The sequence below is a fragment of the Collinsella aerofaciens genome, assembly GCF_015670795.1.
In the GTDB taxonomy this organism is placed as follows: Bacteria; Actinomycetota; Coriobacteriia; order Coriobacteriales; family Coriobacteriaceae; genus Collinsella; species Collinsella aerofaciens_Q.
This window is the reverse complement of record NZ_JADPCJ010000021.1, coordinates 1-43,484: the sequence shown is the minus strand read 5'-3', so window position 1 is coordinate 43,484 and position 43,484 is coordinate 1. Positions and strand designations below refer to the sequence as shown.

The window sequence follows — 43,484 nt, the reverse complement described above, 5'->3', positions numbered from 1 at the left end:
CAAAGGGAGCTCAAGCCCATAAGGAGGGCCTACGAGGCATGGGTCGAGGCCGGACTTCCGCTCGATTGGGACAGGCAGGCCTTCGAGGCCGAGCGCAAAATGGATTCTAAAAAACACCTTGCCAAATAGGAGCGTCAGGACGCAAGAAGCCCTCGCCGCACGAAGTGCGCAGCGAGGGCTTCTTGCATGTCCGAGGACGCGCCGGGAGGGAACTTACTCTCCGCCCGGGCAGGTAAGACGAATTACGCGACGGTGTAAACCCAGTTGTGCTTATCCTCAACAGCACCAGACTGGATGCCCGTCAGGGTCTCGCGGAGCTTCTTCATCACAGGACCGATCTCGGTGTAGCCGGCCGGGAAGGTCACAGTCTCGTCGGCACCGTAGACCTTGTTGTCGATCTCGCCCACCGGGGAGATAACGGCAGCGGTGCCGCACAGACCGCACTCGACAAAGGTACCGGCCTTGACCTCGGCCCACTCGACGGGACGCTGGTCAACGGTCATGCCCAGGTCCTGAGCAACCTGAACGAGCGAACGGCGGGTGATGGAAGGCAGAATGGAGTCGGTGTGGGACTGCGGAACGACGAGGGTGCCGTCCTCCTTCACGAACAGGACGTTAGCGCCACCGGTCTCCTCGACATAGGTGCGGGACTCGGAATCGAGATACAGGTTCTCGGCATAGCCCTCGCGGTGAGCCTCCATCGTGGGCTTGAGGGACATGGCGTAGTTCAGGCCGGCCTTGATGTTGCCGGTGCCATGCGGTGCTGCACGGTCATACTCGGAAACGCGCAGCTTGACGGGCTTGAGGCCACCCTTAAAGTACGGACCGACCGGGGTCACGAGAATGCGGAACGTGTACTCAGGAGCGGGAGCCACGCCGATCACGTCACCGGAGCCGATCATAAACGGACGCACGTACAGGGTCGCGCCGGAACCGAAGGGCGGAACCCAGGCGGCGTTGGCAGAAACGACCTGCTTGACGGCCTCAACGAACTTGTCCTTGGGAAACGGGGGCATCTCGAGGCGCTGGGCAGAGTTATACATACGCTCAGCGTTCATGTCGGGACGGAAGCAGACGATGCTGCCGTCCTCGGCGGTGTAGGCCTTCAGGCCCTCAAAGACCTCCTGGCAGTAATGGAAGATACCGCCGCACTCGGAGACATGCAGGGTGTGGTCGGTGGTCAGGCCGCCCTCGTCCCACTCGCCATCCTTCCAATGAGCCTCGTAGCTGTAATCGGTCTTCATGTAGCCAAAGCCGAGGCTACCCCAATCGATATCCTTCTTCTCGACAGTCATATGTCGCTCCTTACATACACAGTTGCATACTCGCGAACCCGCACGCAAGGACCGAGGCCGACCGCGTCGCAACGTCGCACGCCCGGAGCGTAGAGCCGGACGGGACACGCGAGCAGCATCAAAGCCGATGGCACGTCGATTCGCATGCACGAGATTGTACTCCCCGCACGCGTCTGATAAAACGCTTTTCTTTAACTAAGTAAAGTATTTTCATTTGACCGAAGCAAAAAGGCCCGCCACCGTAAGCGGTGACGGGCCTCAACTGTACGGTCTGCGCGCTGGCTCGAGCTAGGCGTTCTATTTACCCAGCTTGGCCTTAACTAGACCGACCACGGTCGGGATGATCGACACGGCAACGATGCCGATAATCAGCAGCTCAAAGTGCTCCTGCACAAAGGGAATGCCGCCAAAGAAGTAGCCCAGCAGCGTAAAGACCGTCGACCAGGTAATGCCGCCCAGCACGTTAAAGACGACAAAGTTGCGCCAGTGCATGCCGCCCATGCCGGCGATAAAAGGCACAAAGGTGCGGATGAACGGGAAGAAGCGACCGAGGAAGATGGCCAGATGGCCCCACTTATCCAGGAAATCCTCGGACTTTTTGATGCGCTCGGGCGTCATGGCCTTTACCTTGCCCGAGGCGATGATCTTGCGGCCAAAGAAGTGGCCGATCATAAAGTTGCACTGATCGCCCAGGATGGCTGCGGCCCATGCGGTGGCCAGAAGCGCCACGATGTTAAAGCCGCCGTTGTGGGCAAAGAAGCCCGAGGCAAACAGCAGCGAGTCGCCGGGAAGGAACGGGAAGAACACCACGCCCGTCTCGATAAAGATGATTAGGAACACGCAGCCGTAGGCCATAAGCGGGCCGGCGGCGATCCAGCTGGCGATCGCGGTGCGCGGGTCCTTAAGCAGCTCGGCGATAAAATTGATGAAACCCATGAAGTAAAACCTCTCAGTTGTGGGCGCGGACACGTCCAAGTTGACCAGTATACGGTTGCGGCGCGAGCACGGGCCAAACCCCTCAAAAGTCTTACTTCATTACCAGCAAGTTTGCATAACTGACACTTGTCGCCCAAAGCGAAGCAAGATCGCCCTTCCTAATCCCTAGCGAATCGCTATACTTTATTGAATCGCATTGTCACGGCGCTAAGGGAGGGCGGCCGGTGAGCTTTATCAATACCATTCGCGAGGACATCAAGACCGTCCAGGCGCAGGACCCTGCCGCGCAAAACGGCCTGGTCATCTTCCTTTCCTATCCTGGCCTGCACGCCAAGTGGAACCACGTGCCCGAGCACTGGCTGTGGGAGCACGGTCATCGCTCACTCGCCCGTGTGCTCTCGCAGTTAACCCGCCATATCACTGGTGTTGAGATTCATCCCGCCGCGCAGATCGGCAAGCACTTCTTTATCGACCACGCCATGGGCGTCGTTATTGGCGAGACTGCCATCGTGGGCGACAACTGTGTGCTCTACCAGGGCGTCACGCTCGGCGGCACCGGCAACGAGACCGGCAAGCGTCACCCCACCCTGGGCAACAATGTCACGGTGGGCACGGGCGCCAAGGTGCTTGGCAACATCCACATTGGCAACAACGTCAAAATCGGCGGCAACTCGGTCGTCGTCAAGGACGTGCCCGACAACTGCACCGTCGTGGGCGTGCCCGGGCGCATCATCAAGCGCAACGGCTGCCGCGTGTTCGAGGAGAGCTTCGACGCCAAGCAGCATCGCGAGTACATGCCCGACGATGCCGCCGAGCAGAGCGCCCTCAACCGTCAGGGCATCACCGAAAACGCCCGCCGCGTCAAGGAACTCGAGCAAGAGTTGGCCGAGCTCAAAGCCCTCGTCGCCAAGCTCGTGGACGAACGCTAGGAACGCAAGCGGCACAAAACGACATCGGCACCGATGCAAAAGGCGCGCCAGGGGATCAATCCCCGGCGCGCCTTTTTTCGATGTGACATGTGGGACTGTCCCTTTGTCACATTAGGCGAACTGGCTCAAGTAGAGGTCGGCATAGGCACCCTCGGCAGCGAGCAGCTCCTTATGCGTGCCTTGCTCGATAATGTTGCCGTGATCCATGACCAAGATCAGGTCGGCATCCACGATCGTCGACAGGCGATGCGCGATCACAAAGCTCGTGCGCCCGCGCATGAGCGCGTCCATGGCACGGCCGATGGCGAGCTCGGTGCGCGTGTCCACGCTCGACGTCGCCTCGTCCAGGATGAGGATCACCGGGTTGTTGAGCAGCACGCGCGCGATGGTCAGCAGCTGACGTTGGCCCTGGCTGATGCTCTCGGCATCGTTAGCCACACGCGTGTCGTAGCCCTGCGGCATAGTGCGCACAAAGAAGTCGACCTGAGCGGCACGTGCGGCCGCGACAATCTCCTCGCGCGTTGCCTCGGGACAGCCATAGGCGATGTTCTCGGCAATGGTGCCATCGAACAGCCAGGCGTCCTGCAACACCATGCCAAACTGCTGGCGCAGCTCGCCGCGATCCATGCGGCTCGTGTCCACGCCGTCGAGGGTAATGCGACCACCGTCGATCTCGTAGAAGCGCATGAGCAGATTGATGAGCGTGGTCTTACCCGCACCCGTGGTTCCCACCACCGCGATCTTCTGACCCGGCTCGGCGGCAAACGACACGTCGCGCATAAGCGGCTTGTCGGGCGAATAGCCAAAGCGCACATGCTCAAAAGCGACACGGCCCTCCACCTTGCCTGGCAGCTTGGCGGCGGCCGCTGGCAACGGATCGGCTTCCATCTCGGGCTCGTCGAGCAGGTCGAACACGCGCTCGGCGCTCGCCAGCGCGCTCTGTAGCGAGTTAAAGGTAAACGACAGCTGCGTCATGGGCTCGGACGCCTCATAGATAAACTGGAAGAACGCCTGGAACACGCCGACGGTCATATGCCCGGCAACCAACATGCTGCAGCCCACAAGCGCAATCACGATCTGCGCCAAGCGGCCGATAAAGCGCACCGCGGGACCGACGGCGTTAATCATAAAGTCGGCCTTGGCGCTCACGCGCGCCAGCTCCTTCGAAGCCTCGTGCACCTCGGCAGAGCTCTGGCGCTCGCGGTTAAACGCACGGATTACCAGACGGCCCGAGTAGCCTTCCTCGACCGCGCTCGTAATCTTGGACACCCACTCCTGGCGCTCGCCCGTCACATCGTGCGTGCGGCGCGAAACGACCTTCGTCACCAGCAGCGAAAGCGCCGTAAAGAACAAAAAGACAAGCGTGAGCGGCACGCTAAACACGAACATCACGCTCACGGCGCCCACCACGGTACCGATCGACACCAGAAGCTGCAGCAAGCCGCGCTGCATGCTCTCGGACATCTTGTCCAAGTCGTTGGTCGCACGGCTGACGACCTCGCCGGGACGATGCGCATCAAAGTAGGCAAGCGGCAGACGGTTGAGCTTTTGCGCGATGCGGTTGCGTAGGCGCAGGTTGAGGCGCTCGGCAACGCTCGACATCAAAAAGCTCTGGAGTGCGTAGAACGAGGCGGCGGCAGTCCAGATCATAAAGTAGATGAAGATGGTCCTGCCGCAGTTCTCCCAGGTAATGCTGAAGGTAGTGTTGTTGGCAAACGCCAGCTTCATGTGCCCCCACAGCTCATCGATCACGCGGGCGCTGTAAGCCGGCGCCGCGGTGTTAAAGATGACATAGAACACGATGCTCGCGAACACGATATAGAAGCGCCAATGGTCGCCGGCGGCTTCGCTCCACAGGCGGCGCACCGTCGCCCAGGTGTCGCGGGGCGTCTCGTCCTCGTCCTCGTCGTCAACGTCGCGCATGCGTTCCGCCTCGGCGCGGGCGCGCTCGTCCTCGGCGCGCTCGTTTTCCTCGTAGAGTGCCTGGCGGCGAGCCTCGCGCTCCGCCGCCTTGGCGGCTTCGTCCAGGCCGGGTGTGGCGCCCGTCTCCTCAACTGTCTCTGCAACCGCGGCATCCTCGGCGATGGCCTGCTTCTTGAGCTCCTCGGTCATGCTACTCACCTCCCTTCATCTGCGATTCCGCGATAGCGCGGTACACCTCGCAGGTTTCCATGAGCTCGTCGTGCGTGCCTAGGCCCACGATCTCGCCGTCTTTGAGCACCACGATCTGATCGGCATGCAAAATAGTCGAGATACGTTGCGCGATGATGAGCACCGCGGCATCGCGCGTCTCGTCCTGCAGCGCATGGCGCAGGGCGGCATCGGTCTTAAAGTCCAGGGCCGAAAAACTGTCATCGAAGATATATAGATCGGCATGCTTCATGAGTGCGCGGGCGATCGCCAGGCGCTGGCGCTGACCGCCCGAGAAGTTCGTGCCGCCCTGGGATACCGGAGTATCGAGCCCCTGGGGCTGATCGAGCACAAAGGTGCTCTGGGCAACCTCCAGCGCATGGAGCATGTCGGCATCAGTCGCGCCCTCGTTGCCAAAGCGCAGGTTGCTCGCCACCGTGCCCGAGAACAGCCACGCCTTCTGCGGCACGTAAGCGATATGCCCGCGAGTCTCACCTTGCGAAAGGTCGCGCAGGTCAACGCCGTTCAGGCGAATGGCGCCCTTGGTGGCATCGTGGAAGCGAAGCAAAAGCTTGGCCACCGTTGACTTGCCCGAGCCCGTTGAGCCCACGATCGCGGTCGTCTGTCCGCGGCGGCAGGCAAAACTCAGGTCGCACAGGGTGTCCTCGTCGGCATCGTCAAAACGGAACGACATATGGTCGAACACGGCAACCGCGTCGGCACCATCTGCGGACTCAGGCGCCCCGTCGCCCAGCGTTGCCTTGCCGTCCACGATGCTCGGCTCGATTTCGAGCACCTGTTGCGCGCGGTTGAGGCACGCCGCAGCGCGCGGAAGCGTCAGAATCACCATCTGCGCCATCATCACAAAGAACAGGATCAAGATCGCGTATTCCAACACGGCCGAGATGCTGCCGATTTGCATGGCGTGGACGCCCGCGCGGTTGCCGCCCACCCACAGCACCGCCACCTCGGCGATATTCATCAAAAAGAAGCTGGAACTGTCGAGACCCACAAACAGGTGGTTGACCTTGATGGCGTTGGCCGCGTAATCGCTAAACACCTCGTCCAGGCGCTGCTCCTCGTGGCGCTCCTTGTTAAATGCGCGGATGACGCGCACGCCCACGATGTTCTCGCGCAGCACCACGTTCATGCGGTCGATAAAGCTCTGCAGGCGCATAAAGATCGGCGCGGCGTTAGCCACCGTAAAGACCGCCGCCACCAGCACGATCGCAACGACCACACCCAGCAGCGTGCCCATGGCGGGATCGATGAACCAAGCAAAAATGATGCCTGCCACGGCCAAGAACGGCACCGGCAGCACCAACTGAATCGTCTGAAGGACAGCTTGCTGAATCACGTTGATGTCGTTGAGCGAGCGTGTGATCATCGAACCCGTGCCAAAGCGCTCAAAGTCGCTAGCCGCGAGTTCGAGCGACTTGTCGTACACGGCATTGCGGATATCGCAGGCCACGTTGGCGGCCAGGCGCGCCGAAAGATAGCAGCCCAGCACCGTGCCGCCGCTGGCCATGCCGGTCGCGATAAGCATGTACAGGCCGTTGCGTAAAATATAGTCGATATCGCCCGTGGTAATACCGGTGTTGACCATGTTCGCCAGCATCGTGGGAACCAACAGCGTACCGACGTTATCTATCAGCACCGCAAACAGCGTCACCGCAATCAGCCCGCGATACGGCCTCATAAACCTCATTAAGAGTCGCATGTCTCCCCTTCGCTCTTATCGTCAGCCTCGTTCTCAGCGGCCACTTGCCGTTTAAATGCCTCGCACTCTTCGTTAAGAACATGGGAGAACTTACCGACCAAGCGCATGATCTCGCGCTGTTCCCACGGCTCGAGCGCCTCGAATGCCTGTTGCTCGGCTTTTTGCGCTGGCAACGCGTAGCGCTTGGCAAACCGCACGCCTTCTTCGGTCAGTCGCACAACCTTGTTCTTACGACTACCTTCGGCAAACTCCAACGTCGCAAGCCCTCGCGCCCTAAGCGTCTTGATCGCCGAATTGATGGTCTGTTTGCTGTAGAACCATTCACTCGTCAGCCGACTCACGGCAACGCTTCCGCCCGCCGCACTCGTGTCGACGAGCATCCAGTAGGCGCAGTCCGAAAGACCGCAGGCGCGCGCGAACTCCGAATAGATACGGTCAAGCCCGTTGAGCATCCGGTCGAAATCGACCGGGCTAACTGCACTATTCATCTCTCCCACCATTCGATAGTCCGAGTTTTGACCAATTAATATCTCTACATTAGTCCGAGTTTTGACTATCGTCAACAAGCTCGTTGTTTATGGTCGGCTCTACATAAGCATATCGACAAAAAAGACCGCCGGCGCGGGGGCGGCGCCGGCGGTTGCGAGAGAATATCGAGTGTTGGCTGTTAAGCAGCGACGGCCTCATAGACCGTAGCACCCGAGAAGCTGTCATGCAGGCTCTTGCCGGCAATCCACGGCAGCTCGACGACCTCGCAGACCGTGTTGACCAGCTCGGAGCAGTCAGTAAAGTGGCCCTTGTCGTTGAGGGCCTCGCAATCCTGAACACGCCAATAGCCATCGGTGTGCGTGATGTAGTACTCGTGATCGTTGATCGACACGAAAGCGCGCGTCTTGGAACGCAGCAGCTTCAGAAATCCTTCGAAATCGGTCTCGACGACATCTCCAGCCTGGAACATGATGTTACCTCCTGGCCCGGCGCCACCACGGCGCATTGATAAACGTTGGTACTCCTTTAGTAAAACCTTTATCAAAGGTTATGCGTTCGTCATTTAGGCAAGTGGTAAAAAACCGCAGGGTAGACGGGATAAAACGTTTAACCATCCCATTTGTTTGTCACATTCTGAAGGTACTTTTATGCAAACCTACTTTCCCAATTGGAATCTATCCTTTTGGCCGGGCAATTGACCGTCTATCGTTTAAGCCCGACGGGTATGAACGGGGCATCTGCAACGCCACCGCAAGGAGACACCATGGAGACTATCGAAGCACTCATTCACCGCCGCAGCTGCCGCAACTACAGCGATCGTCCCGTCGAGGCTGAAAAGCTTGCACGTATTATCGAAGCCGGCCAATATGCACCGAGCGGCATGGGCCGCCAGCCGGTGACGTTTGTCGCCGTCACCGACCCCGCGACCGTCGAGCATCTCTCACAGCTCAACGCCCAGGTCATGGACAGCAACAGCGACCCCTTCTATGGCGCCAAGACCGTTGTGGTGGTGCTGGTTGACCGCAGCGTGCCCACACATCTGGAAGACGGCTCGCTCGCCATGGGCAACTTGCTCAACGCCGCCTATGCACTGGGTGTCGATTCGTGCTGGATTCACCGCGCGCATGAGGTCTTTGACTCGCCCGAGGGCCTGGAGCTGCTGGCCAGCTGGGGCCTGCCCGCCGACGGCAGCCTGCGCGGCGTCGGTAACTGCATTCTTGGCTACGCCGAGGACACGCTACCCGAGGCAAAGCCGCGCCGCAACAACGTGGTGTACGTGAAATAGTACAGGAACGTCAGCAGGGGTAGCTAATTTGGGACGGGGCTATTTTAGCTACCCCACTCGCAACTTATATTGACGTCGCCGTTTTCGTCGTTTCGTTCGTCTGGGCCGTTTCGACGTCGTCGCCTTGCTTGTCTTCGTCCTTTTGCGCATCGGCGATGGTGGAGGCCGCCGCGACGATACCGCGCTGGGGCGCAACGCCCGTCTGGGTCTGTGCGCCCTCGACAACTTCTGTGCCTGCATGCGCGAGCTCGGGCGATTTAAACATTGCGTCCAAGTTGGCGCCACCGCCGGCATATCCGAGCGCAGCGAGCGCGATGACGATCACTGCAACGGCGGCCACAATCGGCACGTAGCGATGCCAGCCGGCGGGATTGAGCCCGCTGCGGCGAGCCGCCCCGCGGCTGATGTAGCCGAGCGTTCCGTCGTGCTTGAGCTTTGATCCCACCACGCGTTTGCGGCCCAACAGCGAGGACTCTGCCTGCATTGCCAAGCGGGCGCTTGCCGAAGGATAGCCGTATTTAGTGCGCTTGAACGAGCCATCAAACCCCGAGGCGTGTTTGCCCCACGTCACCGATGTTGTGCGTCGGTTGACCGGCGCGGCACTCCGCCTTCTGCGGCTCGGTTTTGAAGTCTCAGCCATATGCCCTCGCACGCCGTAACCAAATCGAAACAATAACGCTTTGGACTGTAGCACACGCGTCGCGCGCGGTCACGGGCGCCTCGCTCAACGGTCATCGTCCTTCAGCAAGCGCCACAGCGTTGTACGGCTTATGCCCAGCACCTCCGCCGCACGGGTTCGGTTGCCGTGGAGATGATCTACAACCAGATGCGCGATATCTCGCTCGGTATCGGCCAGCGGTCGCAGGATATACAGGTCACTTTCGAGCGTCGGGGCGCCAAAGGTTGCGGTCTTAATCACGTCCTCTTGGGCGAGCACTTCCTCCGCCACAGCGCGGTCCACCGTGCCCGCCCCCACCAATATATACAGTCGTTCCGAGACCTCGCGGAGCTGCAGATAATTGCGCGGCCAGCGGTAAGCATCGAGCGTCTTCGTCGCCGCGGCAGACAGCGTGGGCGCTGCCGTCCCAAATGCATCAGCGAGATATTCCAAATAGCGCGCAGCCTTCGTCGACGCGGCTCCCTGCTCGGCGATTGCCGGCGCCACGCTCACCGCACAGGCGAGGCGCTCGGTCACAAAGGCGGCTTGATCACTTTCGCCGCCGCCCGGCATGTCATTCGCTGTCAGCACCACATGGCAGCGCGTCGCCAACGCGGTGTCGGTCATCGTGGAGACCAGCTCGCGGAGGCGCTGGGGGCCAACCGCATTCCAGCCCTCAATGCAAAGGGTCAGCCCCGTTTGGAACAGCGGCGATTCGGCGCTTTTGAGCACATGGCGCCAACCGCGCTCGGTGAGCTCATCGAGCGCAACGGAAACAAAGGGCTGACCGGCAAAAGGACCGTCCAGATAGAGGCGCTTGGCGATCTCGACCTGGCCCGCTCCCAGCTCACCCTCGAGCATAAGGGGCACACCGCGTGCGTAGCTCTCGGCGACCGGCGCAGCCACCGAGGTCGCCCCCTCAACGATGCCATACGCACTCGATTCGTAGCGGGCCTCAACCTCGTCGGCGTTGAGCCACTCGATACCCGCATGCGCCGCGGCGCCGCGCACCTTGCGGACCACGACGACCCAAAGGCCCCCGCCCTCTTTGTCGGTGGGGCGAACGGTCAGGCTCAGGCGCGCACCCGCACGCCCCATAACCAGACGCGCACCGTCTCCTATACGGTCGAGGCGCTCAGCGACAAAAACCGCCACATCCCGCTCAAGCGCCGCGTCATTCATGGTCGAGATCGCGACGTCCCCACGCGCATCGATTGCCAATGCCGAGGCCCCGGCAGCAGCCAGGGCCTCGGTCAAGATGTTCAGCTTGGCATCGCTATCCATGATTTGCCCCTGTCCGCAGCGACGTGCAACCGCCGACGGTCACACGACCGAGTGTTTCAAAATTGAACGATATTGCTCACCAAACACTATAGGGCAGAAAGCGCCGTCCTGCGAGTATAGGTGTTGCCCCGCATCGCCATCCTGGCGGGGCGATAAGAGCTCTTCGGGACTTATAAACCTGCGGACAAGCCATACCCGCAAGAGCTCCTATCGCTCCACCGTGAGAATGCGCTCACCAGCACGCAGCACGCAAATAAGCTACTTCTCTACCAGATTCCCAGCACGTGCTGCATTCCCAAACTCATGCACGCAATGCCAATCCAGCAGCAAAAGCCCAGCGCGATGGGCTTGCCGCCCTTTTTGACCAGCTCGACGATATCGGTATTAAAACCAATAGCCGCCATGGCCATCACAATAAAGAACTTCGACAACTCCTTGATGGGCGCCGTAATGGATGCAGGAAGCTGAAGCACCGTAGTGATCACGCTCGCCAGCACAAAGAACAGCACAAACATGGGAAACGCGCGTTTAAGGGAGAACGTGTTTTTGGCGTCACCGCCGGCCTTGCGCGCCAGATGCATCTGCCAGCATGCGAGGACCAACGTGATGGGAATAATGGCCAGCGTCCTGGTGAGCTTGACCACCGTGGCGCTCTCGAGCACATTGGCGCCGGGATGCATGCTGTCCCAGGCGCTCGCCGCAGCCGTTACGGACGAGGTGTCGTTGATGGCGGTGCCGGCAAACAGGCCAAAACCCTCGTTGGTCAGCCCGAGCATGCCGCCGAGCGTCGGAAACACGAGCGCCGCGATAACGTTAAACAGGAAGATGACCGAAATGGCCTGGGCAATCTCGCGATCGTCGGCGTCGATGACGGGTGCGGTCGCGGCGATAGCAGAACCGCCGCAAATCGACGAACCCACACCCACAAGCGTCGCGATCTTACCCGGCACGTTCATAACGCGGCAGAGCACAAAGGCGATGACAAGCGAGGTCGAGATTGTCGCCACGATAATCGGTAGCGACTGGGCGCCCTTGGACAGAATCTGGGAGAGGTTCATGCCAAAGCCAAGCAGGATAACCGCGTACTGCAAGACTTTTTTGGACGTATAGGTGACGCCGGCGGCGAGCTGTTCGTGACGATTCTTGGGAAAGACGAGCGCCAAGACCATGCCAAAGAGGATGGCAAATACCGGACCGCCGACCACCTCAATTTGTTTGCCGAGCAACGTCGCGGGAATGGCGATGATCAGGCAGAACAAAACGCCTTTCCAGCGCTCGCGTACGATATTTGCCAGTTGCATATGGGATTCCTTCTTTCTATTTCACGTTTTCGACGGCTTATGATACGGCAACATTGAGCGCAGCCTTGCGCAAACACAGACTAAGATGCCGCAATAGTTCTCAGGCAACAGCCGAATTACCCACCGTGGAGAGCTGATTCGCGGCATAATTAACAACTGACATATGAGTTTGATAGAACAGTTGCGAGGCGCTATGGAAGAATCGATGCACGTCGGCGAGCAGGAAACGAGCCTACAGGACCAGTCCTACCACACCATTCGACGCAAAATCGTCTACCTGGACTACAAGCCGGGCGAAAAGCTGGGCGTCAAGCAACTTTGCGACGACCTGGATATGGGGCGCACCCCTGTGCGCGAGGCACTGGTGCGTCTGGCGCAAGAGGGCCTGGTGCGCACCGTGCCCCAGAGCGGTACCTACGTCTCACCCATCAACCTCACCCTTGCCGAGAGTGCCTGTTACATCCGCGAGCATCTGGAAAAGCAGGTGATTGTGGAGTGCTGTGCGCGCGCCACGTCGGCCGGCATCGAGCAGCTCGACCGCGCCATCGCGCTGCAGGAAAAGGCCATGGCCGAAGAGGATCGCATCGGCTTCTTTTTGAGCGACAACCTCATGCATCACATGATTTTTAGCATCGCATGTCGCAGCACCGTGTGGTCGTGGCTCGAAGAGACCAATGCCGACCTGGAGCGCTTCCGCTGGCTGCGCGCCGCCACGCAGGTTCTCGACAATCAGGACATCGTGAACGAGCACAAGCAGATTCGCCGCGCCATCGCCGGTCGCGACCCCATCGAAGCGAGCTTTTTGGTCAGCAAGCACCTGCACATGATGTTCCGCAACCAGACCGAGGTTCTGGACCAGTTCCCCGAGTACTTCGAGACCAGCAAGCTCCGCTAACCTGCCAAAAAGGGACAGGTTCATTTTGGCAGGTTTTATCTGGTCAAATGCAAAAAAGGCTCGGCTCCGTCTTGATGCGGAGCCGAGCCTTAGTCGCTAGAACGGCGGAACCAACTACTCTACCGTGACGCTCTTGGCCAGGTTACGGGGCTGGTCGACGTCGCAGCCGCGCAGGATGGCGACCTCGCGGGCGAGCAGCTGCAGCGGGACGCTCGCCGTGATGGGGCTGAACACGTCGCGGACTGCCGGCACGCGGATGATGCAGTCGGCGATCTTGTTGATCTCCTCGTCGCCCTCGGTGGCAACGACGATGACCTTGGCGCCGCGCGCCTTGCACTCCATGAGGTTCGACACGGTCTTGTCGTAGGTGGCGCTCTTGGTGGCCACAGCGATGACGGGGAAGCCCGGGTCGATCAGGGCAATGGGGCCGTGCTTCATCTCGCCGGCGGCGTAGGCCTCGGCGTGCAGGTAGCTGACCTCCTTGAGCTTGAGCGCGCCCTCGTAGGAAATAGCGGCACCCATGCCACGGCCCACGAACAGCGCCGACTGCGCGTCCTTGCACAGCAGGGCGGCCTCATGCACAGCCTCGGTCTGGGTATCCAAAATCCACTGGATCTGCTCGGCCGTATCGGAAAGCTCGCGGAACAGCATGCGCGCCTGCTTAGTGGTCAAGCGGTACTTGACCTGCGCCAGCAGCAGGGCCAAAAGCGTAAGGCTCACGACCTGGCCGATGAAGCTCTTGGTCGAGGCGACCGCAATCTCCTTGTTGGCCTTGGTGTAGATGACGCCGTCGCTCTCACGCGCCACGGGGCTGCCCACCACATTGGTGATGCCAAAGACCTTGGCGCCCTTGATGCGCGCGTCGCGAATGGCGGCAAGGGTATCGGCCGTCTCGCCCGACTGGGACACGGCAACGACAAGCGTCGTCGGCGTAATGATGGGGTTGCGATAACGGAACTCGCTGGCCGCCTCCACCTCGGTGGGGATGCGAGCCCAGCCCTCAATGAGATTCTTGGCAATGAGGCCAGCGTGATAGCTGGTTCCGCAAGCGATCACGTAGACGCGGTCGATGTCGTTGAGTTCCTCGAGCGAAAGGCCCAGCTCGTCGATGTCGAGCTCGCCGGCCGGCGTCATACGACCGACCAGCGTGTCACGCACGACGCGCGGCTGCTCGTGGATTTCCTTGAGCATAAAGTCGGGATAACCGCCCTTTTCGGCCATGTCCAGGTCCCAGTCGATGTGGGTGACCTTGGGCTCGATAACGTTGCCGGCCTCGTCGGTGTACTCGACGCCTGCGGGCGTGAGCTTGGCAAACTGACCGTCCTCGAGCACCACGACATCGCGGGTGGCGTCGATGAGCGCGATGACATCGGAGGCGACATAGGCGCCGGTTTCGCCCACGCCGACTACGATCGGGGAATCCTTGCGGGCCACGGCGATCACGCCGGGCTCGTCAGCGCACACGGCGGCCAGACCATAGGCACCGACCACGTGGGTGCACGCCTCGCGCACGGAGGCCATCAGGTCGTGCGTCTCGGCATAAGCCTCTTCGATCAGATGCGCGAAGACCTCGGTATCGGTCTCGCTCTTAAAGTGGTGGCCGCGACCCTCCAGCTCTTCGCGCAGCTCGGCGAAGTTCTCGATGATGCCGTTGTGGACGATGGCGATACGACCGTCGCAGCTGGTGTGGGGGTGAGCGTTAACGACAGAGGGCTTGCCGTGGGTGGCCCAACGGGTGTGGCCGATACCGCAGGTAGCGTCGCTGTCGATGTTGGAAAGCTCGCTCTCCAGGCCCGCGACCTTGCCCACGCGGCGGATGACGTCGAGGTGCGCCGCGGCGCCCTCGCCCACCTCGAGCGCGACGCCCGAGGAGTCATAGCCGCGATACTCCATACGCTTGAGGCCCGTGACCAGGATGTTCTTTGCAATATCAGAGCCGGTGTAGCCGACAATTCCGCACATAGGATAAATCCCTTCGTCCGCTTGACTGCAAAACGTCCACGCACAGGGGGCGCTGAGACGCATAACGTTCGAGTATTGTACTCACGCAAACGCAAGCTGATATACCAGAAGTGGTATCTCAACTTAGATACCACCCGATGCACACACGTCCAGCCGGTCCAAACCACCACAAAGGTACCTGCCCCCTTCGTGGTGGTCGCGCTGGCAACGGCGTTTCCCCAGATAAACCTGCCAAAATAAACCTGTCCCTTTTTGGTAGGTTTAGGATGCTACAATCTGGCTTGTACTTGAAACGCATCAAAGGGGCCGCTATGGCAAAGGTAAAAATCAGCGACGTCGCGCGCGAGGCCGGGGTTTCGCTGGGCACGGTTTCCAACGCGCTCAACCACCCCGAAAAGCTGCGCCCCGAGACCCTCAAGCTCATCAACGAGACCATCAATCGCCTTGGCTACCTGCCCAACCAAAGCGCCCGTCAGCTCGCGGGCGGCGCCACCAAGTCCTTTGGCCTGGTGCTCCCCCGTCTCGATCACGGCTTTTCGCTCCAAATCGCCAGCGGCGCCCACAACGAGGCCCGCAAGCACGGCTACGACTTGCTCATCGCCAACGCCGATAACGACGACATTCTCGAGGACCATTACCTGCGCTATTTTATGGGCACGCAGATGTCCGGCGTCATGGTTCAGCCCATGGCGTCCCCCGACTGGCATCCGGCCATGACTAAAATGCCCGTGCCGATCGTCCATCTGGACATCCATTGCTCCGAGCCCGGCTACTACGTAGCGGCCGACAACGAGGCCCAGGGTCGCATCATTGCCGAACTTGCCATCGCCCGCGGCGCACGCCATATCACCGTTGTGGGTAGAGCAGCATTTATGCAACTCACCCTGCGCGTCCTTGGCATTCATAAGGCGCTCGCCCTGCACCCCGATATCAAGATCGAAGTCATCGACGCCGGCGAATGGAATACCGCCGCCGACGGCTACGGCATCGGCGCCCAAATCGCCGCGCGCCCCGCCGACGAACGCCCCGATTTTGTCGTCGGTCTGACCGACGTGCTGGCCTCGGGCGTCATCTCGGCGCTGGTCGACAAAGGCATCGCCGTCCCCGGGCAAGTACGCGTAGCAGGTTGCGATGGCAACCCACTCGCTTGGAGCGGATCGGTCCCGCTCACTACGGTAGCGCCCCCGGGCTACGAGATTGGCCGCAAGGGCGTTCAATTGCTCATGGAGCAAATCGAGAACAAGGTCCCGACAAAGACCAAGCATATCCACGTCAGCTCTGCCGCGCGCACCGTCACCGCGGTCACGGCCATCGAGGACATCAACCGCCAAGAACTCGTGCGGCCGTTCCTGCTGGAACGCGCCAGCACCCAGGCAAGCAGCCAGACCGACGCCACGGCCATCAACCTCGGTGCGTATCTATAGCACACCCGCAAGTATGCTAAGTCGCCGCTCAAGCAAAAGGGGCCCGACCATTGCCGGACCCCTTTTGCTTGAGCGCAAACGTGGGCAATTGCTCGTTTCAACACCGCAATTGTCTAGCGCACGGCCTTGACCGCCGCCGCCAGATCGAACAGCGTATCGAGCACGGCCTCGCAGCCATCCACCACGTCCTGCGGCAGCGGCACGATATCGGGGACGGCGAAGACATGGCATCCGGCCGTGATGCCCGAGACGCAGCCGTTGCGCGAATCCTCGACCACGGCACATTCCTCGGGAGCAAAGCCCGCGCGCTCGCAGGCGAGCAGATACATCTCGGGGTCGGGCTTGCCGTGCACGACGTCCTCGCCACACGTTACCGTTTCAAACTTGTCAAAAAGACCGACCATCTTAAGGTTGCGCTCGGCCGTAACGAGGCGCGACGACGTCGCTAGACCCACGTGATAGCCCGCAGCCAGCAGCTCGTCTAGGCACTCGGCGGCACAGGCCTTAAGTTCCAGTTCGGTCTTGACCATCTCGTCGCGAATCTCCTTGTGGCGACGATAGATCGCCTCGGTGGTTTCGTGGCTGCCATAATGCTTATCAAGGATGTCCATAACATCGGGCAGCGTGCGGCCGATAAACTGATGGATCAGCGCTTCATCAATCGCGAGCCCCAGCTCAGCGGCGCCTGCCTTCCAGGCCTTAATCCCCAAACGCTCGGTATCGACCAGCGTTCCATCCATGTCAAAAATAACAGCCTTGATCATATCGGTCCCCCATCGACTCTCGCTGTCGCGTTGCTGCAACTCTACCGCATTTGGCAACTTGTATATAACGTATATGCCATATTGCACTTTCGTTACACAGATAGAAGTCTTATGGCAAGTAACGCATTAGGATTATAGTTTTCGATCGAGTACTCAACGATAAGGATCGTTTCATGATTTTAGACACCACGGCACCCGCAGAGGAGCTTCAAGACAAGCTATCGGCGCTCGAACAGCTGCTTTTGGCATACAGGCGCGTGGCTATCGGGTTTTCCGGCGGCGTTGACAGCAGCTTTTTGGCCGCCGTATGCGCCCGCGTCATGCCTACCAATACCCTCCTCGTCCATCTCACCACGCCGCTCATCGGCACGCCCGAGCAGGCTTCGTTTGAGCAGTCCGTTGATGGGCAGGCCAATGAGGGGCCGCATTTTAAGCTCCCCGTGCTCAATCTTTCGGTTGATCAGCTGCAGCTCCCCCAAGTAGCCTGCAACGATGCCAATCGCTGCTACCACTGCAAGCACGCCGGCTTTACCGCCATCGTCAACCACGCCAAGTCGCTCGGCTTTCCCACCGTCATCGATGGCAGCAATGCAAGCGATCGCGGTGACTACCGCCCCGGCATGCGTGCGGCAGAAGAGCTCGGCGTACGCTCACCCCTTATGGAGGTCGGCTTTACCAAGGACGAAGAGCGCGAGCTGCTGCGCGCATGGGGTTATCCCGTTTGGAACCTGCCGGCGGGAGCATGTCTTGCCACGCGCGTCCCCACGGGCGAGGAGCTTACGCGCGAGAAGGTCGATTTAATCCGCGCCTGCGAGGATTACCTGCACGATCTTGATCTGGCACAGGTACGCGCGCGCTTGATCGGCGGCTGCATGCATATCGAGGCCGCACCCGCAGATGTCGCCAAGATTGCTGCCCTCGGCGGCAACGCCGTCGATGCCGAGGGCAAAACCCCGCTGCCCGCCGTTATCGAGTCCGCGCTGCGCGAACTGGGCTGCGACCATATCTCCCCCGAGGTCACCCCCTACATCCACGGCAACATGAATCTTTAGGTTACGCCGTTTTACAAACGGCGTAACTGCTCGGCGCTGCGCGGGCCCCGGGCACGGCAATCTGACGTTCAACTTCACGGGCGCGACCAAAAGGTCAGCGCCCGCTTGTTTCACGTCACCTTACCGCACCCGGAGCCCGCTCGCTCGCATATGCTCAACCTGCACTGCGTTAACTGACCTGCCAATAAGGGACAGGTTTATTTTGGCAGGTTTTATCTGGGGAAATATCGCGAGGCAGTCGCCCCCCCCTAGCACCCATCTCACTTCGAGAGACACAAGAGGGGCGACTCGCCTGCATCTACTTCTTCCGATAGCGGCGGTTGCGGCTCGTCGACGAACCCATTACTTCGATGAGCCCTTTATCCTCCATTTTTGGCAGATGGTAGCGGACGGACGAATTTTGGCATTCCGTCTCTCTAAAACAATAGATTTATCTCTCTAACGTTTCGTATATCTCTCTAACTTTAGAGAGATAAGCGCCTTGTTTTAGAGAGACATTTAGAGAGATGTATCGAATTCACTGTTAGATTGCCCAATGTTATCTCTTTAACTAGCTTTCTCTTTAGAGAGACATTTAGAGAGACGAGCGCAATCTCTCTAATCAAGGGCTCCACTCTTTAAGGTGCACACTTCCTAACCGTGCCCTAAGTTGCGGTGAAATAACTCACGATTAGCCTGCCAAAAAGCGACAGGTTTATTTTGGCAGGTTTTATCTGGGGAAACGCAAATAGGGCCGTGACACCCATACGGCGTCGCGGCCCTTTTCCTTGGAGAAGGATCAATTGATTGAACGGGATGACCGTTCTAGTCTTCGAGTCCGCTATTGATGAGCTCCGCAATCTCAACGGGATCGGTGCTCGCGCGCACCTTGTCACGGAAGCCGGCGTCCATCAGCATCACGGCAGCCTTGGAGAGCAGACGCAGGTGCGTAGTTCCGGCCTCGCCGGCGGGCACGTACAGCGCGAGCGCAACATCGACGGGCACCCCATCGAAGCTCGGCCATTCAACGGGCTCGGTCAGTTTAAGCACGGCAACGCCCGGCGTGTGGATCGCGTCGCTTTTGGCATGCGGAACGGCAAAACCGGCGACAAGGCCGGTCTCGGCCTCGTTCTCGCGAGCAATGAAGGCGGCCTCTACGGCAGATGCGTCATCGGCAAAGCCGAGCTCGATGGCCTGCTCGGACAAATAATGTAGGGCGTCCTCGCGCGAGGCGGCGGTATACCCGATTGTCACTTGGTTGGCAGATACAAATCCCATGGAAACCTTCCTTACAACACGGACCTGACCGCAGCTTCGATGCCGTCGGCGTCCAAACCGTACTTGTGCAGCAAATCGACCGCAGGGCCGGACTCGCCATACACATCGCGCACGCCGACGCGACGCATCGGCACCGGATGCTGCTCTGCGAGCACCGAGGCCACGGCCTCGCCAAGACCACCGATAATCGAATGCTCCTCGGCGGTGACCACGCGACCGGTCTTCTTGGCGCTGGCAACCACCAGGCGCTCATCAAGCGGCTTGATCGTGTGCATATTGATGACCTCGGCATCGATACCATCGGCAGCGAGCGCCTCGGCAGCCTCAAGCGCCTCGGCGACCATAAGGCCACAAGCGATGATGGTCACATCGGACCCCTCGCGCACGACCACGCCGCGACCAATCTTGAACTCATAGTCCTCGTGATCGTTAATGACCGGCGTTGCCAGGCGTCCGAAGCGCATGTAGACCGGTCCCTCAAACTCATAGGCGGCGCGCACGCAAGCGCGAGCCTCGATGTCATCGGCGGGAACGATTACCGTCATACCCGGGATCGTGCGCATGAGTGCGATATCCTCGCAGCACTGGTGCGTGGCGCCGTCTTCACCGACCGAGATACCCGCATGCGTGGCACCGATTTTGACGTTGAGGTGCGGATAGCCAATGGAATTACGCACTTGTTCGTACGCGCGACCGGCGGCAAACATCGCAAAGGTGCTCGCAAAGGCGACGTGGCCCGTGGTCGCGATGCCGGCGGCGAGCCCCATCAGGTTGCTCTCGGCAATGCCGGCGTCGTAGAAGCGCTCAGGGTGCGCAGCCTTAAACTTACCGGTCTGCGTGGCGGCGGCCAGGTCGGCATCGAGAACCACAAAGTCATCGCGCTCATTGCCCAGCTCGACAAGTGCCTCGCCATAGCTAACGCGCGTGGCGACTTTCTTGACGTCTGCCATTAGAGCTCCTCCCCTGCCGCTGCGAGCTCGGCCATGGCCTGCTCAAACTGTTCATCGTTGGGTGCCTTGCCGTGCCAGCCCACCTGGTTTTCCATAAAGGAGACGCCCTTGCCCTTCACCGTCTCGGCGATAATGGCCACGGGCGAGTCGCTCACTTTGCGGGCCTCGGCAAAGGCGGCGGCAATCTGCGCCATGTCGTTACCGTCGGCGAGCTCGATCACATGCCACTTAAAGGCGCGGAACTTGTCAGCGAGCGGCATGGCCGAGTTAACTTCATCGATTGTGCCGTCAATCTGCAAGCCGTTGTGGTCGACGACGGCAACAAGATTGTCGAGCGCATGGTTGCCGGCAAACATGGCCGCCTCCCACACCTGGCCCTCCTCGCACTCGCCGTCGCCCAGCAACGTGTAGACGCGGTAGCTGTCACCCCAGTGCTTTGCGGCGAGTGCCATTCCAACCGCGGCGGAGATGCCCTGACCGAGCGATCCGGTGGACATATCGATGCCAGGGGCGTCGTTCATGTTGGGATGGCCCTGCAGTCGGCTGCCAATATGACGCAGCGTCTCGAGCTCTTCGACGGGAAAATAGCCGCGATTTGCCAACACCGAATACAGGCCCGGCGCCGCGTGACCCTTGGAGAGCACAAAGCGATCGCGATCGGCCTTGTGAGGGTCGGCAGGATCGATATTCATTTCCTCAAAGTACAGATACGCCATGATGTCGGCAGCACCGAGCGATCCACCCGGGTGTCCCGACTTGGCCGCGTGAACCGCAGTCACGACACCCTTCCTGACCTCATTGGCGACCTTCGCCAGCTCCTGGTTGGTCATACGAATTCCTCTCTTGAGAACAACCCCGGCACCGGATGACGCGATGCCGGGGCAATCCACTCGTTAAGCCTGAGCGACGACCTTCTGCCAGTCAGCCTCAAAAGAGGCGAGGCCCTGGTCGGTCAGCGGATGATGCAGGCACTTCTTGAGAGCGGCCATGGGCACGGTCGCAATATCGGCACCGAGTAGCGCGGCCTGGGTCACGTGGTTGGGCGTACGAACCGAGGCGGTGATGATCTCGACGGTGTCGTCGACGTTCTTGCCCGTCCAGTCGTAGTTCTTAATGCAGGTCACGACGTTGTCGAGCCGCGAGATACCGTCCTCGGCGATGTCATCGAAACGACCGACAAACGGGCTGATGTAGCGAGCACCGGCATTGGCGGCCATAAGGGCCTGCGTCGGCGAGAAGACGAGCGTCATGTTGACGCGCACGCCAGCATCGGCCAGCGCACGGCAGGCGGCAAGGCCGGCCTCGCACACGGGAAGCTTGACCACGATGTTGGGGGCGAGGGCGGCAAGGCGCTTGCCCTCCTCGATCATACCCTCGGCAGTGGTAGCGGTAGACTCGGCGGAAACGGGCAGGCCCTCGCAGAGCTCGGCAATCTTGAGCATATGCGGCTCAAAGTCGGCAAGCTTGCCGCCGGTCTTGGCGTACAGGGACGGGTTGGTGGTAACACCGGCCAGGCAGCCCCAGCTCTTGGCCTCGGCGATCTCGTCCAGATTGGCGGTATCGATAAAGAACTTCATGGTGCAAACTCCTTCGAAGGAATCCAAAACTCAAAAAATAGGACAAAGGGGATGTCCCTTTGTCCTATGTGCCGGGCCTGCGGCTGGGACATGCCCCAGGCCCGGCGTCGCGTAGGAAAAGCTACTTACTCGGCAAGAGCGGCCTCGATGCGGGTCGTGACGCCCTTGAGGTTAAGACCGACGACGTACTGCTTGATCGGGCGCTTGATGTGCTCGATGACAAAGCGCTTGCCGTCGATGTCCTGAGCGGCGAGGTTGCGGTAGAGCTTCTCGACCTGCTCCTTGACCTCGGGATCGTTGAACGCATAGTGACCGGAGACATCCAGGATCTTCAGGCTGAGCTCATCGTCGGCAAGAATGTCGTCGACCTGCAGGTTGACGTCGTCGCCAGTCATCCACTTGCGCCAGCGCTCGGTCTTGATAGCCTTGACCAGCAGGGTGTGATACAGGTCGGAGGGGTCATCGCACAGACCGTTGTCGACCAGGATCTGCTCGGTGGCGCAGAGCTTGAGGTAGGCGCGGGTCTCCTCGGTGCCATACTGCGGAGCAACGTTGGAGGCGGTCACGTGTGCCGGGATGTGCTCGAGCAGCGTCGCGTCGTCCAGATAGTCGGCGTTGTGCTCCTTCAGGCCCACGCCGTAGCGCTTAGCCATGTCGGCGAGCTCGCGGGCATTCTTGAAGTTGTAATGGCCGACCTGCTCGGTCCAACGGGTGAGCGTACCGGTCTGGCCGACGATAAAGGTGGGCATGGGGCAGCCGCGCTTCTCGAGCTCGGGCTGCAGCTGAGAAATGAACTCCTCGTACTTATCGGTAGAGGTCAAGCCGCCATTGGTCTCCTCGGTACCGACCTCATAGGCAACCTCGGGCAGGTTATGCTCGCGACGGTACTGCTCAAGGTAGTCGATAAGATCAATCGTGCGGCGAAGCACCACGTCGAGCGGAATAACCTTGCCGATCTGATAGGGGTCCTTGGTGGGGTCGACCATCAGCAGGTCAAAGCCCGCCTCCATGTCGGCGACGAAGGACTTGCGGGCGAGCTCCATGGCCTCGTCCTCGGGCAGGTGGGCGTTACGCTCCTCGTCGCGCTGCCACGGACCGCCGTGATCGCGGCACAGGTAGTACGGACCGGTGTAACCCACCTCGTCGGCAACCTTCTTGATGTCGGCGGCAAAGCGCGTCTGGTCCCAACCGTTGACGTAGCCGGCGCCCATCTCGTCCATATCGACCTGGTTGCGGCTGGCGATAAACATGGGCGGGAAATCCTCGTCCTTGGCAAGCTCGAACACGGCCTGAATCAGGTTGGGGCTCATGGGGCCAATGCCGACCATGGTTGCGTGATCGCCGCTATCCTGCAGCTTGAGCATGCCCTGAACGGCCTGACGGATGGTGAGGTTGGACATTTTGTTCTCCTTCTCCAGAGGATTTTTGACAAAAGTTCCCTGGGACCCAGATGTGGGCCCTATCAGTACGGATGGATTTTGTTGTGTAGGGGCGGTTGTGCGGAGTCAAATCCATCCCTCCGTACAACCGGAGTCCTTAAAGGTTTACTTGGCCTGCTTGTCGAGCGTGGGCTTCATGGCAATCAGGATTGCAGCGGCGACCACGGCGCCAATCACGATGTCCAGGCAGAACAGCGCGACGTTGTTGGTGGCAAGGGCGACGATAAAGCCACCGTGCGGGACGTAGCAGTCGATGCCCTGGAAGGCGGCAAGTGCCGCACCCACGGCAGAGCCGATGCAAATGCCGGGCAGGGTGTGACCGAGGTCCTTGACCGCGAAGGGGATAGCGCCCTCGGTAATACCGATGCAGCCCATGAACAGCGCGGAGATGCCCATCTGGCGGTCAGCGTCATCGAACTTGTTCTTGGCGATGAGCGCAGCGAGGCCACAGGCGATCGGGGGAACGGCGACGGCGACGCGGAACATACCGTTAGGACCGTAGATACCGGAGGCCATGATGGCCATGGTGAAGGTCGAGGCGGTCTTGTTGATGGGGCCACCCATATCGAAGGCGGTCATAACGCCAATGACCAGACCCAGGACAACTGCGGAACCGCCCTGCAGGCTGCCGAGCACGCCGGTGAGCCAGTCCATCACAAAGCCAAGCGGCGTGGCCAGGATGTAGATATAGGCCATGCCCAGGACAAGCGAGGTCAGAATCGGGATGATCAGGATGGGCATGATGGTCTGGATGGTGTTGTTGACCTTCCAGGTCTTCATCCAGCGGACAAAGTAGCCGCAGATGACCGCCATGATCATGGCGCCCAAGAAGCCGGTCGAAACGCTGTTGCCGTTAGGGGTAACGACTGCGTTGTTGACCAGGTAGCCCAGGACAAAACCGGGGGCGAGCGCGGGCTTGCCAGCCATCGAGTAGGCGATGTATGCCGCAAGCACCGGGATCATCATGGAGATGCCGGCCATGCCGATGGTGTTAAGACTCACCATCAGCGGGTTCGTAACCTCCATGCCGTTGGCGCCGGCGGTACCGGATGCCAGCGAGAAGGCGAGGAACACGCCGCCGATAACGACGATGGGGATAAAATAGGAAACGCCGGTATTGAATGCATTGAGCAGCGTCTTGCCAGGATCGGCAAAGATAGACTGCTTGGACGCCGGTGTCGGGGCCTGCGGGGCAGCGGAGACGGCCTTCTTCTCTGCCTTGGCCTCGGCCTTGGGCGCGTCAACGGCGCCACCCGTCGCCTTGATGATCTCAATGGCCTGGTCGATGATCTTTACCGGATCGGCGATTACATCAGAGGTGCCGACCTTCAGGAACTTGCCCTCGGCCATCTTCTGCTCAAAACGGTCCTCGTTCTCGACACCCACGTCGACGGACTCCAGGACCAGGTCGGCGGAGTCCACGTCTTCCTGCGTGAGCTCATTCTCGATACCCAGGCCACCCTGAGCCTCGACCTTGCACTCGATGCCACGGGCGGCGCATTCATCCTGAATCGCCTTCTGGGCCATATACGTGTGGGCGATACCCACAGTACAGGCGGCAACGCCTACGATCTTCATTGCTTCCCTCTTTTCATAGAGTTGCGTGCGCAAGACACCGTTTGCGGAGGCCTCCGGAGCATCCCCTGCCGTTTGGACTTGCTGTCTTTTCGACAAGAACAATATAGGTGCTCGTTTTTCTTAATGCCAGCTTATTTCGGTAAACGCGCGGGTCAGAGCGTTGGTTATGCGATTTAGTTATGCGTTTAACCAAAAATGAATCCTGCGATTTTGCCCTCGATTTCAAAAGTCAAGAAGTATTTGATTTTCTCGGTAGACGGCAGATGCGCATGCCGGTCACAAATTTCGACCCCACCCGTATGCCGCATTTGTTGCATACTCATATGAAAGGAAAAAGCCGCTCACCGAAGCGTATCCTTCACCAAGACTCAAAGTCATCATGTTGGAAAATGCTCATCTGTCGGAAGGAGTCGCTGTGGCAAAACAGCGCGTTACGATCGCAGACGTCGCTCGAGAGGCGGGAACCTCGACGGCAAGCGTCTCGTATTACCTCAACGACAAACGAGAAAAGCTTAGCGAGAAGACGCAGAACAAAATCGCGCGCGTCATTAAGGAACTCGGATACGTTCCCAACGACCAAGCGCAGACGCTCACCGGCAAGCAAACCCACGTCATTGCCATCATCATTTTGGATAACACCAACAAATGGGCGGGGCTCGTTCTCAATGGCATGGAGCAGGTCATGCTCCCCGCGGGCTACCAGACGGTCGTTTGCACGAGCAACTTTAACCCCGAGACCGAGCTCATGTACGTCGACAAGATGCTCTCGCTGGGCGTCGATGGCTTTATCATCCAGCCCACGGCAAACTTCAAAGCCGTGCATGACCGCATTAGACGCGCCGGCAAGCCGGTCGTCTTTTTCGATGCGGCCATCTATAGCCCAGGTACCAGCTGGATCAAAACCAACCTTTACGACGGCGTGTACAACGCCACACAGGCACTCCTCGACGCCGGCTACGAAGATTTCTTTTCCATTGCCGCCAACATGACCGAAATGCGCACCCGCATGGAGCGTTTTCAGGGGTATGCCGAGGCGCTGGCAGCGAACGGGCAGCTCTACAAAGCGATTCCCATCGATCACAACAAGCCGTCAATCAACGAGCTCACTGAATACTTTAAATTCAAGTTCAATCCCGCCAAGCGAACCCTTATCTTCGTGCAAAATCAGTGGGCACTTCCCCGTGTCTACAAGGCCCTCCAGCCAATGGCCCATCTGCTTCCGCAGCAAATCGGCCTTTTGGGACTCAACTGCGAAGACTGGACTAATCTCACCACACCGACCGTCTCCACCATCATCGAGCCCGTCGACCAAGAAGGTCGCGAAGCAGCCGAGATGCTGCTCGCCCTACTTGACGGAAGCAGCGAACCCGGCGAGCAGCGCATTCTCGAGTGCAAGCTCAACTGGCTCGACTCCACCTCGATCTAGACCGCGGGACAAATGAATCAGTAGCGTTTGTCTCAAATCTTAAGTATTTGTTCGACAGAACGGCCCTTGCCGGCTCCTGCTAGACTGGTAGATTCCCAACCGTCCATCCAGGAGCCTCAATGTCGCGCAAGCCCGCCTACAAGCAAGCACTTTCCATCGGCACCGCCGTGGTGCTGGGGTTTGCGCTGTTTACGGGATCGCTCGACGGAGCGCCCAAGTTGCTGTCGCCGCAAGGCGATGAGCAGGCGGCGGCTCTGGCCGAAAAACAAAACGAGAGTCCCAGCCGCACCGACGACGAGGCAGACCTGGTCGCTCGGCTCGAATCGGGAACGGCGAGCGCGGCGGACCCTCAAAACAGCCAGGACTCTGGCGATGGCTCCGATTCCGCCGCGACCGACACCGATGACGACGTTTCCGCGGGCAGTGCCGCCACCCCCATCGACGAGGTCGAAAACCCCGACCTCAACCGCGCCCGCGGTGTTTATCTCAGCAGCATTCCCGACTACGCCGGCAACCCCTACGTTGCCCTTCGCGCCGACAGCACGCACCCGCTCGGCACACCATCATTCACGCTCGATGAATACGAGCGCGCTACAGAAGAGGGCTGCTTTAAGAAGTTCTCCAAGCTCGACAGCCTGGGCCGCACCCGCAAAGCGCTCGCCTGCGTGGGCCCCGAATCACTCGGTCAAGGCGAGCGCGGCGATATCTCGCGCATCCATCCTGCCGGTTGGCACCAGCAGCGCTACGACTTTATTCCGGGCCAGAGCCTCTACAACCGCTGCCACCTTATCGCCTGGTCGCTCTGCGGCGAAAACGCCAACCGCAAGAATCTCCTCACCGGCACGCGCTATCTCAACGAGACGGGCATGCTGCCGTTTGAAGAGCAGATTCTCAACTATATTCGCGATACGGGCAACCATGTGCTCTACCGCGTCACGCCTATGTATAACGAAGAGGAACTTGTCTGCCGTGGCATGCGCCTTGAGGCGCAATCGGTCGAGGACCACGGCAAGACCCTCTGCTTCCACGTATATTGCTACAACCTGCAGCCGCACGTGCAGATCGACTACACCACCGGCCGCAATCAGGCCTCGGGAGACTAGGACCGACCAAGCTGCCCCAAAGCCTAAATGATCCGTTTTCCTCCGTCCCCAAGGAATCAAAAAGGGCCGCCCCGGTTACCCAGGGCGGCCCTTTCGTCAGCACCTACATTGCAGACAAAATCACGCGCTACTTGGCACGGCCCTCCTCATAGCGCTCGACCAGCTTGGCCTGAACGTCATAAGGCACCTGCTCATAGCCTGCGGGCTTCATGGTAAAGTCACCCGTGCCGCGCGTGATAGAGCGCAGGCGCGTCGAATAATCCGTCAGCTCTGCCAGCGGCGCCTGGGCAATAACCACGGTATCGCCGCGCTCATCGGTCTCCATGCCCGTCACGCGACCGCGCGATGCCGAGATGTCGCCCATCACAGCGCCGGCGTAGCTCTCGGGGATGGTCACCGTAATTTCCTCAATGGGCTCCAGCACCACCGGGTCGGCATCGGCGCATGCCTTGCGCAGGCCGATGCGAGCCGCCGCGCGGAACGCCATCTCGTTGGAGTCGACGCTGTGATACGAGCCGTCGTACACAGCCACGCGAATGCCCGTGAGCGGGTAGCCGGCAATGATGCCGTCCTTCATGGTCTCCTGGACACCCTTGTCCACGGCGGGGATCAGCGAGCGCGGGATGCGGCCACCCACGACCTCGTCAACAAACTCATAGCCGTCGCTCGTACCGTCGGGCCCAATGAGCGGCTCAACGCGCAGCCAGCAGTCGCCATACTGACCGGCACCGCCAGTCTGCTTCTTGTGGCGGCCCTGGGCACTCGCCGTGCGGCGAATGGTCTCGCGATACGGGATGCGAATCGGCACGCTTTTGGCCACGACCTTGGTGCGATCCTCAAGGCGATTGAGCAACACCGAAACCTGCGCCTCACCCACGGCGGAGATGATGGTCTGGCCGGTCTCCTCGTCGCGGTCGATGCTCATAGTCGGATCGGCCTTACAGGCCTTCTCGATAAACGTGTAGAGCTTCTCTTCGTCCCCGCGATTCTCGGACTCGATGGCGATGCGGTACTGAGAGTTGGGGAACTTAAACGCCGCAGCCTCGACCTTACCGGTAATGGAGAGCGTATCGCCCGTCTCGGCCGCCAGCTTGGGCGCCACGATGATGTCGCCGGCATAGGCGTGACCGACCTCGGTCATGTCGCGGCCGCACATCACATACAGGTGAGCCAGACGATCGCTCTTGCGGGTACGCGCGTTGATCAGCTCAAGACCCGGCTCAAGCGTACCCGTCAGCACCTTGATAAAGCTGATGCGACCCTGCTGCGGATCGGCCAGCGTCTTAAACACAAACGCCACCGGACGGTCATCGTCGCTCGAAATCTTGAGCGAATCACCGTCGATGAGCGGCATCTCGCCGTAGTCCGTCGGCGCCGGGAAGTACGTCGCGATGTCGTCCATCAGCGAGTTGACGCCCTGCTCCTTAATGCAATCGCCCGCAAAGACCGGCACAAAGATGCGCTCGGCAATCGCCTTCGACAGCAAGCCCTCAAGCTCCTCCTGCGTCAGCGTCTCCTCGCCTTCCAGGTACTTCATCATCAGCTCATCGTCGGCCTCGGCCACCAGCTCGCACAGATGGTCGTGGGCCTCCTCGGCCTGGGCACGATACTCCTCGGGAATCTCCGACTCAACGGCTTCGGTGCCGTTGCAATGGCGCGCCTTCATGCGCACCAGGTCGATGATGCCGTCAAAGTCCTCGCCCTCGCCCCAGGGAAGGGTCACGGCGCCCAGGCGCGTGCCAAAGCGCTCTTGCAGCAGGTCCATCGTGGTCGCAAAGCTGGCCTCGGAGCGCGACAGGCGGTTTACGAACACCGCACGCGCCAGACGCAGGTCCTCGGCGGCATACCAGAGCTTAACCGTCGTAGGCTGTGGGCCGGCCTCGGCGTCGACCACAAACAGAGCCGTCTCGCAGACGCTCATCGCGGCAAAGGCGTCGCCGATAAAATCGGGGTAGCACGGGGCATCGAGCACATTGATGCGCGCGCCCTTCCAGTCGATCGGCGCAATGGTCGTCGAGATGGAAAACGCACGCTTGACCTCTTCGGGGTCATAGTCGAGCGTGGGCTTGGTGCCGTCGTGGCCGCCCAGGCGGGCGGTCTTGCCGGAAAGGTGGAGCATGGCTTCGGCGAGTGAAGTCTTGCCCACCCCGCCTTGGCCTACGAGCACCACGTTCCTTACGTTACCGGTCTTGGGAGCACCCATGATGACCTCCTTGCAGGGCCGCGCGCAATGCGCGACGCCAACGGGGAGAGTTCGCGGTCGGTGCCATCCCGGGAGCAGCATGGTCGGCAGCCGAGCCGACTCACCCTCCAAATGTCCTATGCCACCACCCTACCCTCACGGGCGACCGTCCATGCATACCTTTCGGCGCACGTATGAATACAGGCGGCGAGAGGAAGAGACAAGCTTGTGAGGCGATTATTGAACCCCGTCGATGCAAACAAAAAGCCGCCACAGACCGTAAGACCTGCGGCGGCTTCACCTCAATTAATAGTTGAGTAAATACCTGAGCCTACCCCTCGATGCGACTCAAGAACTCACGCGTGCGCTGCTCGCGCGGATGGTCGATAACCTGATCGGCAGGCCCCTCCTCGACAATGCGGCCGCCATCCATAAAGACCACGCGATCGGCAACATCGCGCGCAAACTGCATTGCGTGGGTCACGATCACCATCGTCATATTCTGCGCCGCAAGGTCTTTAATGACACGCAGCACCTCGGCCGTCAGCTCGGGATCGAGTGCCGAGGTCGGCTCGTCAAAGAACAGGATCTCCGGGTCGAGCGCTAGGGCGCGGGCAATACTCACGCGCTGCTGCTGACCGCCCGAAAGCTCACAAGGAACCTTGTTCTCGTTGCCCGTAAGCCCCATCTGCGCGATCAACTCGCATGCACGTGCCTCTGCCTGCTCGCGCGGACGCTTGAGCACGCGAATCGGAGCATCGGTGATGTTTTTCATCACGGTATAGTGCGGGAACAGATTGTAGTTCTGAAACACCAGACCAAACCGCGAGCGCGCCTGTTTAGGAACATCGCCCTTTGCGTACACCGCGCCCGAACCCGCATCCGTCGCGACGGCAAGGTCGCCAAACGAGAGCGAGCCTCCGTCGAGTGTCTCGAGCAGCGTGGCACAGCGCAGCAGCGTGGACTTGCCGCCACCCGAAGGCCCGATAATCGCCACGACCTCGCCACGCTTCACCTCGAGCGAGATATCCTTGAGCACCTCATTGCCGCCAAACGCCTTGCGCGCGCTTTCGATTTTCATCACTGAGTTAGTCATGATAGTAGTCCAGCTTCTTTTCGGCGGCGCCCAGCAGCATCTCGACCACAAAGTTAAAGACCCAGTAGATCAACGCCGCAATCGCAAACGGCACCATGCTCACCTGCGAGGCGACCAGCGCCTTGGCCGTCGAGAACATCTCACCCACGCCAATGGCAAACGCCAGCGACGTGTCCTTGACCAGCGTGATGATCTCGTTGCCCATCGCCGGCAGAATACGCTTGGCGACCTGCGGCATCACGATATACAGAAACGTCTGCACGCGCGAATAGCCCAGCACCTCGGCAGCCTCGTATTGACCGCGCGGAATGGACTGCAAGCCCGAGCGATAGATCTCGGCAAAGTAGCCGGCATAGTTGATGATGAACGCCACGACGCACGCCGTCCACTTGGAATCGGGAGTGAGCGAAATGCCAAACACGTAGTACGGGGCAAAGTAGATGGCAAACATCTGCAGCATGAGCGGCGTACCGCGCATGACCGAAATGTAGATGCGCGCAATCCAGCGAAGCGGCACGATTTTGCTCATGCGCATAAACGCCACGGGGATTCCCAGCGGAATCGACCCGAGCAGCGTCAGTACAAACAGCTGCAAACTGACCAAGAATCCCTGGCCAAGCATCTGCATCATGACCTGAATAGACATTACTTGAGCACCCAATTATCGAAAGATAGACCATAGCTTGAATACTTGTCGCAGAGATCCTTAACCGTACCGTCATCGTAGAGTGCCTTGAGCGACTCGGTCACGGCGTCGGCCGACTTGGTGTCGCCCTTCTTAAAGCCGACGGCGTAGTGCTCGCTGGACAGCGGCTCATCAAGCTGCGTATAAGCATCGGGCTTGGCGGCAAGCTGATACTGGGCAATCGAAAGGTCGCAAGCCACGGCATCGACCGCGCCGCTCTCGAGCTGCATAAAGGCCGTGTTGTACTCGCCGATCGTGTCGAGCGTGGCAAACGTCGCCGCCAGATCCTTCTGTTCGCCCTCGAGCACATCCTGCGCAGCGGAATCGGTCTGGGTAATCACGGTCTTGCCGGCAAGATCGTCCCAGCTCTTGATGCCCGCGTCCTTCTTGACCACCAGCACCTGCTCGTTGAGCATGTACGGCTCGGAAAACGTGTAATCGTCCTCACGGCCCTCCATGGTAAAGCCGTTCCAGATGCAGTTGATGGCGCCCGAGTTAAGCAGCGTATCCTTGGCATCCCAGTCGATGGCCTCGTATTTGACCTCCCAGCCCTGCTTATCGGCAACAGCCTTGGCAAGATCGAGATCAAAGCCGGTGTACTCACCATCGTCGCCCACAAAGCCGTACGGAGGATAGGACTTATCAAAGCCCACCACGAGCTTCTTGGACTCCGCAGCGCCCTTCACATCCTTGGCCGCGGCAGAGCCAGCAGCGGAGCCCTTGCCGGCACCACCGCCGCAACCGACAAGACCAAGGCCAAGCACCATGGCGAGCGAGCCGGCTAGACCAACAAACTGACGACGAGACATATCGGTGTTCATGGTATTCCCCTTTGGTAGCACTTTAGTTAGGTAAAGTGAGTCGTGTAACGTCCAGAATCATACACTCTACCTTGATAAAGTACAAGGGAGAGGTTGCCCGGCGTGGGCGGGGAGCGGCGCGTAATTAAGTTTCCTGCTCTACAGTCCTGCGCAAGACGGAAAGCACATTAAGTGCTTTCCTTTGCGTGCGGAACTCGCGATAAACTTAATTACGCGCCGCTCCCCGCCCACGCCGGGCAAACATCGTTGGACTTATCGCTGACATGAAATGGGCGCTTGCATATCGTCTGCTAACTTGGCACGGTACAATGCTTTCAGATTTCAATTTGTAAATTAGTGGAGTTATTGATGGCAGAATCTCGTGCGGAGCGTAAGGCTCGTCGTGCTTTGATCGAGGCGGCTGAGGGGTCAGAGGAGAAAAAAACTTCTCAGAAATCCAAGTCGTCTCAGGACGCGAAGGGTAAGTCGGCCAAGGGCAAGGCTAAGGCCAAGCGTCCCGGCTCTCGTCGGAGCGAGGATACGGCATCTCAGACTCGCTCCAAGCGCCCGTATAAGAATCCGGTTCCGTCTGCGCGCAAGGCCGTTGATCCCAAGTCTCCTTGTTCCATCATGAAAGCTTGCGGTGGGTGTACGGCGCTCAATCGTCCTTATAAGAAGCAGCTCGCCGCCAAGCAGGCTGCTATGGAGGAGCTTTTTGCTTCGCTTTGTGCGCGTGAGGGCATTGCTGTAGATCCTATTCGTGGTATGGGTGTCACCCTGGGCGACCCGGGCAAATATCCTGCGCCGCGCGGTTTTCGCCATAAGGCCGCCACTCCCTTTGCTCCCGGTAAGGAGGGCGCTGTCCGTTGCGGTTTCTTTGAGCGCGGCACGCACAAGATCGTTGCCGTACCCGAGTGTCCTGTCGAGGCACCGGGCGCCCGTCAGATTCTCAACGGCATCGCACGCGAAGCTGAGCGGCTGCACATTCCCGCCTTTAACGAAGACAAACATCTCGGGCTGCTTCGCTATGCCGTCGTTCGCTGCGGCTGGCGCACCGACCAGATCATGGTCACCCTCGTGACCGCCCAGCGCGACCTGCCGCATGCACAGGATTTCTTTGAGGCCGTCGCTGCACTCGATCCGCGTATCGTCACCGTCGCCCAAAACATCAACGGACGTCCCGGCAACGCCATCCTCGGCGAGGAAACCCGCATTGTATATGGCGCCGAGTGCATGCGCGACCAGCTGCTCGGCTGCGAGTTCGATATCTCCCCCACCGCGTTCTACCAGACCAACCCGCAACAGACCGAGCTGCTCTACCAGCTCGCTATCGACGGTATGGATCTGCACCAGGGCGATGTGCTTATGGATGCCTACTGTGGCAGCGGCACCATCGGTCTTTGCGCAGCTAAAGATGCCCAGAACAAGGGCATCGGCATCATGCTGCTCGGCGTGGAGCGCAACCCGGCAGGCATTGCCGACGCACGCCGCAATGCCGAGCTCAACGGCCTCACCCGCAGCGCTTGGTTTATGGCCGACGACGCCACCGATTACATCCTGGATGCCGCCGATAACAACGAGCGGGTCGATGTCCTTTCCATCGATCCGCCGCGCGCCGGCTCCACGCCCGAGTTCCTCGAAGCTGCCTGCGCGCTTAAGCCGCGCCGCATCACCTATATCAGCTGCAACCCCGTAACTCAAGAGCGCGACCTGCATCAGCTCCTCGACGGAGGCTATTGCCTGCTCAAGATCACGCCCGTCGACATGTTCCCTCACACCGACCACACCGAAACCGTAGCGGTCCTCGAACGCCGCTAACCGACCTCAGTAGATTTTTGGGACAAGAAAGGGGGCGACCCGCCTGGGCCGCCCCCTTCGCTTGGTTTATAAACTCCGCTACATCCCATTGCGCAGATCGCACACGCCGGCTGCCGCCATCTCGCGCAGCAGCGTCTCGCGGTCGCGCGTCACGATCAAATCTAGCGGGAAGTGAATCTCGTCGAGCATCTTGCGCGCGTGATCGAGCTTGCCAATGGCCATGCCAATGTGGGCATCGGTTGACACGCCAATGCCCACGCCCAGCTCGGCGCAGCGCTCGGCGATCTTGCGGCATACGGCCCAATGCTCAGTGTCGACACCGTGTTCAAGACTATGGTTGTTGATCTCGATAACCTTGTGCTTGGCCTTAGCTGCCAACAGCACCTCGTCGATATCGAACGGCACGCCCGAACGCCCCGTGTGACCCAGCATGAACACCTTGGGGTGCTCCAGGGCATTGATATACATCTCGGTCGTCTGGGCCAGCGTCGCGCCTTCAGCAATCTGCGGATTATGCACGCTCGCAACCAAATAATCCAAATTTCGCGTAACCAAATCGAACAGCGAATGCTGACGGCTGTACGAATCACCGGCAATATCGAGCGTGACAGGAGTGTCCTCGCCAAACAGGCTTCCGTCCAGCGAAACGATATCGGCCTCGGCACCACGCAGCACCAGCACGCCGCTCCAAATGCGCGGCCAGATATCCTGGTTGATAAAGAATTGGTAACTGCGCAGGTCATTGGGGCAAGCCGTAACCATAGAGCTCAGATGGTCGGCAGATCCGAGCACCTGCAGGCCACGCTCTGCCGCCCAGTACACATTCTCCTCAATGGTCGAATATGCATGCGCAGAGAATATCGTATGGGTATGAATGTCACAAGAAAGCAGGTAGGGCATCAGGTCTCCTTATCTGGCACGGCCGTCGCTTATATTCATTGTACGCATAGCCTTCGATAGTCGTAAAACCACTCCATCCCAAAGACACAACGTCCATGACAACGGGGTCTGGCTTAACACCAAACCCCGTTTCACGTAAAACATTGTAGGCAGAGCGCTTTACTTTTAACGATACTCGTCCGCCAACTGTTTCCAAGCGGGTAGCGAATTGATAATCGTTTCGTAACTCACGCAATAGCCCAGGCGGAACCAACCCGGCATACCAAAGCTGTCCGAGGGAACCGCAAGCAACTCATACTTCTTTGCACGCTCGCAAAACGCATTCGCATCGGGTTCCAGCGCCTTCACCCACAGGTAGAATGCACCATCCGGCTCAACATAGGTGTAGCCGTACTCCGCTAGTGCGTCGGTAAGCGCGGTGCGGTTGCGCGCATAGGCCTCGACATCGCTCGGCTCATCGATGCAATCGATGATTACGCGCTGGAAGAGTGCCGGTGCGCATACAAAACCTAGCGTACGGGCAGCACCCGCAACAGCCGGCATCAGACGGGCAGCCTGCGGATTGGTGTTGGGAACCAAGATCCACCCCACGCGCTCGCCCGGCAGCGACAGCGACTTGGAATACGAGTAGCACACGATGGTGTGCTCGTAGATCGAGGGCACCCAAGGCACCTCGGCACCGTACACAATCTCGCGGTACGGCTCATCCGAGATGAGCATAATCGGATTCTCGGGATCGCGCTGAGCGTTGGCCTCGCGCAGAACATTGGCCAGTCGCGTCAGCGTGTCGCATGTATATACGGCACCGGTCGGATTGTTGGGAGAGTCAATGATGACGGCCGCCGTCTTATCGCTGATCGCCTTGAGCACGTTGTCCACGCTCAGCTGGAACGTATCTTCATCGGCGAGCGCCTCAACACACGTACAGCCGGCCTTCTCAATCCAAACGCGATACTCCGGAAAGTACGGGGCGATAACAATAACCTCGTCGCCCGGGTTCGTAACGGCGTTGAGCGTGCAGGTGAGCGAAGCTGCGGCACCCACCGTCATAAAGACGTCCTTACCCTCATAGTTCGTTCCAAAGCGGCGGTTGAGCGATTCGGCGACGGCCGCTCGACATTGCGGCAGGCCCGGAGCGGGGGTGTAGCCGTGCAACTGGTCACTCGGCAGCTCCAGGGCCTTCTTAATGGACTCCGCCACAGCAGCGGGTGCCGGAACGCTCGGATTGCCCAGCGAAAAATCAAATACGTTTTCCGCACCGATCTGCGCCTTGCGCTCAAGGCCATAGCTAAAAATCTCACGGATGATGGAGCTTTCCGCACCGCGAGCATACATAGTTTCGTTGATCATCTGTTCCCCTTTCGCATAGGCGCTATTGTACGCTTTAGCCGAGCAAAGTGCCGCAGCAATGTTGATTGGGGACAGACTTAAATGCGTGAAAACGCTCATTTAAGTCTGTCCCCAATCAACAGACGGCCCCATATCGCTCAAAAGAAAAAGCCTCCGCAGGTTTCCCCGCGGAGGCTTTCGCCACAAAGACTATTTGTCGGTGTCGGCATCGGCATCGGCATCGACGACGGCATGGTCATCGTCAGCATCATCGGATGCGACTTCGGCATCCTCCTGCATAGCCGCCTGCGCAAATGCCGCGGCATCGGCCGCCAGCTCCTCCTCGCTCATACGAGGCGCGCGCTTCTTGGTCGGCATGCCGGCTGCCTTGGCATTGCGCTCCTCCTTGGCTGCCAGGATATCGCCCTCGCGCTCAAGGTAGGCATCCCACTCGTTGTCGAGCAGGGCGTTCACGGCGTCGCCTTCGACGGTCTCGCGCTCAAGCAGCACCTTGGCCATCAGGTCGAGCTGATCGCGACGGGCATCCAAAATCTCGACCGCACGGCGATGGGCCTCACGCATAATGCGCTGGACCTCGATATCGATGCGGCGCGCCGTCTCCTCGGAGTAATCCTGGTGATCGGCGTAATCGCGGCCCAGGAATACCTGATGCTGCGCCTCGCCAAACACTTGCGTGCCCAGTTCCTCGCTCATGCCCAGGCGCGTGACCATCTCGCGCGCCATCTTGGTCGCGCGCTCCAAATCGTTGCTCGCGCCCGACGTGATGTCGTCGCACATGAGCTCCTCGGCAACGCGACCGCCCAAGAACACGGCAAGCTCGTCGAGCATCTCGTTCTTGGTCTTGAGGAAGTGGTCCTCCTGCGGAAGCTGCAGCGTATAGCCCAGCGCCTGGCCGCGGCTGACGATCGAGATCTTGTGGACCGGATCGGAATGCTCCAGGATGTGGCCCACCAGGGCGTGGCCGCTCTCGTGGTAGGCAATCGTGGTGCGCTCGGCCTCGGTCATCACGCGACCCTTGCGCTGCGGGCCGGCAATCACGCGCTCCATCGACTCCTCGACCTCATCCATCGAGATCACGGAACGATGGCGGCGGGCAGCCAGCAGCGCAGACACGTTGAGCAGATTTGCCAAATCGGCACCGGTGAAGCCAACGGTCATCTGGGCGAGCTTCTCAAACTTCACGTCCTCGTCCATCGGCTTGTTCTCGGCATGCACGCGCAAGATCTGCTCGCGGCCCTTCACATCCGGACGGTCGACCGTGACCTGACGGTCAAAACGACCGGGACGCAGCAATGCCGGATCCAGGATGTCAGGACGGTTGGTCGCAGCAATCAGGATGACCGACTCGCTCTCCTCAAAACCGTCCATCTCGACCAGCAGCTGGTTGAGCGTCTGCTCGCGCTCGTCGTGGCCGCCGCCCAGGCCGGCTCCGCGCTGACGTCCCACGGCATCGATCTCATCGATGAAGATGATCGACGGGGCCTGGGACTTGGCCTCCTTAAAGAGGTCACGCACACGGCTGGCGCCGACACCCACGAACATCTCGACAAAGTCGGAACCAGAGATGCTAAAGAACGGCACACCCGCCTCGCCGGCAACAGCCTTGGCCAGCAGCGTTTTACCGGTGCCCGGAGGGCCCACCAGCAACACGCCACGCGGGATCTTGGCGCCCAGTTTGCGATAGCGATCCGGATCGCTCAAAAAGTCACGGATCTCCTCGAGCTCCTCGACTGCCTCGTCCACGCCGGCAACGTCTTCAAACTTGACCTTGGGGCGCGTGGCCTCGTTGGTCTTGGCGTTGGTCTTGCCAAACTGCATGTTCCTGTTGTTGGCGCCCATCATCTGACGCATAAAGTAGAACATGATAGCGATCAGGGCGATCGTCGGAAGCACGCTCATCGCCAAGTCGCCCCAAAAATCGGGATCGTTGGTGTTGACGATGTACTTGGTATCGGGGTGCTCCGCCATAAGCTCGGCAAGCGAATCGGAGCCGACATAGGTCGAGGAGAAGCTCTTGAGCTCGCTCGTATCGCCCTTGTCCTTCTTCGTCTTCCAGTAATGACCCGTCACGCTTCCGTCTTGAACCGTATAGGTCAGATCTTCGACGCGATCCTGCTTGATGGCGCTCACCATCTCGCTCGTCGCGAGCTTTACGGTATTGCTGGAATTGGCAAAGCCGGAGCCCATGTTAAAGAAGGCGTAGCCCAGGAGCGCGCAAGCCAAAATAAAATACAGCCAGCCCGTACGCGTGGGCTTCTTGCCTCCGGGCATCCCCGGGATCTTAGGCTCCCGGGGAGTCTGGGAATTGTTATCGTTACGGTCGTCGGGCATCTTACGAATAAACCTCCGGTTTCAAAATGCCCAGATACGGAAGGTTACGATAGCGCTCGGCATAATCGAGGCCGTAGCCCACCACAAAGGCATCGGGGCAATGGGTTCCAACATACTTGGGCGTGATGGCCGAGGTACGGTCCTCAACGTCCTTCCACAGGAAGGCGGCGACCTCCAGAGAAGCGGGCTTGCGGCTCTCGAGGTTCTTCATCAGATACTTGAGCGTCAGGCCCGAGTCCAGAATGTCCTCGACGATCAGCACGTCGCGACCGCGGATGTCGATATCCAGGTCCTTAATGATACGCACGATACCCGAGGACTTCACGCCGTCACCATAGCTCGAAACAGCCATGAAATCGATGTTGGTCGGCAGCTCGATCTTGCGCATCAGGTCGCCCATAAAGACCACGGCGCCACGCAGGACCGCAATCAGCACCAGATCCTTACCCGCGTAGTCGCGAGTAATCTGCTCGCCTAGGCGAGAGACGATACCCTCGATATCCTCCTGCGTAAACAGAACCTTCTCGATATCCGGATGTTGAGAAGCCATGACAACCCTTTCTTGTGCTTATCGCCCACACACCGCCGTATGGACGCGAACTTCACATTCTAGCAGCGCACGGGGTATATTTTCCAGCCCGTACGCCATCAGCGCGGGAATACCGTCAACGTCGCACAGAATAGCTGACGTGAAACGCTATTCCGCATCGACCACGCGAAGCAGATACGCCACGCGCGTTGCGGCCGTGCATTTAAAACGCTCGTCCGTGCGAACGCCTGCGACCCATACCACGGCACCTCCCGGAGCCGTTCTCACCACAGGAACGCCTGCGCGCTCAGAAACGGGGATACGAGCCTCGTTGAGCAGGTCGGATACTTTCTTGCTTCGCCCACTCATACCCAACGGACACATCACATCCCCCGGCGCGGGACCGTCTACCCACAGACGCGCCAAACGCGCCTCGGCGGGAATCTCCCCGCGCGAGCCGGCGAGCATCCGTTCGCTATCGCGATCGGCAAAGCCCAGCGTCGCGGCATCCACCATAGCGGCCACCCCTCCGGCACCCGCGAGTTCACGGGCACGGCGCACAATATCGCACCCCGGCTCGACGGCCATCGTCTCTGCCACCAGGATGCGGCCCGCCCCCAGCGGCAATCGACCGGGAATGGTGACCCAATCGGCAACTAACCCCTCGCGCGCCGCCGGGGCCTTGAATGACAGCATGCCAAACTCCACGCGCGCATCGATTCCCGCCGGCAGCGTGACCGAACCCGAGCCTTCGGCGATACAGGCAAGCACGCGCTCCACATGCCGCATCTCCGGGCGAGCGTCGGGGTCGATACGCTTAATTGCCAGTCGCACCATACGCCGAGCAATCACCACCTCGGCCGCGGCCAGTCGGCGAGCGTCAAGGACCAGTGCACCCGCCGCCTCCTTACGCAGGCAGCTTCGAAACGCCTGCGCGGAAAGCTGGGAAAGAAATGCGTCCTCATCGCCTAAGATCTCGCAGGCGGCGCCAATCGTCTTACAGACGCTCGCGTTGCGCTGCGCCACCACCGGCATCACCCGATGGCGCACGTAGTTACGCAAGTACGACACGTCCTCGTTGCTCTCGTCCTCTCGCCACGGCTGACCATGCACCTGCAGATAGCCCACGAGCTCATCATGAGTCAGGTCGAGCAAGGGACGCACCACGATATTCCTTCGGCGGGGAATGCTCGATAGACCAGCGGGCCCCGAACCCTTAATCGCGTTCATCAAAAACGTTTCCGCGCGATCCGAAGACGTGTGCGCGGTGCAGATACGAGCCGCCGTTCGCGGTGCCCCCGTCTGGGCGCAGAGCTCGCGGACATACCTCCGCGCCGCGGCATAGCGCACCTCGCGGGCAGCCGCCTCGATATTGCCCGATTCATCATCAAAATAGGCATGCTCAACACACAGCGGCAAGCCATATTGTGCGCATAGGCCGCGCACAAAGGCCTCGTCGCCATCGGATGCCTCACCGCGCAGATGATGGTTCACATGCAGCACGTGCAGTCGCTCGCGCGCGATGGGAGCTACACCACGCCCATCCTGAATATCCAACTTTGATGTGCACGCCATAAGGAGCAAAGCCGTCGAGTCCGCACCACCTGATACCATGAGCACCACGGGGGCAGCCGTCTGCCGCGTTGCCAGGGCCTTATCATCAGCCCACGATGCAGCATGGTGTCCATAATGCTGAGATACCGTTGGCATTTGCTTCCTCCTCTATTCGTTCGCACCCATTGTATCCTTTGGAATCTTATGTCTCGTCTGCACCTTCATATCCTTGGCAGCGGCTCAAAAGGCAACTGCGCGCTCATCGAAGGCCCCCGGGGGCTCATCATGATTGACAACGGTCTTTCTCGCCGCGAGACATTAAAGCGCATGACAGAACTGGGGCTCTCGGCAGACAACGTCTCGGCTCTTCTCATTACTCATGAGCATACCGATCACATCAAGGGCCTCGATGTCTGGTGCAAGCACTGGCACGGCCCCCTCTTTGCCAGCAGGGGCACACTTTCGAGCAAAGAAAATCTTTCGCATCTGCCTGTCGAGGAATTCGATCCCGGTGACACCCTATCCATTGCCGGCATCCAGGTGCAAACCTACTCAACATCACACGATGTCATCAATCCAGTCGGCTATCGATTCGACGCCCTCGATGATTCCATCGGCTTTGCCACCGACACCGGAGAGCTATCGAGCCAGGCCATGAATACCCTCAAAGATTGTCGAGTCCTCGCGCTCGAAAGCAACCACGATGTGACCATGCTGCGCGAGGGAGAATATCCCCGCTTTCTTCAGGAGCGCATCCTATCTACAAAAGGGCATCTGTCCAACGATCAGGCCGCCGAAGCCGCACGCGAGCTTGTTACCGATCGCACCGAACAGCTTTTTGCCATGCATATCAGCCAAGATAACAATCGCCCGAGTCTTACCGTCAAAAGCTATGCCAAAGCTCTAGCCGCAACCCTGGATGACGAGGTCGGCAGCTCCGCTACCCTTCTCCAAGGATCGCGAAATCTCTCGATACGCCCCGCAAGCCAGTATCGGCCAGCAACCATTCAATAGACTGTCCTAGACAGCAAAAGGGGCCGGGAATCGCTTCCCAGCCCCTTTTGTTATCTTTTAATAGCGCAGAACACCAACGAAGTTAGTCGATGGAGATCTTCGTAACGTTCTTCTTCTCGACAATCTTGGGAACCGTAACGGTCAGGATGCCGTCGGCGTACTTAGCCGAGAGACCTTCGCTCGAAGCATCCTTGAGATACACACCACGCGTCGCGCTGTACGAGCTGAACTCCTTCTGCAGGAAGTTCTTGCCCTCGTTCTCCTCGTCTTCCTCGACATTCACGCTAATGGACAGACGGCCCTCGTTAAGCTCGACATCGATATCGTCCTTGGCGACGCCGGTCAGATAAGCCTTGACCTCATAGCCATCGCCCTTATCCTCAACGTCAACGGGGAACGCCTTAGAGGCAATCGAGCTGTTCGCTAGGTCGCTCATATCATCAAACAGATCGAACAGCGAGCTTGCAGAGGGACGAACGCCAAAAACCGAACGATAAGGAACCATACTTGCCATGTTTACCACTCCTTTATAGGACTGCCGAGTCATCTTCTAGGTGACTGGGACTTCTTTTGACGCTCTTATATATGCCCACCCGATGCTCATATATACATCGACTATAAAGTTTTTTGAGTCCAGTACTATAAGCATATCTAAGTGTGTAGCACTAAGGTTTTAGGAAGGTTAAGGTTCTTTGAACCAGAGCTTAAATAACGAGTATGTCCACAGCTACAAATAACAAGGGGCTTACAATGAGCGCGTACACGTTGTTGGTAACGAGCTAAAGGGCATCATGGACGACCAAAACCAGAACAATATGTTTATGCCGACGCAGGGGGAAGATATTTCCACGCAGCCGCCACGGTTCCATCGCCCCCACATCTCGCAAGAGCCCATTAATGATGCAGAGCCCGAATATGTGACGAGAAATCGATATCAAACGCTCGAGGATGCCCAAACGGGACGTAAGCATATGGGCGTCGCATCGGGCGATCCCGTATATCTAAAAGATGCACCGTTATCAAAAAACAGCGCAATCAATGACGACCCGACGAAAACGCCCATAACTCGGCAGCAAAGAGGTCCCCGACCTAAGCAAACCTTAACGCATTCGGCTCGTTATCTCGAAACGCCAAAACAGGGAAAATCAATCTTCGTTTCGTCAAATAAACGACGCAAGCAGCATCGACTGACAATCCTGCTTTTGATCATTGTGGTCATAGCAGTTGCACTTGTGATTCGATTTATTGTCTTTAAATAAAAGCTCATTACCCATAAGCCCAACCGGGTTACAGGTGAAATGCAACGACATTGTGAAGTGTAAACGCAAAAAAGGGGGAGGCCGCGAGGCCTCCCCCTTCTTCAAGTCGATGCGACGGCTCGGTGCCGTCCACCGGTCAGCGGCGCCCTGGCCTCCCACGGGCTGACCCCGCAGTACTCTCGGCGCGATGGGGCTTAGCTTCCGGGTTCGGAACGGGACCGGGCGTGCCCCCCATGCTCTGGCCGCTGACCGGTGGGCGGCGCCCACCGTTACGGTGATCCGGTGTCTCTCACGTGCCCTGGGGGCCGCATGGCGCATAGGAAAGGTGACTCGGGGGCATCCTCGTGCCCGGACCGCGCTTCAGAGCGCATGTCCCGCGGGCCGCGAGGTGCGGTTCCGGAAGAGCTCGGGCGATTAGTGCGGCTCGGCTGAGGACGTCGCCGCCCTTGCACCTGCCGTCTATCGACCAGGTAGTCTACCTGGGCCCTTACCGGAAGGAGAACTAATCCCTG

At 59.6% G+C, this 43,484-nt stretch carries 37 protein-coding genes and 2 rRNA genes; 10 read left to right on the top strand and 29 right to left on the bottom strand.

The features are described 5' to 3' along the window. Nucleotides 1–242 precede the first annotated feature (242 nt). The gene (locus tag I4W09_RS07400; protein WP_035138743.1) at nucleotides 243–1,295 is read right to left on the bottom strand and encodes a branched-chain amino acid aminotransferase; all 1,053 of its coding nucleotides are present in this window, start codon (nucleotides 1,293–1,295) and stop codon (nucleotides 243–245) included. A gap of 297 nt (nucleotides 1,296–1,592) precedes the next feature. Beyond that, the gene (locus tag I4W09_RS07395; RefSeq protein WP_138113555.1) at nucleotides 1,593–2,231 is read right to left on the bottom strand and encodes a DedA family protein; all 639 of its coding nucleotides are present in this window, start codon (nucleotides 2,229–2,231) and stop codon (nucleotides 1,593–1,595) included. A gap of 224 nt (nucleotides 2,232–2,455) precedes the next feature. On the opposite strand from I4W09_RS07395, the gene cysE reads away from it, so the two are divergent. Further along, nucleotides 2,456–3,160 carry a serine O-acetyltransferase gene (gene cysE, locus I4W09_RS07390; protein ID WP_196033298.1) on the top strand — a complete coding sequence of 235 codons (705 nt, stop codon included), beginning with the start codon at nucleotides 2,456–2,458 and terminating at the stop codon, nucleotides 3,158–3,160. A gap of 111 nt (nucleotides 3,161–3,271) precedes the next feature. On the opposite strand, the gene I4W09_RS07385 is transcribed toward cysE, so the two are convergent. The 4 genes from I4W09_RS07385 to I4W09_RS07370 all read right to left on the bottom strand — a co-directional run bounded on the left by I4W09_RS07385 (nucleotide 3,272) and on the right by I4W09_RS07370 (nucleotide 7,968). Next, nucleotides 3,272–5,272 (bottom strand): ABC transporter ATP-binding protein, encoded by a 2,001-nt coding sequence (locus tag I4W09_RS07385; protein WP_230318727.1) that lies wholly within the window; start codon nucleotides 5,270–5,272, stop codon nucleotides 3,272–3,274. A 1-nt stretch (nucleotide 5,273) separates the two neighbouring features. Continuing rightward, nucleotides 5,274–6,998 (bottom strand): ABC transporter ATP-binding protein, encoded by a 1,725-nt coding sequence (locus I4W09_RS07380; RefSeq protein WP_230318726.1) that lies wholly within the window; start codon nucleotides 6,996–6,998, stop codon nucleotides 5,274–5,276. Beyond that, complete coding sequence (locus I4W09_RS07375; protein WP_196033292.1) at nucleotides 6,998–7,498, bottom strand: MarR family winged helix-turn-helix transcriptional regulator; 501 nt, start codon at nucleotides 7,496–7,498, stop codon at nucleotides 6,998–7,000. Before I4W09_RS07375 ends, I4W09_RS07380 begins: the two co-directional genes overlap by 1 nt. Nucleotides 7,499–7,677: 179 nt before the next feature. After that, entirely contained in the window at nucleotides 7,678–7,968 is a 291-nt protein-coding gene (locus tag I4W09_RS07370) for a hypothetical protein (protein ID WP_006235631.1), read from the bottom strand. A 294-nt stretch (nucleotides 7,969–8,262) separates the two neighbouring features. Between I4W09_RS07370 and I4W09_RS07365 the strand changes: the two genes are divergently transcribed. Next, nucleotides 8,263–8,784 (top strand): nitroreductase family protein, encoded by a 522-nt coding sequence (locus I4W09_RS07365; protein ID WP_196033289.1) that lies wholly within the window; start codon nucleotides 8,263–8,265, stop codon nucleotides 8,782–8,784. Nucleotides 8,785–8,848: 64 nt separating this feature from the next. Here I4W09_RS07365 and I4W09_RS07360 read toward each other — a convergent pair whose 3' ends face one another. The 3 genes from I4W09_RS07360 to I4W09_RS07350 form a co-directional block, all read right to left on the bottom strand. Beyond that, nucleotides 8,849–9,424: a hypothetical protein gene (locus I4W09_RS07360; RefSeq protein WP_196033286.1), complete on the bottom strand. Its 576-nt coding sequence runs from the start codon at nucleotides 9,422–9,424 to the stop codon at nucleotides 8,849–8,851. Between the two features lie 84 nt (nucleotides 9,425–9,508). Next, nucleotides 9,509–10,726 carry a helix-turn-helix domain-containing protein gene (locus tag I4W09_RS07355; protein WP_196033283.1) on the bottom strand — a complete coding sequence of 406 codons (1,218 nt, stop codon included), beginning with the start codon at nucleotides 10,724–10,726 and terminating at the stop codon, nucleotides 9,509–9,511. A gap of 266 nt (nucleotides 10,727–10,992) precedes the next feature. Further along, nucleotides 10,993–12,027, bottom strand: coding sequence for a YeiH family protein (locus tag I4W09_RS07350; RefSeq protein WP_196033280.1), 1,035 nt, complete (start codon nucleotides 12,025–12,027; stop codon nucleotides 10,993–10,995). Nucleotides 12,028–12,220: 193 nt separating this feature from the next. Between I4W09_RS07350 and I4W09_RS07345 the strand changes: the two genes are divergently transcribed. Continuing rightward, nucleotides 12,221–12,922, top strand: coding sequence for a GntR family transcriptional regulator (locus tag I4W09_RS07345; RefSeq protein WP_226790702.1), 702 nt, complete (start codon nucleotides 12,221–12,223; stop codon nucleotides 12,920–12,922). A 114-nt stretch (nucleotides 12,923–13,036) separates the two neighbouring features. Here I4W09_RS07345 and glmS read toward each other — a convergent pair whose 3' ends face one another. Further along, entirely contained in the window at nucleotides 13,037–14,884 is a 1,848-nt protein-coding gene (gene glmS, locus I4W09_RS07340) for a glutamine--fructose-6-phosphate transaminase (isomerizing) (RefSeq protein WP_196033277.1), read from the bottom strand. A gap of 311 nt (nucleotides 14,885–15,195) precedes the next feature. On the opposite strand from glmS, the gene I4W09_RS07335 reads away from it, so the two are divergent. Next, complete coding sequence (locus I4W09_RS07335; RefSeq protein WP_230318725.1) at nucleotides 15,196–16,308, top strand: LacI family DNA-binding transcriptional regulator; 1,113 nt, start codon at nucleotides 15,196–15,198, stop codon at nucleotides 16,306–16,308. 113 nt (nucleotides 16,309–16,421) lie between these two features. Here the strand turns inward: I4W09_RS07335 and I4W09_RS07330 are convergent, their stop codons facing one another. Beyond that, a complete protein-coding gene (locus I4W09_RS07330) occupies nucleotides 16,422–17,072 on the bottom strand; it encodes an HAD family hydrolase (RefSeq protein WP_196033271.1) in 651 nt (216 codons plus the stop codon). Between the two features lie 173 nt (nucleotides 17,073–17,245). Between I4W09_RS07330 and larE the strand changes: the two genes are divergently transcribed. Beyond that, nucleotides 17,246–18,124 carry an ATP-dependent sacrificial sulfur transferase LarE gene (gene larE, locus I4W09_RS07325; RefSeq protein ID WP_196033268.1) on the top strand — a complete coding sequence of 293 codons (879 nt, stop codon included), beginning with the start codon at nucleotides 17,246–17,248 and terminating at the stop codon, nucleotides 18,122–18,124. Nucleotides 18,125–18,928: 804 nt separating this feature from the next. Here the strand turns inward: larE and I4W09_RS07315 are convergent. The 6 genes from I4W09_RS07315 to I4W09_RS07290 form a co-directional block, all read right to left on the bottom strand. Continuing rightward, nucleotides 18,929–19,381, bottom strand: coding sequence for a PTS sugar transporter subunit IIA (locus I4W09_RS07315; protein ID WP_055310174.1), 453 nt, complete (start codon nucleotides 19,379–19,381; stop codon nucleotides 18,929–18,931). Nucleotides 19,382–19,392: 11 nt separating this feature from the next. Continuing rightward, complete coding sequence (locus I4W09_RS07310) at nucleotides 19,393–20,331, bottom strand: transketolase family protein (protein ID WP_196033265.1); 939 nt, start codon at nucleotides 20,329–20,331, stop codon at nucleotides 19,393–19,395. Beyond that, entirely contained in the window at nucleotides 20,331–21,161 is an 831-nt protein-coding gene (locus I4W09_RS07305) for a transketolase (RefSeq protein ID WP_156063460.1), read from the bottom strand. The genes I4W09_RS07310 and I4W09_RS07305 overlap by 1 nt, the downstream gene beginning before the upstream one ends. Nucleotides 21,162–21,224: 63 nt before the next feature. Further along, complete coding sequence (gene fsa, locus I4W09_RS07300) at nucleotides 21,225–21,908, bottom strand: fructose-6-phosphate aldolase (protein WP_196033260.1); 684 nt, start codon at nucleotides 21,906–21,908, stop codon at nucleotides 21,225–21,227. A gap of 125 nt (nucleotides 21,909–22,033) precedes the next feature. Beyond that, entirely contained in the window at nucleotides 22,034–23,308 is a 1,275-nt protein-coding gene (locus I4W09_RS07295) for a class II D-tagatose-bisphosphate aldolase non-catalytic subunit (protein ID WP_195192740.1), read from the bottom strand. 144 nt (nucleotides 23,309–23,452) lie between these two features. Next, complete coding sequence (locus I4W09_RS07290; RefSeq protein WP_196033257.1) at nucleotides 23,453–24,925, bottom strand: PTS fructose transporter subunit IIC; 1,473 nt, start codon at nucleotides 24,923–24,925, stop codon at nucleotides 23,453–23,455. A 415-nt stretch (nucleotides 24,926–25,340) separates the two neighbouring features. Between I4W09_RS07290 and I4W09_RS07285 the strand changes: the two genes are divergently transcribed. Further along, nucleotides 25,341–26,351: a LacI family DNA-binding transcriptional regulator gene (locus I4W09_RS07285; protein ID WP_271756786.1), complete on the top strand. Its 1,011-nt coding sequence runs from the start codon at nucleotides 25,341–25,343 to the stop codon at nucleotides 26,349–26,351. A gap of 119 nt (nucleotides 26,352–26,470) precedes the next feature. Next, nucleotides 26,471–27,454 (top strand): DNA/RNA non-specific endonuclease, encoded by a 984-nt coding sequence (locus I4W09_RS07280; RefSeq protein WP_152067555.1) that lies wholly within the window; start codon nucleotides 26,471–26,473, stop codon nucleotides 27,452–27,454. A 127-nt stretch (nucleotides 27,455–27,581) separates the two neighbouring features. On the opposite strand, the gene I4W09_RS07275 is transcribed toward I4W09_RS07280, so the two are convergent. From I4W09_RS07275 to I4W09_RS07260, 4 genes are all read right to left on the bottom strand, one after another. Next, nucleotides 27,582–29,657: an elongation factor G gene (locus tag I4W09_RS07275; protein ID WP_196033250.1), complete on the bottom strand. Its 2,076-nt coding sequence runs from the start codon at nucleotides 29,655–29,657 to the stop codon at nucleotides 27,582–27,584. A gap of 310 nt (nucleotides 29,658–29,967) precedes the next feature. Continuing rightward, nucleotides 29,968–30,732 (bottom strand): amino acid ABC transporter ATP-binding protein, encoded by a 765-nt coding sequence (locus I4W09_RS07270; protein WP_230318724.1) that lies wholly within the window; start codon nucleotides 30,730–30,732, stop codon nucleotides 29,968–29,970. Continuing rightward, the gene (locus I4W09_RS07265; RefSeq protein ID WP_196033247.1) at nucleotides 30,725–31,378 is read right to left on the bottom strand and encodes an amino acid ABC transporter permease; all 654 of its coding nucleotides are present in this window, start codon (nucleotides 31,376–31,378) and stop codon (nucleotides 30,725–30,727) included. The genes I4W09_RS07270 and I4W09_RS07265 overlap by 8 nt, the downstream gene beginning before the upstream one ends. Further along, nucleotides 31,378–32,238 (bottom strand): transporter substrate-binding domain-containing protein, encoded by an 861-nt coding sequence (locus I4W09_RS07260; protein WP_196033244.1) that lies wholly within the window; start codon nucleotides 32,236–32,238, stop codon nucleotides 31,378–31,380. Before I4W09_RS07260 ends, I4W09_RS07265 begins: the two co-directional genes overlap by 1 nt. A 348-nt stretch (nucleotides 32,239–32,586) precedes the next feature. Here I4W09_RS07260 and rlmD point away from each other — a divergent pair, with 348 nt between their 5' ends. Beyond that, entirely contained in the window at nucleotides 32,587–34,035 is a 1,449-nt protein-coding gene (gene rlmD, locus I4W09_RS07255) for a 23S rRNA (uracil(1939)-C(5))-methyltransferase RlmD (protein ID WP_196033241.1), read from the top strand. 78 nt (nucleotides 34,036–34,113) lie between these two features. Here the strand turns inward: rlmD and I4W09_RS07250 are convergent, their stop codons facing one another. The 5 genes from I4W09_RS07250 to tilS form a co-directional block, all read right to left on the bottom strand. Then, the gene (locus tag I4W09_RS07250; protein WP_196033238.1) at nucleotides 34,114–34,935 is read right to left on the bottom strand and encodes a phosphatase; all 822 of its coding nucleotides are present in this window, start codon (nucleotides 34,933–34,935) and stop codon (nucleotides 34,114–34,116) included. 165 nt (nucleotides 34,936–35,100) lie between these two features. Beyond that, nucleotides 35,101–36,285: a pyridoxal phosphate-dependent aminotransferase gene (locus I4W09_RS07245; protein WP_196033235.1), complete on the bottom strand. Its 1,185-nt coding sequence runs from the start codon at nucleotides 36,283–36,285 to the stop codon at nucleotides 35,101–35,103. Nucleotides 36,286–36,474: 189 nt separating this feature from the next. Then, entirely contained in the window at nucleotides 36,475–38,616 is a 2,142-nt protein-coding gene (gene ftsH, locus I4W09_RS07240; protein ID WP_196033232.1) for an ATP-dependent zinc metalloprotease FtsH, read from the bottom strand. A 1-nt stretch (nucleotide 38,617) separates the two neighbouring features. Next, nucleotides 38,618–39,166, bottom strand: coding sequence for a hypoxanthine phosphoribosyltransferase (gene hpt / locus I4W09_RS07235; protein WP_196033229.1), 549 nt, complete (start codon nucleotides 39,164–39,166; stop codon nucleotides 38,618–38,620). Nucleotides 39,167–39,313: 147 nt separating this feature from the next. Beyond that, nucleotides 39,314–40,855 (bottom strand): tRNA lysidine(34) synthetase TilS, encoded by a 1,542-nt coding sequence (gene tilS / locus I4W09_RS07230; RefSeq protein ID WP_196033225.1) that lies wholly within the window; start codon nucleotides 40,853–40,855, stop codon nucleotides 39,314–39,316. 48 nt (nucleotides 40,856–40,903) lie between these two features. Here tilS and I4W09_RS07225 point away from each other — a divergent pair, with 48 nt between their 5' ends. After that, entirely contained in the window at nucleotides 40,904–41,713 is an 810-nt protein-coding gene (locus I4W09_RS07225; RefSeq protein ID WP_196033222.1) for an MBL fold metallo-hydrolase, read from the top strand. A gap of 82 nt (nucleotides 41,714–41,795) precedes the next feature. Here I4W09_RS07225 and I4W09_RS07220 read toward each other — a convergent pair whose 3' ends face one another. Next, nucleotides 41,796–42,227 (bottom strand): Hsp20/alpha crystallin family protein, encoded by a 432-nt coding sequence (locus I4W09_RS07220; protein WP_035138719.1) that lies wholly within the window; start codon nucleotides 42,225–42,227, stop codon nucleotides 41,796–41,798. A 277-nt stretch (nucleotides 42,228–42,504) separates the two neighbouring features. Here I4W09_RS07220 and I4W09_RS07215 point away from each other — a divergent pair, with 277 nt between their 5' ends. Continuing rightward, complete coding sequence (locus I4W09_RS07215; protein WP_195192728.1) at nucleotides 42,505–42,972, top strand: hypothetical protein; 468 nt, start codon at nucleotides 42,505–42,507, stop codon at nucleotides 42,970–42,972. A gap of 134 nt (nucleotides 42,973–43,106) precedes the next feature. Here I4W09_RS07215 and rrf read toward each other — a convergent pair. Beyond that, nucleotides 43,107–43,222 (bottom strand): 5S ribosomal RNA (gene rrf, locus I4W09_RS07210). Between the two features lie 143 nt (nucleotides 43,223–43,365). Next, nucleotides 43,366–43,484: ribosomal RNA gene (locus I4W09_RS07205) — 23S ribosomal RNA — on the bottom strand; the annotation flags it as partial.

Excerpts from the sequence above, each read along its gene's own strand:
- I4W09_RS07400 (WP_035138743.1), bottom strand. The coding sequence starts at position 1,295 with ATGACTGTCGAGAAGAAGGATATCGATTGGGGTAGCCTCGGCTTTGGC.
- I4W09_RS07395 (WP_138113555.1), bottom strand. The coding sequence starts at position 2,231 with ATGGGTTTCATCAATTTTATCGCCGAGCTGCTTAAGGACCCGCGCACC.
- I4W09_RS07385 (WP_230318727.1), bottom strand. The coding sequence starts at position 5,272 with ATGACCGAGGAGCTCAAGAAGCAGGCCATCGCCGAGGATGCCGCGGTT.
- I4W09_RS07380 (WP_230318726.1), bottom strand. The coding sequence starts at position 6,998 with ATGAGGTTTATGAGGCCGTATCGCGGGCTGATTGCGGTGACGCTGTTT.
- I4W09_RS07375 (WP_196033292.1), bottom strand. The coding sequence starts at position 7,498 with ATGAATAGTGCAGTTAGCCCGGTCGATTTCGACCGGATGCTCAACGGG.
- I4W09_RS07370 (WP_006235631.1), bottom strand. The coding sequence starts at position 7,968 with ATGTTCCAGGCTGGAGATGTCGTCGAGACCGATTTCGAAGGATTTCTG.
- I4W09_RS07365 (WP_196033289.1), top strand. The coding sequence starts at position 8,263 with ATGGAGACTATCGAAGCACTCATTCACCGCCGCAGCTGCCGCAACTAC.
- I4W09_RS07360 (WP_196033286.1), bottom strand. The coding sequence starts at position 9,424 with ATGGCTGAGACTTCAAAACCGAGCCGCAGAAGGCGGAGTGCCGCGCCG.
- I4W09_RS07355 (WP_196033283.1), bottom strand. The coding sequence starts at position 10,726 with ATGGATAGCGATGCCAAGCTGAACATCTTGACCGAGGCCCTGGCTGCT.
- I4W09_RS07350 (WP_196033280.1), bottom strand. The coding sequence starts at position 12,027 with ATGCAACTGGCAAATATCGTACGCGAGCGCTGGAAAGGCGTTTTGTTC.
- I4W09_RS07345 (WP_226790702.1), top strand. The coding sequence starts at position 12,221 with ATGGAAGAATCGATGCACGTCGGCGAGCAGGAAACGAGCCTACAGGAC.
- glmS (WP_196033277.1), bottom strand. The coding sequence starts at position 14,884 with ATGTGCGGAATTGTCGGCTACACCGGCTCTGATATTGCAAAGAACATC.
- I4W09_RS07335 (WP_230318725.1), top strand. The coding sequence starts at position 15,196 with ATGGCAAAGGTAAAAATCAGCGACGTCGCGCGCGAGGCCGGGGTTTCG.
- I4W09_RS07330 (WP_196033271.1), bottom strand. The coding sequence starts at position 17,072 with ATGATCAAGGCTGTTATTTTTGACATGGATGGAACGCTGGTCGATACC.
- larE (WP_196033268.1), top strand. The coding sequence starts at position 17,246 with ATGATTTTAGACACCACGGCACCCGCAGAGGAGCTTCAAGACAAGCTA.
- I4W09_RS07315 (WP_055310174.1), bottom strand. The coding sequence starts at position 19,381 with ATGGGATTTGTATCTGCCAACCAAGTGACAATCGGGTATACCGCCGCC.
- I4W09_RS07310 (WP_196033265.1), bottom strand. The coding sequence starts at position 20,331 with ATGGCAGACGTCAAGAAAGTCGCCACGCGCGTTAGCTATGGCGAGGCA.
- I4W09_RS07305 (WP_156063460.1), bottom strand. The coding sequence starts at position 21,161 with ATGACCAACCAGGAGCTGGCGAAGGTCGCCAATGAGGTCAGGAAGGGT.
- fsa (WP_196033260.1), bottom strand. The coding sequence starts at position 21,908 with ATGAAGTTCTTTATCGATACCGCCAATCTGGACGAGATCGCCGAGGCC.
- I4W09_RS07295 (WP_195192740.1), bottom strand. The coding sequence starts at position 23,308 with ATGTCCAACCTCACCATCCGTCAGGCCGTTCAGGGCATGCTCAAGCTG.
- I4W09_RS07290 (WP_196033257.1), bottom strand. The coding sequence starts at position 24,925 with ATGAAGATCGTAGGCGTTGCCGCCTGTACTGTGGGTATCGCCCACACG.
- I4W09_RS07280 (WP_152067555.1), top strand. The coding sequence starts at position 26,471 with ATGTCGCGCAAGCCCGCCTACAAGCAAGCACTTTCCATCGGCACCGCC.
- I4W09_RS07275 (WP_196033250.1), bottom strand. The coding sequence starts at position 29,657 with ATGGGTGCTCCCAAGACCGGTAACGTAAGGAACGTGGTGCTCGTAGGC.
- I4W09_RS07270 (WP_230318724.1), bottom strand. The coding sequence starts at position 30,732 with ATGACTAACTCAGTGATGAAAATCGAAAGCGCGCGCAAGGCGTTTGGC.
- I4W09_RS07265 (WP_196033247.1), bottom strand. The coding sequence starts at position 31,378 with ATGTCTATTCAGGTCATGATGCAGATGCTTGGCCAGGGATTCTTGGTC.
- I4W09_RS07260 (WP_196033244.1), bottom strand. The coding sequence starts at position 32,238 with ATGAACACCGATATGTCTCGTCGTCAGTTTGTTGGTCTAGCCGGCTCG.
- rlmD (WP_196033241.1), top strand. The coding sequence starts at position 32,587 with ATGGCAGAATCTCGTGCGGAGCGTAAGGCTCGTCGTGCTTTGATCGAG.
- I4W09_RS07250 (WP_196033238.1), bottom strand. The coding sequence starts at position 34,935 with ATGCCCTACCTGCTTTCTTGTGACATTCATACCCATACGATATTCTCT.
- I4W09_RS07245 (WP_196033235.1), bottom strand. The coding sequence starts at position 36,285 with ATGATCAACGAAACTATGTATGCTCGCGGTGCGGAAAGCTCCATCATC.
- ftsH (WP_196033232.1), bottom strand. The coding sequence starts at position 38,616 with ATGCCCGACGACCGTAACGATAACAATTCCCAGACTCCCCGGGAGCCT.
- hpt (WP_196033229.1), bottom strand. The coding sequence starts at position 39,166 with ATGGCTTCTCAACATCCGGATATCGAGAAGGTTCTGTTTACGCAGGAG.
- tilS (WP_196033225.1), bottom strand. The coding sequence starts at position 40,855 with ATGCCAACGGTATCTCAGCATTATGGACACCATGCTGCATCGTGGGCT.
- I4W09_RS07225 (WP_196033222.1), top strand. The coding sequence starts at position 40,904 with ATGTCTCGTCTGCACCTTCATATCCTTGGCAGCGGCTCAAAAGGCAAC.
- I4W09_RS07220 (WP_035138719.1), bottom strand. The coding sequence starts at position 42,227 with ATGGCAAGTATGGTTCCTTATCGTTCGGTTTTTGGCGTTCGTCCCTCT.
- I4W09_RS07215 (WP_195192728.1), top strand. The coding sequence starts at position 42,505 with ATGGACGACCAAAACCAGAACAATATGTTTATGCCGACGCAGGGGGAA.